Below are 57,671 nucleotides of genomic sequence, written 5' to 3' on the forward strand. Positions count from 1 at the left end.
GCAGGAAATCCGCGCCCGAGCCGTTGTCGAGATGAATCGCCTTGAGGATCGACGGCAGGAAGGTGTAGATCGCGAAGTACGGAATCACGAGGCACACGAAGAACGCGCAATTGAAGATCGTGCGGCGGATCAGATCGCGCCTGAAAAGACGCGCAAAGCCACCTTGAGCAGCGTGGGCGTGATCGTCATGCGCGCCGTCGATCGTCACGTTCGGGCCGAAGTATTTCAGCACGATGGCCTGCGCTTGCGCGACGCGTCCCTTGCCGTGCAGCCAGCGCGGCGATTCCGGCGTGCCGATCCGCATGACCAGCACCGCGAGCGCGGGCACGCCCGCCGACGCCAGCAGCCAGCGCCACGCATCGGGCGACGCGTCCGCGTAACACAGGCCGAGCACGTTCGCGACCACGTAGCCAATCGTCCAGATCACGCTGAACGAACCGAGCAGCGTGCCGCGATGCTTGCGCGGCGAGAACTCCGCGAGAATCGCGTGACCGACGGCGAAATCGCCGCCCATGCCGAAGCCGATCAGCACGCGCAGCGCGCACAGCATCGCTGGCGACGACACGTAGAACTGCGCGAAAGCCGCAAGCGTGATGATCAGAAAGCTCAGCAGGAAAATGCGCTGGCGGCCCATGCGATCCGACAGCCAGCCGAACACCAGGCTGCCGACGAAAATCCCCATCAGCGCGGAACTGCCGATCATCCCTTGCCAGAACGCATCGAGCGGCATCTGCTTGTTGAGCGACGCGAGCGCATAACCGATCGTGCCGAGTGCAAAGCCTTCCGTGAAGTGCGCGCCGAACGTCAGTCCGGCGATCTTGATGTGAAACCGGTTGAGGGGAACGTCGTCGAGCGAGACGGTGTTGCTATTCGTGAATTGCGAGGTTTGAGATTGGGCCGGCGCTGAAACGCGCGAGGACGGGGATGCGGGGCCGGACGGCCGCGCAAGCAGGTCTTGATCGCTCAAGATGTCTCCTTGTTATCGCGTCCCGTGGTGCGCGCCAGGACGCGTGCTTCTTGCTTTTCCGCCGCGCGTGGCAGACGAAGCCTCGACGGCCTAGCGGCCCAGACCGCCCATCATCATGTACTTCAGTTCGACGTATTCATCCATGCCGTACTTCGAGCCTTCACGGCCGAGGCCGGACTGCTTGACGCCGCCGAACGGCGCGACTTCCGTCGAGATGATCCCTTCGTTGATGCCGACCATGCCGCTTTCCAGCGCTTCCGCGACGCGCCATGCACGCCCCAGATCGCGCGTGTAGAAGTACGCGGACAGACCGAACGGCGTGTCGTTGGCGGCCTTGATCGCTTCGTTTTCCGTCTTGAAGCGGAAGCACGCCGCCACCGGGCCGAAGGTTTCTTCTTCGGCGATCAGCATCGGTTGCGTCGCGTCGACGAGCACGGTCGGCTCGTAGAACGTGCCGCCCAGCGCGTGACGCTTGCCGCCCGTCAGCGCCTTCGCGCCATGTTGAAACGCATCGGCGACATGCGCCTCGACTTTCATCAACGCCGCTTCGTTGATCAGCGGACCTTGCTCGACGTCGCCCTTCAGCGCATCGCCGACGCGCATCTTCTTCACGGCTTCCGTCAGCGCCTGGGTAAATGCGTCGTAGATGCCGTCCTGAACATAGAAGCGGTTGACGCACACGCAGGTCTGCCCCGTGTTGCGGAACTTCGACGCCATCGCCCCCTGCACGGCTGCCTCGATATCGGCATCGTCGAACACGATGAACGGCGCGTTGCCGCCCAGTTCCAGCGACAGCTTCTTCAGCGTATCCGCCGACTGCTTCGCGAGCAGCTTGCCGACGCGCGTCGAGCCCGTGAACGACAGCTTGCGCACGACGGGCGACTCCGTCAGCACGCCGCCGATCGCGACGGCATCGCCCGACACGATGTTGAACACGCCCGCCGGAATGCCCGCGCGCTCGGCGAGCACGGCCAGCGCGAACGCGGACAGCGGCGTTTCCTCGGAAGGCTTCAGGACCATCGTGCAGCCCACCGCGATCGCGGGACCGGCTTTGCGCGTGATCATCGCGAGTGGGAAATTCCACGGCGTGATCGCCGCGACCACGCCAACCGGCTCACGCGTGACGATGATCTTCGAATCGGGCTTCGGGCTCGGAATCACATCGCCGTAGCTGCGCTTCGCTTCTTCCGCGAACCATTCGAAGAAGCTCGCCGCGTAGCCGACTTCGCCCTTCGCTTCGGCGAGCGGCTTGCCTTGCTCGCGCGTCAGCAACTCGGCGAGCGCGTCGCGATGTTCGAGCATCAGCTCGCCCCAACGCTTCACGCGTGCGCCGCGCTCTTTCGCGGTCAGCGCGCGCCAGGCGGGGAACGCACGCTCGGCGGCTCCGATGGCTTGCGCCGTTTCCTGTGCGCCGCCCTTTGCGACGTTGGCGATTACCTCGCCCGTCGCCGGATTGCGAACGGGATACGTGTTCGCGCTTTCATACCACTCGCCGTTGATGTAGTGGCCGGTGCGAAGAAATTCACTCATGCTGCTTTATCCAGATTACCTGCCACGTCGGCGAACACGCCTTGTGCCGCGCGCGTTTCGCGCGCGATGCGCTTGCCCGCCGTGTAGTCGTTGATCAGATCGCACGGCGTGTAGTTGCGCTCCAGCTCGTGCAGTTCTTCCGCTTCGAGCTTCGTGCCCAGCGCGGCGAGCGCGCTGTCGAACTGCGCCGGCGTATCCGCGCCGACCAGCATGCTCGCGATGCCTTCACGCTGCAGTACCCACGCCTGGGCGATCTGCGCCGCAGAAACGCCACGCCGCGCCGCCACGCGCGCCACCGATGCCGCGATCTCGCGCGACGCCGTGTCGCCATACATCTGCGCGGTGAAGAAGTCGGTCTGATTACGCGTCGATTGCGCGTCGCTCGTCAGAAGACCGCGCGCGAGCGGGCTGAACACCGACACGCCCACGCCCTGATCCTGGCAATACGGAATCATTTCGCGCTCTTCCTCGCGATACGCCAGGTTCAGTTGCAGTTGCATGTTGATCGGCTTGTGCCAGCCGTTGCGCTCGCACACCTGCATGATCTTGGCAAATTGCCACGTGTACATCGTCGATACGCCGATGTAGCGCGCCTTGCCCGCGCGCACGATGTCGTTCAACGCGCCCATCGTTTCTTCGACGGGCGTGTTCACGTCGAAGTAGTGCAGCATGTAGATATCGACGTAATCCATGCCCAGACGCGACAGCGAGCCGTCGATGCCGTCCATGATGTGCTTGCGCGAATGGCCGCCCGCGTTCTGGTACGTGCCCATGTCGTAGCCGACCTTGGTCGTCACGACGATCTCTTCGCGGCGCGCGAGGCGCTTGAGGATGCGGCCGACCACTTCTTCGCCGACGCCCGTCGAGTAGAAATCGGCGAGGTCGATGAAGTTCACGCCGGCTTCGAGCGCGTGACGCACGATCGGCTCGCTTTGCGCTTCATCGAAAATCCACGGCTTCCATTGCGGCGTGCCCATGTTCATCGTGCCGAGGCACAGACGCGAAACCTTCAGGCCCGACTGGCCGAGGCGGATGTATTCCATGGCTCGTATCCCTCAACGTTGCTTCGGCGTATAGAACGGGTTCGATACTTCGCGCGCGGCGGCGAACACTTCTTCCTTGTGCGGCAGACCCTTCATCGCCGCGAGAATCGCGTTCTTGCACGCGCGGTAGTTGTTCTCGAACACGGCGTCGAGATCGTCGGTCTTCGGGTTGACCCAGTTCGCCGACACGACGACCCAGTCGTTCTCCGCTTCGGGCGGCAACGTGCCGTTCTCCAGCGACTCGGCCACCGCCTTCGCGATGCCCGCCTGCGATGCGCCCCACGTCGCGTTGCCGTGGAAGTCGCCGTCGATTTGCGCCTTGTTGACGTACAGCGTCAGCGGCTTGGTCGGCACACCCGGACGCGCGATCACGACGAACGGCGCGTGACCGGCGGAAGGCGTCGACAGCGCGGTGGCGAAGGCCTGGCCCGCAGGACCGCTGCGCGGGCCGACCAGCACGTTGATGTGCGCGAGGTTCACGCCCGGGCCCTCAAATCCTTCGCCGATATACAGCTGCTTCTCAGTGGTGCTCATCTGTCCAGTTCCATCAGGTTGAGTGGGATGCGCTGATTGTGCTGGCCGACAAGCAGGACGATGAAGCGATGTTTTTTGATCCGGGGTATGAGGCGCACTCAACTCCGGGTTTCCACTGAGTGATCGCCGGTAACTGAAAAAAACGCTGAGGTGAGCGTTTTCGGGAGGCGGGAAGAGTCGCTGCGAATGAAGCGTCACCCGACGATGCGGCGCGCTCGAGAAACGCCTCAGCGACGCGTGCGCGAAGTGCGCCGCCGGTTCGTCCGGAATGCCCAAAACCCTTGCTGTATAAGGCTTTCACGGGCAGTCGCCGCAATCATGAAGTCGCGCTAGCCGCAACGCCTTCAAGCGAATAACAGACGTGCAATAGCGGGTCCGGCACGCCGCTTCGAAGGGCCGCGCCAGCTAAAGGTGAGAGTTTTCGGGATTCCCGCGACGGTGCGCCAGGCGGCTGCACTTTCGCTCACTGAACAGTTCACCGGTCAACGACCGGACCCGCTACGGGATGAGACAAACAGGAAGGAAGCGCAAGCGCACTAATCAGCTGAAGGCGACGGGCGCTTGCGCCGGTTTCATTGTTCGATAAGAAACTTGTCGCGATTCTTACCCGTGAGCCAGCCCGGCGCACGGCCACGGCCGCTCCAGGTCTCGCCCGTCTTGGGGTTGCGGTATTTCGGCGGCAGTGCGGCTTTGCGCGCCGCCGCGCGCACCTTGCTCGAGAAGCCTAGCTCCTCGGCGGTGATGCCGTAATCGGCGATCTTCTGTTTGATGTCAGCGATCGCCTGAGTCACTTCCTGTTCACGTGCTTGTTCCATCTCCTTCTGAAGCTTTTCGAGTTGGGCGGTCAGCTGTCTGTATGTGGCCATCTGGCGAAGTCTCCTTGCAAAGCTGTACGGCAACTGAGACCGTACCAGACCTAAAAAGTGCCGGGTAGCAGTGTAGTGCCATCAGAGACTCAGGAACACTGCGTACTGTCAACAAACGTGTATTCCCACTCGAGGCGGGATCGCTGAACGCACGGGTGCCGAAGGCGCCTGGCCATCCGAACGATACGATCGACAGGCCGAGGCCGACAGCTTGCTTCGACCATTGAACGTGTCCGAAGGAAGGTATACGAAGCTGACCGCGCACGCATCGAAACAACCGATCCCACTGTTACGCCATGCGAGCGTCACGAAGCGAGCCGCTTCGCCGCGATCGGTGACGGGGCTCAGCGCTTGTAACGAACCTCGAGAGCATGCAACGCGTCGCTAAGCCGCTGGACGCGCCTGATCTGTGACGGCACCAGCGCGGCCACCGACACCGATTCGATGCGGCCGCGCCAGTATGACAGTGGAATACCGTCGGCAGCGGAGATGCGCGAGATGACGTGTTCCAGATGCTCGATATCCTTTTCTATCTGCTCGTGATTCATTGCGTTCCCCGTCGTCCCTCGCAAAGGCGTCATCGGTTAGCACGAAATGTGCCGCGGGAAATCGACTGCCGCTCTCTCAATGTCGTTGCATTGCCTGCACACGCTTCCCGGAATCGGATGGACATCGCGCGTCTCTCGCCACGCAATCTCATTCGCTATCAGGAATCTATACGAGGAGATCGATGTGTTCCGTTGGGCGGCGCACGGAAGCGCCTTGCGCGATGCGCCAGCGCAACGCTTGTGGGCCGCGCGAAGCCGTGATGACGAGTCGTTGTTCAGAGCGGCCGAGAAATCGGCCGATGCATGGTTCGATCTGCGCGAATGCTGCAACGAAGACGCAGCGGCTCGGTCGATGCACGTGCATCGACCGCGACATGCAGCGCGCGATAAATCGGCGTGGCGTGCTTCAGGAAGTTATCGGGCCGCGAGCGCAGCCCGGCATGGCGAACGCCAGAAACGCAGAGCCGTTCACTTTCCGCGGCAGGCGTAGAGCAGACTGCGCACGCCGTTCTGGGTGGTCGTGCGTATCGCGTCGAACGCGCCGCCGCACATCGCTTGCGCCTGCTGCTCGCAGTTGTCGGAGCCGGCAGGGCATTGAACTAGCGTGGTGGGCCGGCCATCAGGCGCGAAGAGCGGCGGCGCGCTGCTGCACGCGGCGAGCGCGCCCGCCATCGCGACGACGACAGGAAGCGCCGCGCCGCGAACCCGATGCATGACGCGCGCCGTGGATGTTTGACTGCGTTTCATGGAAAACCCCGTTGGCCACTTGTTTTTCGACGAACGCGATTGTGCCATGGCCGCCTTGCGTTGCGTTTATCGTGTTATCGAGTCTTTGGCTTCTGCTCCGTTGCCGGTTCCGCTACCGGTTCCGTTGCCGGCTCCGTTACTGGCTGCGTGTCGGGTTCCGCAAGCGTCTTGTAGGGCATCCGTCCATGCGGGCTCGCGGCGATACGCATGAACACCTGCTCGACGTCCGGAATCGCTTCGAGCTGCTGCTGCAACGCGCGCCTGTCGAACGATGCGGGTGCGCAGCCTTCCGCATACACGAAGCGGCGCTGCACCGTGATCCACACGCTCGTGCCGTCGAATGGATGCGGGCTCGTGAAGCGCGCGCGAATCGCGCTGGCGATGTCGGCGTCGTACAGATAGGAGTTGGGCTTCGTGCATTGATGCGCAAGCCAGCAGGTCGTGCCTCGCTCCACGCGATAGTGCGCGTCGTCCTCCATCTGCGCGTGCGTCATCATTGGGCCGAGCGGCACTGGGCAATCGGCGATCGCATGCGAAAGCGCGAAGAACGGGTCGTTGTACCAGTTGCGCCGTTCGCCTGCCGGCGCCGCCGATGACGCCTCCTGCGCACGCGGCACATTGCAGGCGCCGCTCGCGATAACCAGCATGATCCAAACGATCCAGCGTGCCATGGCCGAGTCTCCTTTGGGTTGGCGTTGCTGCCAGCATCACGATCGTACTGCGCGGCGGCATCGCCCGGCGACGCTCACACCTCGATGCCATACGCAGCGATTTTCTTGTACAGCGTCGCGCGGCCCATGCCGATGCGCGCGGCCGCTTCCGTGACGCGTCCCTGGCAAGCGCGCAGCGCTTCGTCGATAAAACGTCTTTCGAACGCGGCCATCGCATCCGCCCACTGTTGCGGCTGCGCTTCGTCTGATGCACTGGCCGCCGCTGTCTGCACGGGCACGGGCACGCGCGCATCGAACGCAAGCTGTCCGCGCACGGGTCCGATGAACGGCGCAAGCGCGCGTGCATCGATGCGCTCGCTGTCCGACAGCATCACCGCGCGCTCCAGCGTGTTGCGCAGCTCGCGCACATTGCCTGGCCAGCCGTACGAGCACAACAGCCGCAACGCGTCGTCCTGCAGTTCAAAGTGACCGCCGCGCACCTGCGTCGACAGGTCTTCGAGGATCGTATAGGCGAGCGCCTCGATATCCGTTTGCCGCTCGCGCAGCGGCGGCGCATGAATGGTGAGCACGTTGAGGCGATAGAACAGGTCCGGGCGGAAGCGCCCCTCGGCGACAAGCGCGGGCAGATCGGCCGACGTCGCCGCGATGATCCGCACGTCGGCGCGCACGATCCGGTTCGACCCGAGCGGCTCGAACTCGCGGTCCTGCAGTACGCGCAGCAGCTTGCCTTGCAACGGCAACGGCATATCGCCGATCTCGTCGAGAAACAGCGTGCCGCCATCGGCCAGTTCGAACTTGCCGACGCGTCCCTTACGGTCCGCGCCCGTGTATGCACCCGCCGCCGCGCCGAAGAACTCGACTTCGAGCAGCGCATCGGGAATCGCCGCGACGTTGACGGTGACGAGCGGCTTGGTCGAGCGGGCGGACGCGCCGTGAATCGCATGCGCGAGCAGTTCCTTGCCCGTGCCCGTTTCGCCGAGCAGCAGCACGGGCGAATCGACTTGCGACGCGCGCCGCGCCTGACGCTTTACTTCGAGGCTGGCCGCACTCGTGCCGACGAAGCTCGCGAACGTGTACTTCGCGCGGCGCGCTTGCGCGAGCGACTGGCGCGTCGCGATCAGTTCCTGTTGCACGCGCGAGTAGTGAGAGAAGAGCGGCGTGAGCGCTTTCATTTCGTCGAAGAGCGCAAAGCCGACGGCGCCGACCGTCTTGCCCGCGTCGTCCTTCAACGGCAGGCGCGTGACGACGAGCGGCTCGCGGTCGGTTTCGAGAACGTCGAGCAGGATCGGCTTGCCTGTCATCACGACTTCGCGCATCAGGCTATTCGGGATCACGGCTTCGCAGTCGCGGCCGATGGCCTGTTGCGGATCGGCAAAACCAAAGCGCGCCGCGTAGCGTTTATTGATCCACACGACGCGCGCGTCGGCATCGACGATGAAGGTGCCTTCGCTGAAGTTCTCGAACGTGCGGAAGAGCGAGTCCATTGCGCGGCGCAGGACTTCGCTGTAGGTCGCGGGCAGGCCCGACCAGTCGTTCATCATTTTGTCGCTGTCTCCTGTCGATCATGGTTAGCGCTTCAGCGCTTACCAGGATCCCATGCCACGGCGGTCGATCATGGTTAGCGCTTTAGCGCTTACCAGGATCCCATGCCATGGCGGTCGATCATGGTTAGCGCTTTAGCGCTTACCAGGATCCCATGCCATGGCGGTCGATCTTGGTTGGCGCTTCAGCGCTTACCCGGATCCCATGCCAAGCTGAAAATTTTTCTATTGTCTCGATTTGTGGACCGATTATCTCACGTACGAGACCTGCAACGACCCCGCCGATTAAGGTATGCTTCGCCAATTCGAATTCGACAGACTGCAATTCGTCTCAATTTGGAGACGAATTTGTACCATCGTTCGAATCGTCGCGCGGCTCTCTTCGCCGCCCGGGCCGCAGAAGCCCGGCTGACGGGCATGGCACGGAACCTGCATTGTCGGGCGCCGGCCGCCGCGCCTCGCCGCGCGCGTCCACGTAGAACAACCAAGCATTGGAGACTCAATTGGCTTTTGTCATCGTCCTCGCCGCCCTGGCGTTCCTGATGTTCGCCGCCTATCGCGGCTACAGCGTCATTCTCGTCGCGCCGATCGCCGCGCTCGGCGCGGTGCTGCTGGTCGATCCCGCCGCTGTCGCGCCCGTGTTCTCGGGCATCTTCATGGAGAAGATGGTCGTCTTCGTGAAGCTGTACTTCCCGGTGTTCCTGCTCGGCGCGGTATTCGGCAAGGTCATCGAACTGTCGGGTTTCGCCGCGTCGATCGTGCACTCGGCGATCCGCTATATCGGCCGCTCGCGGGCGAATGCCGTGATCGTCGCCGTGTGCGCGCTGCTGACATACGGCGGCGTCTCGCTGTTCGTCGTCGTGTTCGCGGTGTATCCGTTCGCTGCGGAACTGTATCGCCAGAGCAATATTCCGAAGCGTCTGATGCCGGGTGCGATCGCGCTGGGCGCGTTCTCGTTCACGATGGATTCGCTGCCGGGCACGCCGCAGATCCAGAACATCATCCCGACAACCTTCTTCAAGACGACGGCATGGGCCGCGCCCGGCCTCGGTATCGCCGGTTCGCTGTTCATCATCGTCGTGGGCCTGTCGTTCCTCGAATGGCGCCGCCGCTCGGCGATGGCGAAGGGCGAAGGCTACGGCACGTCGCTGCTGAACGAGCCGGAGAAGATGGAAACCGACAAGCTGCCCAATCCGCTGCTGGCGATTGCGCCGCTGGTTCTGGTCGGCGTTGCGAACTTCGTGCTCACGCGCATGATTCCCGCATGGTACGGCGCGACCTACACCGTCTCGCCCGACGTGCTGCCAGGCAACCATGGTGCGCCCGTGACGGCGACGATCAAGTCGTTGGTCGCGATCTGGTCGGTGGAAGGCGCCTTGCTGCTCGGCATTCTGCTCGTCGTCGTCACGGCGTTCGGCAGCGTGAAGGAGCGTTTCGCCACGGGCACGAAGGCGGCTGTCGGCGGTGCGTTGCTCGCCTCGCTCAACACCGCGTCGGAATATGGTTTTGGCGGCGTGATCGCGGCATTGCCGGGCTTCATCGTGGTCAGCGATGCGCTGAAGAGCATTCCGAATCCGCTCGTCAATGCGGCCGTGTCGGTGAGCTCGCTGGCGGGTATCACGGGTTCCGCATCGGGCGGCATGAGCATCGCGCTGGCGGCGATGTCGGATCTGTTCATCAAGGGCGCGGAGGCTGCGCACATTCCGATGGACGTGCTGCATCGCGTAGTCGCGATGGCGAGCGGCGGTATGGATACGTTGCCGCACAACGGCGCGGTGATCACGCTGCTGGCCGTGACGGGCCTGACGCACCGCGAGTCGTATCGCGACATCTTCGCCGTGACGATCATCAAGACGCTGGCTGTGTTCTTCGTGATCGGGCTTTACTACGCGACAGGGCTGGTTTAAGTCAGCCGCTGTACCAACGCAAAGGGGGGCGCACTGCGCCCCCCTTTTTCATTGCACTCCGCTCACGCGCAATCGTTCAATCCAGCCGGCGTGCGCGGTGTCACGCACGTTCAGCTCGACACGTACGCGACATAAGGCCCAGCGCCTGCCGACGACGCAGGCTGCCCCGAAATGCCGTAGTACATATGCCGGCCGTAGAAGAACGGCATGCCGATGTCGATCGAATTGAACAGCGCAACGCCCAGATTATTGAAGGCGTAGTTGCCGGAATTGATCAGCGTCACGCCGTTGCTGACGTTGAACTTGACGGTTGCCGTAACGGAATTGGCCGCCGTGAAGACAGCCGACATTCCCGTCGGCGCCGCCGGTGTGTAGAAGCCGTTCGCTGCCTTGCTCAGCACCGTGCTCTGGAAGTACAGTCCGCTCGATCCAGAATCGAAGAAAGCAGCCTTGCTGTACGAGCGTCCTTCGAACACGGCATCCATATCGCCCGCGATAGTAGTCGGCAAGATGGTCGCGTTGGTGCCGCTCAGCGCATTGTTCGACTGCGTGTCGATGCCGAAGACGAGCGTACCCGTTCCCGTTGCAGCGCCCGTATCGGGCACTTGCGCCATCTCGACGATCACGCCGTTGTTGTCGGTCGTGAACTTCGTCACCGGGTTGGTCACCTGATTGGGGATCGTCACCTGAGCCGGCGTGCAGCTCGAACCCGTGCACACGTAGTACGCACCCGCGACGAGACTGTTCTGACACGTGGCGCCGCAATCGTTCGGCGAGGTGCCGATACCGAGAATGCCGTTCGCGCCGAGCGCTGCGGGCGTCGTCATGTTGGTGCCGACAAGGCAACCGTTGACGCCCGTCGGAATGGTCGCGGCCAGCGACGGATCGGCGATCACCTGGATCGGCACGTTCTGCGCGACTTCGCTCGACAGGCTCACGTCCGCCGTGCGCACCGTGCCCCATGTATTGCCCGAGCCGAACGACTCGCATTCCGCAACGGCTTGAGCGCCTTGCGTCTGCTGCGGCAAATTGTTCAACGTCGGAATGACGGAAGCGAACAGGCGCAGGCCGAACGATTCGGTGTCGACGAGCACGTTGTCGATAACCGAGCAGTTCAGCGCGGCGCTCGTGCCCGGCGCGCAGACCTTCACGCTCACCATGGGGAAGTTGCGCACGCTGCTGAACGACGAAACGACAATCGGCACCGTATTCGCGGAGCCGGACGACACAGGCGTCGCCGTCGGATCGGCGAACGCGGTGCTCACTGCCGCGGGCGTGTTGCTCACGGGCGTCGACGTGCCGGATGTGCTGCTGGTCGACGTGTTCGACGAACCGCCGCCTCCACCGCATCCAGCCAGCGCCACACACATGCCGCTGACGGCAAGAATCCATTTCAATGCACGCATTTTGAGTCCCTTCGCCTTATTGGATATCGTCGCTGCTCACGCCGGCGGGAAGACCCGTCGGCAACCACGCACGTCCGACGTAGGCGCCCATATGGCCGCCCGTCTGGACCACGACATCCGGGCGCTGCACCGTCGCGGGACCGAATGCGCTGCCCTGCTGCGCATGCTGTTGATTGACGGTGTCGAGGTAGCCCGCAAAGTAGCTGCCCAGCAGCGAGCTGAGATCCGGCATATGAGGGCCGTGCCAGGACACGGCGAAGACCGTGCCCGATTTCCCGACGTACTCGCGCACCAGCGTGCCGTCGGCGAGCGTCGCTTCGCTGACCGTGTAGGGCACGGCCGTTGCGCTCAGGCGCATGACAGCCTGAGTCGAGCTTGCAGTCGTTGTTGCGGTGTAGGTGGGAGACGAGCCGAGCGCCGCGTGAGCGGCAAGGCAATGGGCGAATGCGGCTGCTGCCAACAGGCATTGCAAACGTAACTTCATTCAAGTCCTCGGTTTATTTTTTCTTCGATTGAAGCCAATCCCCGTTCGCTCACGACAAGGCGAGCGATTTGTTATTTTGCTTCCATCGTATCTTTAACGACACTGCCACCACTTCGATCTTCCATTCACGCACTTTTCATTAATCCCGCATCAGCTAAAACATGGCGCAGAAGATCAAACCCTGTTAACGGTATGAGGGATTTAAACTGAAGGGAGACGCGGGAGAAAAGCGGAGTGCGCGTGCAATATGTGCGATACGCGTATTAGAAACGGGCGAAGCAATTGCAAACAGACAGCAGAATGAAATGATTAGAAAGATTAAATTAATCTTTTAGTCGCCGGGCTGTCGCCATGCAATGCGGCTTTAAAAGCGTTATTAGCAGGCAGCGAAACAACGTGAGCAACGCGCACAAACGACAACGGCGCGCTTGCCCGAAAGCAAGCGCGCCGTTTTATTCGTTCTTGTTAGAGAGCCTGAACCGACGGACCATCGTGTGTAGTCGAATCGACGACGATGTCTCCCCGATCATGTTCGACCTTCGCATTGCGATCCAGGTCGGCGCGGACCTCGCGCACGCCTGAAGCCGATACAGATTCCGTCATGGTGTCCAGGGAAGGCGTGAGATAAATAACGACAGATCGCACATAAACTCCGTTTGGCACCAAGCCGTTATTTTAACGCATGCGAATGGGGCCGCCGGCGTTTGCGCGATCGGCAGACGAACGAAACGGGACGACGCCGGGCGGCGCCGTCCTGAAGCATCGACGGTAAGTGCCTTCTCTAGTGCCGCATCGACTCCGGCAGCGACAGCAGCAACGCAGTCACATCCATATCCTCGTCGAGTTCCGGCCAGATCAGTTGCTGCTTGTCGATCGAAATGGCGAAGTGTTCACGCTCCGCTTCCGTCGCCGCAGCGAGCGTGGGAAACCAGTTGAGTGGAAACTCGACGGCGCGGCCGTCGGACAGATCGAGAAACAGGTGTGCACTATCGAAATGCACATCGACGGCATCGGCACGCATGATTGCCTCCCGCAGGAATCCACTCAAACGATAGTCGTGCCAGCCCTTCGCTTCAAGCGCATTGCACGGGGCACGAACAGAAAAAATCGCTGGGGAGAAAGCGCTTACAACTCAGGCCGCGCGAGATCGCCTTCGACGATGTGCTCGCCGTACACCTGCGCCGCCGCGAGCGCTTCTTGGCTGGTTGGATAGGGACCGAGATCGGGCGCGCCGTCGAACGGAAAGAGCAGGCGCCCGTCCGTTTTGCGCACCACGCGCAGCACGCCGAAAAAACGCTTGTAGCCTGCGAGCTTCGAGCCCGCGCTGACTTCGAAATCGCCCTCGCTCTTGCCGGGCACACTGGGAATGAAGCTGCTCATGATGACTTCTTGAATGCTTGAATTGTCGTCCGAAAAGCGCCATTTTCGCACGCTCACTGTGAGCGCTTCATGTCAGGAACCACATGTGCATACCAGCGCGTATTCAACGGTGCGTGGACGCGTCGCCGGGCCGTTCGTTGATGTACGTGGCGACGTCGCGCTGTTCCAGTGCGTCCCCCAGTTTCATGCGCAGGAAGCTGCTGGTCGTGTAGCGCGTCACGCTGGAGTAGAACTGATTGACGAGCCTCGTGATGGTTGTCGAATAGATGTCGATCAGCTCGGGATTGATAGAGAAATTGTCGTAATTGACGATTGCCTGCGGCTTGAACCGCACACCCGACAGACGCGATGCGACCTGCTGCCAGATCGCGTCGATCTGTTCCTTGGTCGTCACCTGCAAGCCTTCGAAGTTGACGAAGAACATGTTCTTCTCTGCGTCGTAATTGAAGCGCTCTTCGAGCGGCAGGCAAAGCAGCAGCGTGCGCAGTCCCATCGGCGCGTCGCGAAAGATGCGCTCGTCCATCAGGCGCGGCGGGCGCTCGATAATCGGCTTGAAGCCCATCTGCGCGACGATATCGTTCTCCACGTCGACGCCGGGCGCCACTTCAGTCAGTTCGAGTCCGCGCGGCGTGAGCGTGAACACGCAGCGCTCGGTGATGTACAGCACGTGCTGTCCGCGCTTCGCAGCATATTCGCCGCTGAACGTGCGATGCTCGACTTCATCGACGAACTTCTGGTTCTTGCCTTCGGCTCTGATCTTCAAACGCCCGTCTTCGATCGCGACGTCCAGATTGCCCGCGTTGAACGTGCCGACGAACACCACCCGCTTCGCGCTCTGGCTGATGTTGATGAAGCCGCCAGCGCCCGCCAGTTTCGGCCCGAATTTGCTGACATTGAGATTGCCCTGCCGGTCCGCCTGCGCGAGGCCGAGAAACGCGAGGTCGAGTCCGCCGCCATCGTAGAAGTCGAACTGATACGGCTGATCGATGATGGCCTGCGTATTCGTCGCCGCGCCGAAGTTCAACCCGCCCGCCGGAATGCCGCCGATCACGCCGGGCTCCGTCGTCATCGTGAACAGATCGATCACGCCTTCTTCGTTCGCGACGCTCGCAATGCCTTCCGGCATGCCGATGCCCAGATTCACCACGCTATTGGCCATCAATTCCATTGCCGCGCGGCGCGCGATCACCTTGCGCTCCGTCAAGTCCATTGGCGGCACGGAACTCGCGGGCACGCGCAGTTCGCTGGCGAAGGCCGCCGAATACGGCTCGGCGAACGTCTGCCAATGATGCTCGGGCCGCGCGACCACTACGCAATCGACCATGATGCCCGGTATCTTCACCTCACGCGGGTTGAGCGTGTTCGTATCGGCGAGCCGCTCGACCTGCACGATCACGACGCCGCCCGAATTGCGCGCCGCCATCGCGATAGCCAGCGCTTCGAGCGTGAGCGCCTCGCGTTCCATCGTGACATTGCCGTTCGCGTCGGCCGTGGTGCCGCGAATGATCGCGACGTCGATGGGAAAGGTCTTGTAGAGCAGATACTCGCTGCCGTCGATTTCCATCAGCCTGACGATATCTTCCGCCGTGCGGCTGTTCAGCTTGCCGCCGCCGTGGCGCGGATCGACGAACGTGCCGAGCCCGATTGTGGACAGATGCCCCGGCTTGCCTGCGGCGATATCGCGGAACAGGTGCGAAATCACACCTTGCGGCAGGTTGTACGCCTCGATGCGGCCTTCGATGGCGAGTTGCTGCAGCTTCGGCACCAGCCCCCAATGCCCGCCGATCACCCGCCGCACCAGCCCTTCATGGGCGAGATGATTCAGCCCTTTCGACTTGCCGTCGCCCTGGCCGGCGGCGTACACGAGCGTCAGGTCGAGATGCACGCTCGACGCGTCGGGCGTCCCCAACGCGCCCGGCCCGCCCGAGGTCGCCGCGTTTGCATCGAAAAAACGCTCTTCGAGCGCGATCGCGACTTCCTCGGCGAAACCGACGCCGACGAAACCGCCCGTCGCGAGCGTGTCGCCTGCGCGAATCAGTTCGACCGCGGCGCGCGCGCTGACGACCTTGTTGCGCCCGACCTTGCGCTCGGTCACGGGAAACGGGTACTGGAATACGGCGCGCATGGGGTCTCCCTGTTGTTGACCAGATTCAGCGCTTCAGCGTCCCATGCAAGATGGTTGCCACCGGTTCGTACAACGCCGTAGCGGGTTGCGCCACGCAAGGGTGCAACCGGCCGGCACGCGGGGTTTTTTGCGGTGCCTGACCATGCAATTTAGCAAGCCGCAGAGCGATCGTCAGCATTTATTGGCAACGGCGTGCAAGCTCCGGATTCGCCGAACGGGCGTTCATTTACAAGCGACTTCGTGCCGCATCTTTCGATGTCGCGGGAAAGCTTAGGCAAGCAGAGTTTCTCCATTGAACGCCGCTTCTTTGCTACAAAGATGCATCGCGCATTTAGACAATGCGATTCGGCATACGCGTCGTCGCGTGACCAACGACGAGATAGTTCGAGCTCTCGAAAACAGGCACAATCGTATGGGCTAAACAAAAACACCGGCGCGCCGTAAACGTAGAAAGCAGCGCCGTCCGCAAGCGCAGCAACAATTACCGCCGAAGCGGCTGGCCACCATGAAAGGCAACACACTTCCCCACTCAACCAGCGCGCGACGCGTGGCGCGCGTGAGTCCGCTCGCGTTCGCGGCACGCACTGCGTCTATTACGGCGCCGCTTGTGCGCCCGCTGCGCGCTTTGCGCGTGCATTAAGGCGAGTCCGTATATGCCGACGAGCCTCACATTGAAATGGCGCCGTGCGTTGCGCCGGCATGGCGAAGACAGCCCGCGCCAGGACCAGCATTTCCTTTCGCTGCTGCTCGACGCCTGGTCGAGCCGCCGCCCGGCCGGCTCATTCGGCTTCGCGGTCAGCGTTGCCACGGGAATCGGCGCGGGTGCGGCCGGCATCGCGCTGCAAATGGCCCTGCGCGGGCCAGCGAGCGCGCCGTTCAGCGTGCAGATCGCTGTCGGCGCGACGGCGGGCGCGATCGCGATGATCGTGACGCGCCAGCGCTTCGCCGCGCAAAAAGCGCGACAGGCGGCCACGACGGCACTCGCCAGTTCGTTTCTCGATGCCAGCCGCGACTGCGTCAAGCTGCTCGATCTGCAAGGGCAGATGCTGCGCATCAACGACTACGGCGCGACGCTGATGGAAGCGGCGTCGCCCGTGCAGCTGGCGGGCGCGGACTGGCTCGGCTTCTGGAAAGGCACCGACAACGACGCCGCGAAGGCCGCTTTCAGAAGCGCACTGAACGGCACGCCTGCCTCGTTTCGCGGCAGTTGCACGACGATCACAGGCCAGCCGAAGTGGTGGGATTCGCAACTCATTCCCGTGAAAGACCATGCCGGCAAGGTCGTCGCCGTGGTCTGCGCATCGCTCGACATCACGAGCCAGACGCAACTGCTCCAGCAACTGCGCGCGAAAAGCGAGCTGATGTCGGAGATGGAAGCGCACGTCAAACTGGTGTTCTTCTCGTACAGCGCGAATTTCGAGTATTTCCATTACATCACTGCGGGTTCGTCGAACGTGTTCGGCGTCGAACCGGAAGAGTTCATGCGCAACCCGCACGGCTGGCGCGAAATGGTCCTGCCGGAAGACCGCGCCGCGCTGCAGGCGGAAATGGCGCGCATCATTGCCGAATCGACGGAAGGCCGCGCGGAGTACCGGATCAGAAAAGCCGACGGCTCGGTGCGCTGGCTGCGCAGCACCGGCTACCCGGTGCTCGACGAAAAAGGCAATGTGCTGCGTATCGTCGGCATTACCGAGGACGTGACTGTCGAGCAGGAGCGCATCGCCGAACTGGACCGGCTCGCCTACACCGATTCGCTCACGGGGCTCGCGAACCGCGCCGCGCTGCTGCGTGAAATCGAAAGCCGCTGTGCGGCGGGCCGGCCGTTCGGCCTGATGTTCGTCGATCTCGACCGCTTCAAGGTGCTCAACGACACCCTCGGCCATCTCGCCGCCGATCATCTGTTGCGCAACGTCGGCGGCATCATTCGCCGCTCGCTGCCGGACGACGCGTATGTCGCGCGTCTGGGCGGCGACGAGTTTGCGGTGCTGATCGGCAGCGTGGTCGACAAGGCGGGTCTCGAGACGCAGGCGAAGGCGCTGCTCGGCGGTCTGGCGGAAAACCGGCTGCAGGACAGCGCGGGCGCGTTCATCACGGCGTCGATCGGCATCTCGATCTACCCGGAGCACGGCAGCGGCCACGACGCGCTGCTGTCGAGCGCCGATGTCGCGATGTACGCCGCGAAGAAAACCGGCCGCAACGGCTATCAGTTCGCTGGCAAGGAGGCGGCCCGCACCCTCGGCGACTTCGAACTCGAGCGCGACGTGCCCGAGGCACTGAAGACCGACCAGTTTTTCCTGCACTTCCAGACCATTCACGAGCCGCATTCGCTCGCGGTGCATGGCGCGGAAGCGCTGATCCGCTGGCAGCACCCCGTGCGGGGGCTGATTCCGCCGTGCGACTTCATTCCGTTGCTGGAAGAAACCGGCTTTGTCGAGGATGTCGGCGTCTGGGTGCTCGACAACGCGTTGCGCCAGCTCGCCGCGTGGCGCCAGGCGGGCTCGATGAATCTGGGTGTATCGGTGAACGTGTCGGCGCGGCAACTGGGCGGCGAGCAGATCGTGCGCGAGGTGGACCGCGCCCTCAAGCAGTTCGGCATTCCGCCCGCCAAGCTCGAAATCGAGCTGACGGAAACCGCGCTGATGAAGAACCCGAAGCAGGCGCAAAAGTCGATCGTCGAGCTGAAGCGGCTCGGCGTGCGCATCGCCATCGACGATTTCGGCACCGGCTACTCGAGCCTCATGTATCTCGCCGATTTCGAGCCGCACACGCTGAAGATCGACCGCCATTTCACGTCGAAGATCGAACACGATCCGACCACGCAAACCATCGTCGAAGGCGTCATCGGCCTTGCGCACAAGCTGGGCATCGAGGTGATCGCGGAAGGCGTCGAGGAGGCCGCGCAGCTGGAGATTCTGCGCCAGGTGAACTGCGACTATGTGCAGGGCTACCTGTTCAGCCGGCCGCGGGCGCCCGAAGGACTGATCACACTGGCGTGAAACGGCACGCGCGTCAGAACCTGTGCCGCAGGCCCGCGCCGATCAGCACCTGATTGTGGCTGGATGATGGATCGGCCGTATTGATGACGGCCGGCGCGCCCGACGACGAGCGCTGATAGATCGCTTCCAGATACGTGTCCGTGCGCTTCGAAAACTGATAGTCGGCCTGCACGCCGCCGTTGTGCCAGTGCGCGGCCGATCCCTTCGTGTACGTGTACGAGCCGGCAAGCGCAACGCTCGGCGTCAACTGATAGGTGCCGTTGACTTCGTAGTTGGAAAAGCCGACGGAAGGCGTCACACCGCCCGTGTCGATCACGGTCACGCCCGTGAACGTGGAGCGCGACCACGCCGCCGCCATCGTGAAGTCGCCGATCGCATAGCTGATGCCGACGCCGTAGGTGTTCTGCGTCTGCACAGCGGCATCGAACACACCCGTGGCGTTGGGCAGCACGACGGACTCATACGCGCCCGCCGACGAATTGCCGCGCCCGTTCGCATGCAGATACGCCGCGCCCGCATTCAGCGCGCCCGCCTGGTAGTTCATGCCGAAGCTATATGCGCGGTTGTTCGCAAACTGCCCGGCTGCGTTCGAAAACGCGTACATGCCGCCGAACGTCAAACCGCCGAACGACGGGCTCGCATACTTGACCGAGTTCGCCGCGAGGTACGTGTTGTTCGCGTTGTCGTTGTCGAACGGATGGGCGAACGCGGTGCCGCCTGTGCCGCCCGTCAGCGTGAACGGCGCGAAATAGTCATGCACGAGATCGTACTGATGGCCGAGCGTGAGCGTGCCCGCCCTCTCATTGCCAAGCCCGACGTAATACGGGTGGTCATTGAACATCTCGCCCGATGTCACCGACAAACCCCGTTCGAGCCGGAAGATCGCGCGATAACCGCCGCCCAGGTCCTCGATGCCCTGCAAGCCCCAATAGCTGCCGTCGACGAGACCCGAGGTCGCCTTCCACTGAGAATGCCCGCCAGCGTTGCTGATATAGGCGAGGCCCGTGTCGAGCTCGCCGTACATCGTGACGCTGCTTTGCGCGTGCGCCCCCGTAGCGAGCGAGAAGAGCGCGGCGCTCACGGCCGCTGCGGCTTTCTTGTTGATCTTGTTCGCGGACATGCTTGGCTTCCCTGAGTTGAGTCGGTTCGTCTTTGGAAGGCGACTTTTTATAGGAACAACAGCCACACGCACAAGTGGAGCGAGTCGAATTCTCAGGAACCGCTCCGTAAGCTAGATTACGAAATGCAAGTAAATCCCATTATCGGATTCGCCAGAAACGGAAGTAAAGCGAAAACAATGTGCCGCGCCGACGTCCGCGCGGGGGATCGAACCACGGCATGCCAGGACGGGCGCGCCTAGAAAGCGTACCCCCAATACCCAGCGCCCGGCGTTGTTTTCACGCGACGCCGGACCTCCGCAATCGACGCGACAGCGTCGGTTATGAAACCCAGCCGCGCCGAACTCTGTGTTATCGGCGCAAGCGCGCTTTACCTGAGTCAAATACCAGGAAAACCCTAAAGCATCAGGGGTCAATGCCGTTAAGCCTTACAGAACCATTCGGATGCGGAGGCATCCGGCAGTCCAAGGAACGTCATGCGCAACAATCAGCCTGTCACCCCGAACGAGTACGACTACCCGTCCTCGCAGATGCTCGTTTCCGCAACCGACCTCAAGGGCAAGATCCAGTACTGCAATCCCGCCTTTATCGCCGTGTCCGGCTATAGCCGCGACGAGTTGATCGGCCAGCCGCACAACCTGATCCGCCATCCCGACATGCCGGCCGAAGCCTTCGCCGACATGTGGACGACGATCCGCGCCGGCCGCCCATGGTCGGCGTTCGTCAAGAACCGCCGCAAGAACGGCGACCACTACTGGGTGCGCGCGAGCGTCACGCCCGTGGTCGAAAACGGCACGCCCGTCGGCTACCTGAGCGTGCGCGTGAAACCGGATCGCAACGAGGTACGCGCGGCAGAAGCGCTCTACGCGAAGATGCGCGCGGGCACCGCGCGCGGCCTGCGACTGCACCGGGGCGTGGTCGTGCGCACGGGGCTGGTCGGCAAGTTGCATGCGTTGATGCGTCTGCCCGTCGCGATGCGCGCCACGATCGGCTACATGGTTGCGCCTGTCGCGCTGCTCGCGGCCGGTCTCGCGGCGTGGGGCGGCACGCCGCCGCTGCCGTTCTGGATCGCGTTCGGCGTGACGGCCGTAGTGAGCGCCGCTGCCGCGCAGCTGTTGTCGCGCCATCTCGGTCAGCCGGTCGATGCCATGGCGTCGTTCGCTACACGCATGGCGGCAGGCGACCTGACCGCAGATCTCGCCATCGCGCGTCACGACGATCTCGGCGACGTGCTGCAGGCGCTCAACCAGCTAAAGGCGAATCTGGCCGCGATCGTGTCCGACGTGCGTGCGCAGATCGGCGGGATGCTCGACGCCGCGCACGAGATTTCGACAGGCAACCTGGATCTCGCCCGCCGCACGGAAATGCAGGCGGCATCGCTGGAAGAGACGGCGGCGACGATGGAGCAATTGACGACCACGGTGCAAGCCAACGCCGACGCCACCGTGCGCGCGCTCGATCTCGCGAGGGATGCGCAATCGGCGGCCGCGACGGGCGGCAAGATCGCGCTGCAGGTCGAGCAGACGATGGCGGGCATCACCGAGGCGTCGAAGCGCATCGCCGACATCACGGGCGTGATCGACGGCATTGCGTTCCAGACCAACATCCTCGCGCTCAATGCCGCCGTCGAAGCGGCGCGCGCGGGCGAGGCGGGCCGCTCGTTCGCCGTCGTCGCGAGCGAAGTGCGCATGCTGGCGCAGCGCTGCGCGGCGTCCGCGAAGGAAATCAAGCAGGTGGTCGATACGACGGTGAACGAGGTGGCGCAAGGCACCGAACTCGTCGCGCGGACCACGGCGCAGATGGGCGTGATCGATGAGGCCGTGGCGCGCGTGTCGTCGCTGATCGTCGAAGTGGCGAACGCGAGCAGCGAACAGGCCGACGGCATCGGCCAGGTCAATCAGGCCGTGTCGCATCTGGACAGCGCCACCCAGCAGAACGCCGCGATGGTCGAGCAGGCTGCGGCGACGGCGCAACGCCTCGCGGAACAGGCCGACGTGCTCGACGAAGCGGTGCGCCTGTTCACCGTCGCGGGCGCGCCGGACACACGCCGCCCGGCAAGCGCAGCCGCGCGCCCGGCGGCCCGGACGTTGCGCAACCCGGCGGCGCCGGTTCACGTCGCTCACGCTGCCGTCGACGAAGACGCTTTGGTCTGATGGATCATCGTTACTACCATCTCGACAGCGCGCTATTGGCCGATAAAGATACGTCCGTCAGCGCCCTGGATTGTGTACGGGCTGGCTGACCCGAGTAACAACGGCGTTTACGCAGCCCGCCCTTTTTGGACGGGCTATTTTTTTGGTGCGTTCAACCGCACGCGAGCAACTCCAGCTGTTGCGGCGCTTTCGACATCGGCCGCTCCAGCGTCAGTAGCGCCTCCTTCCGATGCAGCCCGCCCGCGTAGCCGGTCAGGTCGCCCGCACTCGAAATCACGCGGTGACACGGCACGATGATCGATACGGGATTGCGCCCGTTGGCCGCGCCGACCGCGCGCGACGCCGAAAGCGGCAGGCCGAGCCGCCGCGCGATGCTGCCGTAGCTCGCCGTCTCGCCATACGGAATCTGCACGAGTTGATCCCATACGTCGCGCTGGAACGCGCTGCCGAACATTCTCAAAGGCACCGTGAACGCATGCCGCTCGCCCGCGAAATATTCGTCGAGCTGCTCGCGCGCCTGATGCAGCACGCGTGACGCGTGCGCCGCTGCAAGCACGCTGTCGGCCGCCGGGAAATACTTCTGTCCGACGAAGTACACGCCTGTGAGCGCGTCGTCTTCGGCGCGCAGCAACATTTCTCCCAGCGGGCTCGGCATCGACATGCATTGCTTCATGACATCCTCCTGCATGGTCGAAGGCCGGGTAGCAAAGACGGGTGCGGCCTTCTGGATGCGTGCACTTTATCGCACCGGCAAGTGGCACTGCCTCCCGGATCTTGCTGAACGAAGCCCATCACACGCACGCGTCATTGCCATGACAATGGGCAAATGCACACCGCGAACCCGCATCGAGCGCGTGTCCGGCAAGTCCCCGAACACGCGCGACGCCTGTATCAGCTGCCACGCAAAAAATCGCGGCACCCCGCCAGGAGCCGCACCGGCCTTATATTTGCGCGCCCCTGCGCGTTCCTTCGATGCATCGCGCACGCCTCGCCCGCATAATCCAGGAAGTGTGAGCGCCACGCGACAGACGGCGCGCGGTACTGCCCTTACAATGCCTGTTCAGCAACGTTGTTCAATCACGCAAGAGGGAATTTTCGATGCGCACCACCGGGTCTTCCGGGGCAATGGCCCTGCTCACCGAGCACGACGACGCAACGGGTCGCGAACTACGCTCGCTGCGCCTCGAATCGACAGAAGACGGTAAAGGCATACTTCTGATCGAAGTCGATGAACGCAAGCCAGGCATTCACCGAGAAGTGCGTTATGAAATCACGCCTGCGGAACTGATCGCAGCCATCCGTGCGCATGGCGCCGAGCTACCGGGCGAGCAGCCTAACCACCGTCAATAATTCACAGCAGTCATCAATCGCAATACGAAGAGTGCGTGGCGCAGCCTGGATCAGGCGCCGCGCCTCTTGTTTTTTGCGCTGTCACCATCATCTTTGATCCCTCGTCGAACGTCGCATGACGTTCGCGGGCATATCGAAGCCTTTGCGCCGAAGACCGAGGCGTCAGGCGCTTTCCCCGCATGTCGGCAATATCCGGACGCAAAACGCACCTCTCTTGCACGCGTTGAAAATGCGTCCATAATCTTTTAGTTACTTCCAGTCGTCTTCGCGGCCGAAACGGTCACGAAAGTAAGCCGATGCTACATGATCTCGTCGAGCAGTACGGGCCTGCCATCGTATTCGTCAATGTGCTCGCCGCATCCATCGGGCTGCCCGTGCCCGCCATGCCCTCCCTCGTGCTGTTCGGCGCGATGGCCGCGATGCATCCCGGTTCGGTCGGCGCGCAAGTGCTGCCCGTGCTCGTGCTCGCGGTGTTCGCCACGCTGATCGGCGACAGCGCGTGGTTCGCCGCGGGCCGCATTTACGGCGGCAACACGCTGAAAACGCTCTGCAAACTGTCGCTGTCGCGCGATACCTGCGTGAAGAAGACCGAGCGTTTCTTCGGCCGCTGGGGTGTGCGCGTGCTGGCCGTCGCGAAGTTCGTACCGGGCCTGTCGATCGTCTCCATCCCGATGGCGGGCGCGATGGGCACGCCGTACCGCATGTTCCTCGCGTACGACAGCATTGGCGCGACGCTGTGGTCGGGCCTCGGCCTCGGGCTCGGCGTGGTGTTCGCGCAGCAGATCGACATGTTGTTCGCCGGCGCGAGCCGTCTGGGCAAGATGACGGCCGTGGTCGTCGCGGTGCTGCTGGCTGTCTACTGCGCGTACCGCTGGTATCGGCGCCGTCAGTTGATCAAGAAGCTCGCCACGGCGCGCATGGACGTCGACGAACTGTACGACCTGATGCTCGACAAGCGCACGCCCGTGCTGTTCGACATCCGCTCCGAGGAAAAGCGCGCACTCGATCCGTTCGTGATTCCCGGCTCGGTATTCGCGGACGAGCGCCAGCTCGAGGAAATCGTCGCAAAGTATCCGCACGACCAGAAGCTGGTGATCTATTGCTCGTGCCCGAACGAGGTGTCGGCGGCGTGGATGGCGAAGCAGTTGACGGAAGCCGGCTTCCAGGACGTGATTCCGTTGCGCGGCGGCCTCGATGCGTGGCGCGACGCGGGCCGCCAGCTCGAACCGCTCGCCGAAGAACCCGAGCCCACGCTGGATATCGGCATCACGCCGAAAACAGTCTGAACCGCCATTGGCTGCATGCCGCATCCGGCGCGCGGCAACGCAAGGAGCAAAATCGATGGGTGTAACGCGAGAGGGTGAAGACACTCAACGCGCCGCCGTCAACGAGGCGCCATTCTCGACGCTTTCGACGCGGCGTCATCAGATGTTTCCCATACTCCAGCCCGAGGAAATCAAGCGGCTGTGCAAGTTTGGCGAACGGCAGGATTTCGAAGCGGGCGAGTTCCTGCTCCGCACGGGCAGTACCGGCCCGGGCATGTTCGTGGTGCTGAAAGGCTCGGTGAAGGTGTTTCAGCGCGACGGGCTCGGGCGCGAACTGCTCATCAACGAACACCATCAAGGTTCGTTCCTCGCCGAAGTCGGCCAGTTGTCGGGCAAGCCGGCGCTCGTCGATGGCATGGCGCTGGAACACGTCGAAGCGCTGCTGATCTCCCCGGAGCGGCTGCGCGCGCTGATCGTCGCGGAGGCCGAATTCGGCGAGCGCATCATGCGCGCGTTGATTCTGCGTCGTGTCGGGCTGATCGAGCGCGGCGCGGGCGGCCCGATCATCGTCGGCCAGAGTAACGACCGGCGGCTGGTGTCGCTGCAAGGCTTTCTGTCGCGCAACGGCCATCCGCATACCGTGCTCGACGAACGCGATGAAGACGGGCTGCGCGTCATCGAACAGTTCGCGGCGGGTCCCGAGGACATGCCGCTCGTGATCTGCCCGGACGGCTCGGTGCTGCGCCATCCGAGCGACCCGGAACTGGCAACCTGTCTCGGCCTGATTCCCGATCTCGACTCGGAGCATGTCTACGACGTGGCGATTGTCGGCGCGGGTCCGGCGGGACTCGCGACGGCCGTGTACGCGGCCTCGGAAGGTTTGTCGGTGATCGTGCTCGACAGCCGCGCGCCGGGCGGCCAGGCGGGCGCCAGTTCGCGCATCGAAAACTATCTCGGCTTTCCGACGGGCATTTCGGGCCAGGCGCTCGCGGGCCGCGCGTTCGTGCAGGCGCAGAAGTTCGGCGCGCACGTCGCGATTCCCGTGAAGGTCAAGCATCTGCATTGCGAGGAACGTCCGTACCGCCTCGAACTGCAATGCCAGGGCAGCATCCGCGCGCAGACAATCGTGATCGCAAGCGGCGCGGTGTATCGTCGCCCCGAGATTGACGGGCTCGATCGCTTCGACGGCCGCGGCATTTACTACTGGGCGTCGCCTGTCGAGGCAAAGCTGTGCAAGCGCGAGGAAATCGTGCTGGTCGGTGGAGGGAATTCGGCGGGCCAGGGCATCGTTTATCTGGCTTCGCATGCCAAGCACATTCACGTGCTGATCCGCCGCAGCGGCTTCGAGGCGACGATGTCGCGCTATCTGATCGACCGCATCGCTTCGCTGCCGAACGTCACCGTGTATCCGGGTACGGAGATCGGCTGGCTCGAAGGCGGTGAAGGCGGTCTCGAACAGATCGGCCTGAAAAACCCATGCGCGGACGGACGCGATTGCTTCGATTCGCGGCATCTTTTCCTGTTCACGGGCGCCGATCCGAATACGGACTGGCTGCGCAGCTGCGGCGTCGAACTGGACAAGAAGGGCTTCGTGATTACGGGCGCGAACTCGGCGTGCGATCTGAACACCTCCGTCGAAGGCGTGTATGCGATCGGCGACGCACGCGCAGGGTCGACCAAGCGCGTGGCGGCTGCCGTCGGCGAAGGCGCGCAGGTCGTCGCGCAAATCCACCAGATGCTCGCGCAACTCGCAGGCGAAACGACCGTCGCGCTCGGCGCCTGATCCCTTCCGTCTTGCACCGGCCTGCGCGCTTCGCCGCGCGGGCCGGCCGCGTCTGATTTGCATAGAATTCGCGTCGATCGTCAGCCTGCTTACCGGTTGTTACATAAGCGACGCTCTGCTTTCACCTGTGATGCTTTCTGCTTCGTAATATCCAGTCAGGCTTTAGTTAGCAACCGGCTTGGGACGGAAGGAGAACAGCATGATCCAACGTGCGATGGTGTGGGTGGCAATCGGACTTGCCGCGGCAGGCGTATCGACGGCTGCGTCGGCGCATGTCGGCGTCGGCGTCTATCTGGGCGGGCCTGTTTATGCGGCGCCGCCTGTCGTGTATTCGCCGCCGGTCGTGTACGCGCCGCCCCCTGTGGTCTACGCACCCCCGCCGCCCGTCTACTATGGCGGGCCCCGCTACTGGGGCGGCGGTCCGCGCTGGCACGATCACGGCCGTCATCGCGGCTGGGAAGGACGTCACCACCACGGGCGCTGGTAACCGGCGACGCACCGCGACGGCAAATGCCATCTGTCGGTGCGTTTTAACCGATCACGCTACAGTAGCGGCAAGTCCGGCATGGCGACCCACCATGCCGCCCTGATGAGGCGCGACCCGGGTTTCGCTCGACGGTTCGCCTTCCGGATTGCCACAACGCCGCTACGACGCCGACCGCGTGATTACACTGCCCCTGCCCGCCGCCCGCACCCTGCATCTGGCCGCACAAGGCCTGCTTTCCCCACCGCGCCGCAAGGCGACCAAAGCCGATGTGCTCGACGCCATCCGGCAAATGGCGCAATTGCAGATCGACACGATCCATGTCGTCGCGCGCAGTCCTTATCTCGTGCTCTTCAGCCGTCTTGGACCGTATCAGCCGCAATGGCTCGACGAGCATCTCGCCGAAGGCAAGCTGTTCGAATACTGGGCGCACGAAGCGTGTTTTCTTCCGATCGAAGATTACGGCCTGATGCGCCACCGGATGCTCGATCCAGGCGACATGGGCTGGAAATACGCCGCCGACTGGCACAGGCAATACCGCGCCGAGATCGACGATCTGCTCGCGCACATCCGCGCGACAGGTCCCGTGCGCTCGGCGGATTTCGCGCGCGAAGGAGGCAAGAGCAATGGCTGGTGGGACTGGAAACCGCAGAAGCGGCACCTTGAAGTGCTGTTCGCGATCGGCGAGTTGATGGTCGCGGAGCGGCGCAATTTTCAGCGTGTCTACGACGTGACCGAGCGCGTGTTGCCGCATTGGAACGACAAGCGCCATCTGCAGCCCGTCGATGCCGTCGCGAAGGAACTGCTGCGGCGCAGTTGCCGCGCACTGGGTGTCGTGCGCTCGGACTGGGTCGCGGATTACTACCGGATGCCGCGCCGCCCGTACGCCGACGCGCTGCATCGACTGGCCGACGAGGGCGAGCTGACGCCTGTGCGCGTCGAAGGATGGAAGCAGCCGACCTTCGTGCATCGAGACGTCGCGCCGATGGTCGACGACGCGTCGAACGGCACGATCGCGTCGACGGTCACCACGCTGCTGTCGCCATTCGATCCCGTCGTCTGGGATCGCAAACGCGCGGCCGCACTGTTCGACTTCGACTACGTGATCGAGTGCTACGTGCCCGCGCCAAAGCGCAAATACGGTTACTACGTGCTGCCCATTCTGAATCGCGGCAAGCTGATCGGGCGGGTCGACGCGAAAGCGCACCGCGCGAGCGGCGTGTTCGAACTGAAAGCGCTGCATCTGGAGCCGGGCGTGCGCGTGAGCGGCCGGCTGACGTCGGATTTGCGCCGCGCGCTGCAGCGTTGCGCCGACTGGCACGGCACGCCGCAATTGCAGATCACCTCGGCACCCGACGATCTCGGCGCCGCGCTCGCCGCCGCCGGCTGAGCCCGCCGTCTACAGGCTCAGTGCAACGCGGCCCACGCGAGCGACAACGAAAACATCCCGAGCACGATCGACGCCGCGCGCTGCATCTTCACCGGGTCGAGCCAGCTGAGCTTGCCGCTGCCGAGCGCCGCGCCGAACGAAATCCACGCCAGCGCAATGGGGGCGAGCAGACACGCGAACAGCGACATCGCAAAGCCATAGGTTGCGAGGTGCTCGAACGCGACGGACGGAAAGATCGTGCCCGCGAACAGCAATGCCTTCGGATTGAGCAGTGTGGCGACGAACAGCGCGCGCGGCCCGTTCGCCGGTTGTGCCGAGTCGGGCAGCGCCACGGCTGCGCGCCACATATCGACGGCCAGATACGCGATGTACAGTCCGCTCGCGATGCGCAGCACGGAAGGCAGCCAGGGCAAGGCATGCGCCGCGTGCGCGAGAAAACGGCCCCACGCGGAAATCGATACCAGATAGCCGGCCAGTTCCGCGCCGATCAGCGGCAACGAGCGGCGCGCGCCCTGGCGCAAGCCAGCGGCGGCCAACAGCGTGTTGGTCGGGCCAGGCGTGATCAGCACGACGATGATGCCGAGCGCGAGCAGCGTGGTATCGGTAGGAGAAAGCATCGGGTGAAAACGGGCGGGTCGGAACGAGCGCCCTTTTTATCACAGTCGCGTGTCAGCGCCGAATTCTGTCAAGAAAACAAGGCGCAGCATGAGGCGCGCGCGAAAGCGCTACCGCATGCTGCGCGACACGCGTTGCGTGCGCAACCGCAAGCAACCTAGCGATCGAGTTTGACCCGCAGTTCGCGCGCAGTTTCGAGCAGGCCTTCGTAGCCGGAACGCGCATGCTCCGGCAGGTCCGGGTCGCCGACCAGCGCACCGAGCGTCTCGATCAGACTGTAGAGAATGCCGCGGGCCGCGCTGACCGCGATATTGCCCGACGACACCATCTCGTTCACATGCGACACGGCTGCGTCGAGATGTTCGAGGTCCGGCTGACCGCCAGGCTGTTGCTTGTCCGGGTCGTCGGGGGTCATGATGAATCGTCGCTCCTGTAGTGGCTCGTCAACAAAGGTTCTGTCGTTATATATATACCGATCGTGTGCAGCCGTCCATTCGCACAGACGGCAGGCACCGGCAGCATGTCTCGTTCGACTGACGACGATCAAGCCGGGTTCACACGGCGCTCAGGGCGTCCATCGGTACATCAGGATTTTCGCGCGCGCATCGTCTTCGAGCAGCACGACGTATTCGCCGTTCTCGCGCCGCACCGCGCTGATGCCGAGATACACGTCGACCCATCCCGTCGTGTTGCCGACCGCGGCGCCCGGCGTCATATAGCCGACCATTTGCCCTGAGCGCGCGTCGTACACGTCGACCTTCGGCGTGTACAACTCCGCGACGAAGATATAGTTGCCCGCCACGGCGACGCCGACAGGCGTGATCTGCGGATTGCTGCCCGCATCCCACGGCAGCGCGATCGTATAAACGGGTGTCGGCGAGCCTGAGCTCCAGTTGTCATATCGCACCAGAATGCGGCCCGCCTCCTTCCAGTGCGTCGCGTCCCACGGCAGGTTGCTCGTGTAGCCGGACACATACATGGTGTCCGTTTCAGCGATATAGACGATGCGCGCGATGCGATTAAACGGCGCAGGCATCGGGAATGTCTTCGAGCTTGCGTATGTGTAGATCGGGTTGCCCGCGCTGTCGAAGCCCTGCAACGGCGTTTCGCGTATGCCGCTCGCAGGCGTCGCGAGCCATACGTTGCCCGGCGTATCGACCCACCAGAAGCCGTTGCCGACCGTGCTGCCCGTCGACGGATTGCCGGTGATCTCGCTTGCGTCGACATGGCCGTCGCCGTTCGTATCGCGCCACATCCATTCGCCGTACGCCGGCTGCCCGGCGGGCCAGTTGCCCGGCAGCGGGTTCTGCGCGAACAGGCCCGATGGAATCGCCACTTCGTCATGGACGGCATCGAAGCGATAGACGTTCAGGTAATGCGCGCCCGGATCGAGCGTATACAGATACGGCTTGCCGTTGATCCGCCGCACCATCGGCTCGCCGCGTACGCCGCGTGGTTGATGAAACGTCGGGTCGTCGGGGAAATCGAAACGGTTGAGCGTGAAACCTGCGTACTTCCATTCGCGGCCAGGCGGCTGCGCGTAGTCCATCGTGAAGCGTTTCGAGCCTGTGTAGACGATGTTCGGCGTCGCGGGATCGAACGCCGCGCTGTCGACGAAGGTCAGCCCTTGCAGCCGCCAGTTGAAGCCGCGCGTCGCGTACCGGTAGCTTTCCAGCACCGCGCCCTGTCCGACTGTCGCCGATGCGAGCGGACGCGGCCCCTCGCCGTTCTGCGCGACGTACAGGTTGCCCGCCTGGTCGAAGCCGATGCCCGTGACGCCGTTGAAGCGCCAGTTGCCGGGCGTGCCCTTCGGTTCGTGGAAGATGCCGTATAGCGTGCCGAGCGCACCCGTCAGTCGGGTCGCGCCGCTTGCCGCTTTGTCGTAGACGAGGAGCTGCTGCTTCGGGCCGTTATCGGCAATGAGAATCTGTCCCGAGGGCGAAATGGCGAGGTCCGTCGGCACGGTGCCGGCGGGCAACGCGAGCGTGCCCGCCAATGGCGCGCCCGTCGGCGAATAGTGGAGCACGCTCACGCTGCCCGTGCCGAAGCCGCTCATCACCCAGAGGGTCGAGTCGGTATCGAGCGCGATGCGTCCCGGTGCAGCGACACTCCACGAGCGCAGACGCCGCATCGTGTTGGCGTCGAACGCGACGATCTGGTTGCCGTAAGTGTCCGACGCATACAGCTCGCCATCCGTCGCCGCGAGGCCGCGAATGCCCGCGTCCGTGCCCGCCGCGACGGCATTCACGCGCAGAAAGCTGTTCTTCGTCGCGTTTGCGCTATTGCCGATGCCGCTGTCGAAAGGCGCACCAGCCGCGATGTTCGCCAGCAAGCGGCGCGTGATGCCGAACCACGTCTGCCCGCTCGGCGGATAATCCGCGCCGACCAGCCCGTTGTTCTGATTGCCGATCGACATCGCCGCGTACACATAAGTGTGATTCGACGCAATCGCGTCGCCGCCTGCCGCGCCCCAGCCATGCGTTGCGCCGGCAATTGCAATTTTGTCGCCATTTTTATAAGCGGCGATTTCGCTTCCGCTTTCATCCCATGGCGAATTGGTGAATACGGTGCCATCCGGGGCGACGTTAATTGCCTGAATGTCCTGCTGCATCCATTTACCGTCGCCGAAGCCGAAACTATTGCCTATCCATGATGTGGCGTAGGTCAATTGTGATTGCGCAGCAGCGCCGATGGGAATCAGGCTGCCGAGCGCGAAGAGCGCAGCAGCAAGGCGGGTAGAGACTTTCACGGTCGTGTCCTTGCGAGAAGCAAAACGTTTGCAAATGCAGATAAAGCGTTTCATCGATAGGCTTATCGACGGGCATTTGCCATTCCGTACGAGTTAATATCTAATTCGCATGGAATAAATTTATTGCGCTTGTTATCTTCTCAAATCAGAACGCGACCGTTTCTCCTTAAATAATTCGTTTAGCGATTTTTTCCGCTTTTATTCGAATCGAATTGGGATTAGCCTGAAGCATCAGGCAGCGCGCGCACGCCGCACGAACAGCCGCTGTGTGATGCCGAATGCGACGAGATTGCCCGCCACCACCAGTACGAGTCCGACGACGGCAAGCGCCGACCATCGATAGCCTTCGAACACCGTCGACACCGCCAGCGCCACGAACGGAAACAGCACCGTGCAATACGCGGCGCGTTCCGGTCCGATGCGCCCGACCAGCATCAGATACGCGGTAAAACCGATCACCGAGCCGGGCACGGCGAGATAGACGAGCGCGCCGAGATAGCGCGCGTCCGTCTCCAGCGCGAACGGCAGGCCGGCGGCGAGACTGCCGAGCGTCAGCACGCTTGCGCCGATCAGCATCGCCCAGGCGTTAGTGACGATGGGATGCAGCCCCATCGACTGCATGCGGCTAGACAGCAGATTGCCCGCCGAAAAGCACATCGTCCCCGCGAACGCGACGGCAAGACCGAGCCACGCGGCGTGATCGCCGAGATGCCCGGCCATCTGCTGCAACGACAGACACAGGATGCCCGCCAGCCCGAGCACCGCGCCGACAATGGCCGTCGGCTGCAACGGGCGGCCCATGAAAAGCCGTCCGTTGAGCGAGTTCAGAAGCGGTGCGGTCGAGAACACGACGGCCACGAGCCCGCTGGGCACGACGCTCTCCGCGTAATAGAAGCACAGGAAGTTCACGCAAAACAGCGCGAGACCCTGCGCGGCGAGAAAACGCCACGCCGCGCGCGGCGGCCAGATCGGGCGACGCATGATTTTCAGCAGCGCGAACAGCACGACGGCGGCGAGCCAAAAGCGGCACGCAATCGAAATGGACGTCGGCACGACACCGAGCTGCCACTTGATCGCGATCCAGGTCGTGCCCCAGATGAGCACGGTCACAACATAAAGAAACAGATTCATTGCAATGGGGTCACACAATACGAGTCGGCCCCGACTATGCGCCAGCGCACGTCCGTTCGATTGTCCAGAATTGCGCACTTTTGGCGTGCCGCACGAAGTGAAATGCGTGGTGCCGCGTGGTGGCCGTATACTCGACGCTAGCGCTTAGTCTCTGCATCCCCTTTTCGTTTCGCCGCATCCACGTGATTACAACGCCCATCGCCACGACCGACCCAGCCGATCCGCCGTTCGGCCTGCATTCGGTCTGCAAGACGCTGAGCGACTCCAATGCGACGCTCGAACGCTTCGCGTGGCTGGGCGATCAGCTTGCCGTGGCGATCTGGACGCGCGAAACGAAGGAAGCCGAGACGATCTACGCGCAGCCTGGCCATCACACGCTGTCGTGCTATCTGGACGGCGGCTATCGCACCGAGCGCCAGAAGCTGCCGGGGCGCTATGGCGCGCCGAGCCGCCTGTGCGCGCTGCCCGGCGACCACGAATCGCGCTGGTGGGTACGCGGGCACATGCATTTCATGCATCTGTATTTCCTGCCCGAGCACTTCACGCATCGCGCGATCCGCGAACTCGACCGCGAGCCGCGCGAACTGACGCTTGCCGACCGCACGTACTTCGAGGACGAGCAGATTGCGGCGCTCTGCCAGTCGCTCGCAAACGATACATGGGACGACGCCGACGGCCGTCTGCGCGCCAACGAGACATCGCATGAAATCCTGAGCCTGCTGCTGCGCTCGCAAGGCGTGAACCGCGCGGATGCGGTGCTCAAGGGCGGGCTTGCCGTGGCGACGCGCCGCCGCTTGCGCGAGTACATCGACCAGAATCTGACACAGCCGTTGACGCTCGGCGAACTGGCCGCCGTCGCGAATCTCTCCGAATTCCATCTTGCGCGGATGTTCCGTGCATCGTTCGGCCTGCCGCCGCATGCGTGGATTGCGCAGCAGCGGCTCGACCGCGCGCGCACGCTGCTGCGCACGACATCGTTGCCGCTCGTCGATATAGCGACGCAATGCGGCTATGCCAATGCGAGCCACTTCAGCCACCGGTTCCGTCAGGGCGTCGGTGTGTCGCCCGCCGCCTGGCGCCAGGCGCTGCGCGCCGGCTGAGGTTTCGCGCCTGCGTTGCGTCCGGTTCGGGCGTACGCTGTTCTCCCAATCTCCATCTGCTGTCGCGACGCGAACCGTCGCGCGAACGCGTTCGCCATCGCGTCGCCACGCCGCGGAGTCCGTTTGTCTATTTGAGACAAATAGTCTACACTCGACAGCAATCAACCTGCGCCGCGAACGTCTGACCAGCCGCGCCCTGGCCACCGCTTTCACACGAGGACAGAACTCATGCAAATCAGGGAATTTGGAGTCGAACGCTGGATGGATCTCTACGAGAACCAATGCGAATTGAACCTTGCGGAAACGTGTGTCGAATCGCTGACGGTTGGCGAACTGTTGAAGATCGCGGGCAAGGAAGAGGCGCTGCTCGGCGAGATTCTGCCGATGAAGCTGACGTATGGCGCGATCGACGGCACTGAGCGTTTGCGCGGCAATGTGGCGTCGTTGTATGAGAAGCAGGGCGTGCCGAATGTGCTGATTACGCACGGGGCGATCAGCGCGAATGCGCTGGTGTACGAAACGCTCGTCGAACCTGGCGATCATGTGATTTCGGTGCTGCCCACGTACCAGCAGCATTATTCGATTCCCGAGAGTTACGGCGCGAAGGTCGACATTTTGCGTTTGCGTGAGGAGAACGGCTTTCTGCCTGATCTGGATGAATTGAGGCGGATGGTCACGCCGACCACGCGCGTCATTGCGATCAACAATCCGAATAACCCGACGGGCTCGCTGATGGACCGCGAGTTTCTGGTGGAGATTGCGGGGATTGCGCGCTCCTGTGGCGCTTATGTACTGAACGATGAGGTGTATCGCGGTACGGATCAGGAAGGGACCGGCTTTACTGCGTCGATTGCGGATGTGTACGAGAAGGGTATCAGCACGGGCAGCATGTCGAAGACGTGGTCGCTGGCGGGTTTGCGGGTGGGCTGGATCGTCGCGCCTGTTGAACTGCTTCAGCGCGTCAGGACGCATCGGGACTACAACACGATTAGTGTTGGGATGTTGAATGATCTGCTGGCTTCTATCGCGCTGGAAAATCGCAAGGCGATTCTGGAACGTAATCACGGGATTTTGCGGACTAATCTCGCGGTGCTGGATGCATGGATTGCTAAGGAGCCTTTGCTTTCTTATGTGAAGCCAAAGTCTGGGACTACTGCTCTTGTGAAGGTTAATGTCGATATGACTTCAAGGGAGTTTTGTGTTTCTTTGCTTGAGAAGACTGGGGTGATGTTTACGCCTGGCAGCGCGCTGGATGTCGAGGGTTATGTTCGGATCGGGTATACGAATAATCGTGAGGTGCTGGTGGCGGGGCTTGCGAAGGTGTCGGAGTTTTTGCGAGTTCGCACGGGGTGATCGTGAGTTTGTAGTGTGGGTGTTGTAGTTTTTTCGCTGGCATCCGCGGCACGGCGTATGCCGCGCAAGCATTAACCTTGGAGCGGGACGACGCTTACTAATTAGATGGTCCGACCGACCGAGATGGCCCGATCAGCTCACGCTGATCGGGCCATCTCCTTCTTCCGGAGGCCATCATGACGAACGTAACGCTGGTCGGTATCGATCTGGGCAAGCACTGGTTTCTTCCTTCGCGCGCAAGACGCGTATGCCAACGAGATGTGACGCAAGAAGATCAATCGCATGCATCTCTATGAGTTGCGTGCCGGGTGTGAGGCTTGCCTGGTCGCTATGGAGGCCTGCGCGGCCGGTAATGGCTGGCACGCAAATGCCAGCCGAGTCTCGGTCACTGTTTGCCCGCGACAGCGGGCTCCTTTTTGCCTGCACGGAACGCCATCAACGCTTCCTCGTCCGCATTTCAAACTGCCGAATCTCCCGCTTTTTAAGAAATGTACAGACTGGATACATGGTTGACACACGTATAGAGACATCAGCTGTCGCGATACAGCACAAGCCTCATTGGAAGGGTGCCACGAATTGGCCAGCTCAAGGAACAGGGCGTCGTCTTATCAACACGGCGCGCCCTAAGATCACCACCGCCAGTGCACGTTTGATCGGTGCCTGCCTTGCTTCTGCTTTCTCAAGGTTCTCGATTCCTTTCTATCTCATTTCCTGATGCGTTGATCCCACTCATTTCTCAGTCGCCCTCTTCATCTTAAATTAGGGATCGATTACACTCGAATATGTTTGGTAGTTCTAACGTAGCACTCGGAGAGCGCTAGCGCGGACTTTGAGAGAATCACCAAGAGAACCGGTTTCGGTAATTCGAAGCTGGATAACTGATACCATGCAAATGCGTGGTTTGTGTAGTCAAGCCAAGCGTGGCGTGGTATACCCGCCCCTCGGCAGTCGTGCTGTTCAGTTTTTTCGAATGAGTAATAATCAGAACAACGAATTAAATATTTTTAAAGACCCTGGTATCGCGGCCCTCGTCACCATTGCCCGCTTTCATAGCATCGCCGCCGATGCCGCCCAGATGAGGCACGAGGCCGCAACCGAGACCGGACAACTCACCGACAAGCAACTGATTCTTGCGGCCCGCCGCCTCGGTCTCAAAACACGTAATGTTCCGCTGCGCCCCGAAAAACTGACCACGACGCCGCTACCGGCACTCATTCTGGACCGCAACGGTCAGCATTTTATTCTTGCAAAGACAGACGGCAAGACCGCGCTGGTCCTTGATTCGGGCGTGGCATCACCGGCGATCAAGCCGTTGGAAGAAGTTGTCGGAAGAAGTAACGGACACATGCTGCTGTTTGCATCGCGCGCATCGCTGGCGGGTGAACTGGCACGCTTCGACTTCTCCTGGTTCATCCCCGCCATCGTCCGTTACCGCAAGCTGCTGCTCGAAGTATTGGGCGTGTCGCTCGCGCTGCAGTTGTTCGGCCTCGTTTCGCCATTGATGTTTCAGGTGGTGATGGACAAGGTGCTGGTCAACCATACTTACAGCACGCTGAACGTCGTGTGCTTGACACTGCTCGTTGCGTCCGTCTTCGAAGTGTTGCTCACGGGCCTGCGCAACTATGTGTTTTCTCACACGACCAACCGCATCGACGTCGAACTTGGCGCGCGTCTGTTTCGCCATCTGGTGGCGCTGCCACTCGGTTACTTCGGCGCACGGCGGGTAGGCGACACGGTGGCGCGGGTGCGGGAGCTGGAGAACATCCGCAATTTCCTGACCGGTCAGGCGCTCACGGCGATCATCGACCTGGCTTTTTCGTTCGTCTTTATTGGCGTGATGTGCGTGTATAGCGTTCCGCTGACGCTCATTGTGATCGCCTCGCTGCCGGTCTGTGGGGCGATTTCCGCCCTGCTCGTACCTGCCTTCCGGTCCAGGCTGAACGAGAAGTTTGCCCGTGGCGCGGATAACCAGTCGTTTCTCGTGGAATCGGTGTCGGGCGTCGAAACGCTCAAGGCAATGGCCGTCGAGCCGCAATTCATACGCCGCTGGGAATCGCAACTCGCCGCTTACGTCACCGCCGGCTTTCGCGTCAATCAGCTCGGCAACGTCGGGCAGCAACTGATACAGCTGGTCGGCAAGCTCGTGACGCTGGCGACGCTCTTCATCGGCGCGCGCCTCGTCATCGACGGCCGGCTGAGCGTCGGCGAACTGGTCGCCTTCAACATGATGTCGCAACGCGTGAGTGCGCCCGTGCTACGGCTCGCGCAGCTATGGCAGGACTTCCAGCAGGTCGGCATCTCCATGCTACGCCTCGGCGACATCCTGAACACACGCTCCGAACTGCCGCAGACGCGTCAGGCGTTGCCGCCGATCCGTGGCGACATCCAGTTCCAGAACATCCGCTTCCGTTACCGTCCGGATGGTCGCCCAGTGATCGACGACGTGTCCATCGATGTCCGGGCAGGTCAGGTCGTCGGCATCGTCGGCCGTTCGGGATCGGGCAAGAGCACACTCACGAAGCTGCTGCAACGCCTCTACATTCCCGAGCAGGGAACAGTCCGCATCGACGGCGCTGATCTCGCGCTCGCCGATCCCGTCTGGCTGCGCAGGCAGATCGGTGTCGTGCTGCAGGAGAACCTGCTGTTCAACCGCTCCGTGCGCGAGAACATCGCGCTGGCCGATCCCGGCGTGCCGCTCGAAACAGTGATCCGCGCAGCGCAGATCGCCGGCGCGCATCAGTTCATCTGCGAACTGCCCGAAGGATACGACACCGTGGTGGGTGAGCACGGCAGCAATCTGTCGGGCGGACAGCGCCAGCGCATCGCAATTGCCCGTGCGCTGCTAACCAATCCGCGCATCCTCATCTTCGATGAAGCGACGAGCGCGCTCGACTTCGAAACCGAACGCGTGATTCGCGACAACATGAAGGCGATCTGTGCAGGGCGCACTGTCATCATCATCGCGCACCGGCTAAGCGCCGTGCGGCACGCCGACCAGATCATCGCGATGGACGGTGGACGCATCGTCGAACAGGGTAATCACGAGACGCTGTTGCGACACGCGGGCTACTACGCGCACCTCGTATCCATCCAGGATGGTCAATGATGCGATCACTCAGGCTTCAGGCGCTCGCCGATCTGGTCCGGCGCTACGTCGGCGTATGGCGTGCCGTGTGGGGTATCCGCGCGCAACTGGAACGCGCGCCGCGCGCGGCCGACCAGCTCGCCTTTCTGCCCGCCGAACTGGAACTCGTCGAGACGCCGGTCCATCCGGCGCCGCGCTGGACGATGCGGGTGTTGATCCTGCTGTCGGTGATCGTTCTGCTGATTGGCGTGGTTGGGCGGTTGGATATTGTGGTGACGGCAAGCGGCCAGTTCGTCCCGAATGCGCGGGTCAAGGTTATCCAGCCGGCGATCACGGGCGTCGTTCGTGAAATCCGGGTACGTGACGGCGAACGCGTCGCGCCCGGTCAGTTGCTGATGAAACTGGACGCGACGCTTGCTGCCGCCGACGCCGACAAGGCGCGCTCCTCCCTGCTCGACGCCGAGCTGGCCGCAGCGCGCGCGAATGCCTTGCTGGCATCACAACGCGATAACCGGTTGCCGGTGGTCGGGCATGTCGAAGGCGTGTCGGAAGCGAGAATGCAGGACGCACAGCGACAAGCTGAAAGCGCGTGGCTCGAATACCGCGCGCAGTACGACGGCGCGCATGCGGAACTGCTCAAGCGCCAGGCAGCACTCGACAGCACGCGCGCAGAGATCGCAAAGCTCGTGCGGACGTCGCCGCTCGCGCGTCAGCAGGCCGACGCGTATCAGGCGCTGGTAGCGGACCGCTACGTGGCGCGCAACGAATATCTGCAGAAGGAACAGGACGCCCTCGAGAAGGAACACGACCTCAATGCTCAACGCAGCCACGCGAATGAACTGGCAGCAGGTATCGCGGAACAGCGCGCGCAGATTGAGACGACCGTGTCGAAATTCCGTCGCGATCAACTGGACGAACTTGAAAAGGACACGCAGCAGATCGCACAGAGCCGTAACGACGAGACCAAGGCGCAGACGCGTCAGTCGTTGCTGAGCCTGACTGCGCCCGTCGCCGGTACGGTGCAGCAGCTGAATGTCCACACCCTGGGAGGCGTCGTGACAACAGCGCAATCGCTGATGGAGATCGTGCCCGATGACGCGCTTGAAGTTGAGGCAAGACTGCAGAACAAGGACATCGGGTTTGTGGAAGTCGGCCAGCACGCGGCGGTGAAGATCGAAGCATTTCCCTTTACTCGCTACGGATATCTGCGCGGTACTGTTATGTCCGTTTCCAACGACGCGGTGCAGGACAAGAAGCTGGGGCCAACGTTTCCAGTGCGGATCCGGCTAGAGACTAGCCGTATTCACATCGACAACCGCTGGATAACGCTCAGCCCAGGCATGGCCGTGACGGCCGACATCCGCACCGGAAAGCGCAGTGTAATCGGCTATTTTTTCGATCCGCTATTGCGCACGTCACAGGAGAGCATGCGTGAACGCTAGCCAACAGATCCGGATCGCGCTGCTGGCTGGCCTCGCCGCACTGAGCGGATCCGCAGATGCTTTCGATGCGCTACGCGCCGAGCAGGACATCTCCGCCACGCCAGCAGGTTCAATGGTGACGGTCTGTCAGTTTGCAGAATCGCCGGGCCGGCCATTGAGGCTGGCGGAAGCCGTCGAACGGGCCTTGTGTAACAACCCGAAGACGCGTGCAGCATGGGCGGCAGTCAAGGCTCAGGCAGCAGGCGTGGGCGTCGCGCGAGCGGCTTACCTGCCGACCGTATCGGCAACATGGCAAGGCGTGCGCGAAAGCTCTGTGACAGACATCGAGAATCACCCGATGCTGGGTTCGAATACGGTGTCGAACGTTCAATCGGCGAGCGTGAGCCTGAACTGGATGCTGTTCGACTTCGGTGCCCGCGAGGCTGGGTTGAAGAATGCGAACGCCCTGCTTGACGCGGCACAGGCCATGCAAGACGCGTCATTGCAAAATTCGTTTGCGCTAATTTCTAAGGATTACTACTCGTATCAAGCCGCCGTAGGTGCATGGAATGCGGCCAGTGACGTCGAGCAGATGACGCGAGAGAGCATGACGGCTGCGCAGGCGCGAGTGGACCGGGGCATTGCACCAGTCAGCGATGCATTGCAGGCACAGACACAGCATGAGCAGGCGGTATTCGGCCTGACAAAGGCTGAAAGCGAGGCACAGACCGCGCGTGGCACGCTCGCATCCGATATGAACCTCGATCCATCCGTGCCACTGGACGTGCCGCCCGTCGCGGAGAACGCGGTGCCGGGCAAGACATTTAGCGCGTCGGTTGAACAGATGATTCGCGATGTGCAGGACACGCATCCATCCGTGCGGTCGGCCCGGGCGCAGTACGAGGCGTCGCTTGCCAAGGTGACACAGACCCGCGCGCAGGGCTTGCCCAGTGTCAGCCTGATTGCGAAATACAGTCGGAACAACGCACCGCAGAGTCTGGGACTGGGTGAACCGACGTATCCGTCGAAAGGCCACGATGCGTTCGTCGGCGTCCAGGTGAGCATTCCATTATTCGAAGGATTTGCACGGCGCTACCAGATCGATCAGGCGCAAGCGCAGGCCGAACGGCAGCAGGACGCACTCGACGACGCGCGACGGCAGGTCGCGCTTGATGTGTGGAGCAGCTATCAGAAGCTCACTGAGACGACGAAGAACATGAAGAACAGTGCGAATCTGTTGACGCTCGCAGAGCGTTCCTGGGACGCATCTCGGCACCGATATGACGCGGGTGTGGGGAACATCCTCGAACTGCTGAACACCCAGGCGGCGCTGGCCAACGCGCAACAAAGACGCATTCAAGCGATCACGGACTGGAACAACGCACGGGTCGATCTGGCCTCGAAGCTGGGAGAGTTGGGGAGGGAAAACCTTGAATGATGCGAGGTTCCTATGAACGAACGAGGCTAGTGAGACTTTGAAGAGGTTAAAGATGCTTTCCCTATCTGGCAAAGCTTCCTTAAGCCCGAACCGGAACTTCCGGTTCGGTTTATCCATGCTCAACTTAATAACGGAGCATTTATGAGCAATACAATCTACAGCGTCATGTCTGATGCGTCGTTTACTGCGGACAACGCGGAATTTGACGTCTCCAATGGAGCGTATCTGAACCTGAGCGGCTCGTCGGACACCGTGATCATGCAAAGTGATTCCATCGGTTTGACGTTCATGGGAAATGACAGCACGATCCTCGGCTCGAACTTCAGAGGAGCAAACGTCTTTGTGCGTGGATCGGGGAAAAATACTATCGATTTAGGCGACAATACCTCCCTTATCGATTGGAGCGAGGGGGGAGACATCATCACTATTGGCTCGAATAGCTCGATTGAAGCTGGCGCCTATGCAACAATTTACGCAAATAAGGGCGGCGATAACATTTCTACCGGGGACAACGATTTCGTCTACGGTACCAATAACACAATTAATTTGCTATATGGTCAAACCACGCTCAATGGAAGCGGTAACCAAATCCATATGGACCGCGACGGTTTGGCGCTAGTTTTAAATGGATCAAACAATTCAATTTCCATGCAACAAGGCGTTGTGACGACAACGACCGCATCGCTGAGTGATGACGCGGCTGGAATCGTGGCCTCAGGAAGTGTTGATTTGGCATCCGTAACGCTCGTCGGTGGTATCGCTACCGTGAAACTCGGTGACGGAAACGTTGCTCAAATCAATCACGTGACCTCTGGCACTACGCTGGAGTATACCGATCTCTATGGCAACAAGACGACGAGTAGCCTCACGGATTCAAACCTGTCGCATATCTATGGGAGCCTGTACCTTGTGACCGGTGACGTACTCGCAAAGCTGAGCAACTCGACCCTCGATGTGGTCAGCGGCGCATCTCTAGACCTTCAAGGCAATTCAGACACAGTGGTTTTGGAGGCAGGGGCCAAAGCAAATATATCGGGGAATGGAGTGACCGTAGTGGGTTCCACAGTGAGTGGAGCGTCTGTTTGGATGAGCGGTTCAGGAAATGTTATTCAACTGGGAGATAACAGTTATGTCATGGACTGGGGCAGTGATGGAGAGACCATTACCGTTGGCGCAAACAGTCAGGTGAACGCTAACTCCAACGTAACCATCAATGCAACGCACGGGGGAGACACCGTCGTGGCGTACTGGAACAGTACGATCAACGCCAACAACGACGATATCTCCGTGGTTACCGGTTCGGTCAACGGCAATAACAACACAATTCAATCGAACTATGGAAACGCGTCACTTAACCTGATCGGTTCGAATAACTCTGTTAACCTCACCTACTCGAATAACATCGTCAACCTCGACGGACACAACAATACGGTCTTTTTCAACGCCGACGATACCTCGCAATTGATCACGACTGAAAACGGTGACTACGTCGAGGAGCGTGCTGACGGGTCGATCTGGTCCAGCTCTGCATCTGTTAACATCAAGGGCGGGGTTGTGACTCTCGGGTTCGGCGACGGCAATAAGGTCGTGATCTCCGGTTCGAAATCGGGCTTGTTAACAGACACCCAGGTTAATCAGCTGGTGTCTGCGATGGCATCCTACACGACCGGATCGGATGGTGTCTCGTCATCTTCCACCGCTCAGGCGCCCGTTGATTTGTCGCAACTTTTCGCATCGTCGCATCACTGAGAAGATTGCCCTTTGTCTTTCAGCGATAATGCCAGGTAATCGTTGAAGCAGTCGGGGAGCGAATCGTCTCCCCGCCTATATGCCCCCGCTTCTCGTAATAATACTATCCAGGCTTGACCCTTCGGTATCCTCAGATCTTAAGGTACGACAACGTAGTGCCGTAGTCCTGACCGAATCTGTTGAAGTACGTATTGGTCGGGTCCAGCCAACTTGTCAGAACGTGGCGGATGTCACCGGCGCGCAGAGGAAAGCCGACGCTGGTCCCTGGCGCCTTAAGGAAGTCCGCGCTGAACTCCATCAGGACAATACGCTTGGACACCCGCGGATAACAATTCGCGATATGCATTGGCCCTGAGTTCACTCCGATAAACCTCGCAGCCGAAGCGATCTCGGCGGCGCTTTCCCACAGGTCTAGTTTTCCGCGCAAATCAATCACATTGCGGCCCTCTATCGGTTTGTCGTCCGCCGCGCCGACCTGCACGATCAACCAATCCCTGTAATTTTTACGTATTGCTGCGATTACGTCGTCGCTTAGCACCCTCACTTCATCTTCGCCAAGGTGGTGCTGAATAGCTAGCTCGCCCCTCTGCTCACGCCTAGAGCCAGTGGTGTGAACAACCAGTTTGTGAGGCACGATATCCTGCTCCTCGTGCAGATAAAGTCTAGGGTGTCTGTTAGCACCACCAGCGAGTCCGAGTCCATGCAGGACGAATTCGGTTTGTGAGCCAAATAGAATACTATTGTATCGCCCCGCATAGCTCTCGATTTTGGATGGTTCACGCGCATCGGGATATACGAACAATTCAGTGTCGTCCATTCTGGCGGCCCGAAACTGAATGAACGGATTATGCTTGAACACCCAAATCCGCTCGTCCGAATAAAATAAACATTCGCCCTTCTGGGAAAAATAGGCTTCTGGTATCGCGGTTACGGAAACTTGGTCTCCGATTGCTAAAAACGGGAGAATCAACTGTGTCGCCATATTTGGAATACGTGTGAAGGTTTGTGAGTCGCTTCACACCTTATACGCCACGCGACGGGGTATTCGTAAAAAACCGTGACACCTCATGAACGCTGTCAGAGGTCATCGCATGAAAGGCTGATCGTTTAGGTGTCGGTCGAGCCTGACAGGCGCGCGAATAGGTCAAGGGCGCAGGAATACGAACGCGAACAAGCATGTCCCCGTTTGAAGCGTGGGATCGCTCGGGGGCCCTCAGGCAAGAATTAGAACTTCGGTGTTAGCCGCATTCTTTCGCCTGGCGACGCTTAAAGGGATAAGTCGTAACGCGGATGCCAGCGCAAAGGCAAAATCGGCGTTTTGCTTCTGCTTTCGCTGGCATCCGCGATGCGTTATCTAGCTTCAGGCGTCGCTCCTGGGCGGGGCGACGCCTGAAGCACGCTAACGTAACGCGGATGCCAGCGAAAACTAACAATTCGCGGACGCCAGCGCAAACCCAAAGAAACCAACCAGCGTCGCAGACAAAAGAACGACTACCTCAAAGCCCGCACCAAAACCCTCGCAACATGCGTAGCCCCAACCCCTGCCCCATCAAAAATCTGATGCCGACAACTAGTCCCATCTGCGACCATCAGAGTACGAGCATCGATCCCACGCGCCGCAGGCAACAACGACAACTCAGCCATTGCCATCGAAGCCTCATAATGCTCCGCCTCATACCCAAAACTCCCAGCCATCCCGCAACACGACGATTCAACGGTCGATACCTTCAATTCGGGAATCCACTTCAACACCGTCTGCACGGGCGAAAACGCATCGAATGCCTTCTGATGACAATGCCCATGCACCAACGCCTGGCTCGCGTCGTCGAGCGGTTTCAGATCGAGCTTCAATCGACCTGCCTTATGCTCGGAAACGAGAAACTCTTCAAACAACATCGCAAGTTTCGACAGACGCGCGGCCTCTTCACCGAATCCATACTGCAGAAACTCATCCCGCAACGACAATAGACAAGAAGGCTCCAGCCCAACAACCGCCACGCCGCGTTCGACAAAAGGCCTGAACGCATCGAGCATCCGGCGCGCCTCGCGCTTCGCTTCATCCACGAGTCCTGCTGCGAGGAAAGTTCTGCCACAGCAAAGCGGACGCTCGCCCTCAACAGTATTGAAGTACACGGTATAACCCGCCGCTTCGAGTACCTGTTGCGCAGCGCGTGCATTCTCCGGCTCGATGCTGTTGTTAAACGTATCGACGAATAGCAGCACTTCTTTTTGTGCACTCTGCGCCCCCAACGAAGCAGCCTTCACATATCTACTACTCAAAAAAGGCTTCACAAACCGTGGCAGCGACCTTTGCGGCGCAAACCCCAACGCGCGCTTGACCCATGGCATATCGGCCGCAATAGAAAACACCCCAGGCAAACGCGCCGCCAACGCCGCGTAACGCGGCATGAACGCGATCATCCTTTCCCGCAGGCCCAAGCCATTCTTCTGCGTCCACGCGGCGCGCGCTTCGATCTTGAACTTCGCCATATCGATGCCCGTCGGGCAGTCCCGCTTGCAGCCCTTGCACGAGACGCACAGATCAAGCGTGTCCTTCACGTCCTGGCTGGCAAGCCCTTCCTCACCCAACTGCCCCGACAGCGCAAGCCGCAACGTATTCGCCCGTCCGCGTGTGACATGCTGCTCGTCCTTCGTCACGCGATAACTCGGACACATCGTGCCCGCATCGAACTTGCGGCAATGCCCGTTGTTGTTGCACATCTCGACGGCCTTCGCGAGACCGCCCGCCAGATCGTTGCCCGTGCCACGCGCAGTTTCCACGCCCGTCATCGGATCGCGCTCCACATTCCACGTCGACCAGTCGAGCGCAGGCGTCAACGACTGCACCTTGTAGCCGGGCGCGAAGCGAAAGTTGCTCGCATCGTCCATCTTCGGCGGACGCACGATCTTGTCCGGGTTCATCCGGTTGTTCGGATCGAACAGCGCCTTGATCTCGCTGAATGCCCGATTGATGCGCGGACCGTATTGCCACGCCACCCACTCGCCGCGGCACAATCCATCGCCATGTTCGCCGGAATACGCGCCCTTGTACTCGCGCACCAGCGCCGCCGCCTCTTCGGCAATGGCACGCATCTTCGTCGCGCCGTCGCGGCGCATGTCGAGAATCGGCCGCACGTGCAGCGTGCCGACGCTTGCATGCGCGTACCACGTCCCCTCCGTGCCGTTGCGGTGAAACACCTCGGTCAGCCGGCTCGTGTATTCGGCAAGATGCTCCAAAGGCACCGCGCAGTCTTCGATGAACGACACGGGCTTGCCGTCGCCCTTCATGCTCATCATGATGTTCAGACCCGCCTTGCGCACTTCCCACAGCGCCTTCTGCTCGCCTGCGTCGGGCATCTGCACGACCGAGTCAGGCAAGCCAAGATCGGCCATCAGCTCCACCAGCTGCTTCAGCGACGCGAGTTGTGCATCGCGGTTCTCGCCCGCGAATTCGACGAGCAGAACCGCTTCGGGCCTGCCGACCAGCGCCTTCTCGATCACCGGCCGGAACGCGGGATTGCTCATCGCGAGATCGATCATCGTGCGATCGACCAGTTCGACGGCAACGGGCTTGAGCTTGACGATGTGTTGCGTCAGGTCCATCGCCTGCCAGAACGTCGGAAAGTTCACGACGCCCAACGTCTTATGCGCAGGCAGCGGAGCGAGTTTCAGCGTCAACTGGCGGCTGAACGCAAGCGTGCCTTCGGAGCCGACCAGCAGATGCGCGAGATTGGCAAAGCCGTCGTCGGTATAGGCGCGCGGATTCTGACAATCGAACAGATCGATGTTGTAGCCCGCCACGCGACGCAGCACTTTCGGCACCTGCGCGACGATCTCATCGCGCTCGCGCAACGCGATCGCCTTCACGTCTTCGACAATCTGCTGCAGGCGCGCGCCCTGCGGCGCATCGCGCAGCGAAGCAAAATGCGCCTGCGTGCCGTCCGCGAGAATCGCGTCGATCGCTTCGACGTTGTGAACCATGTTGCCGTATTCGATCGACCGCGAACCGCACGAATTATTGCCCGCCATGCCGCCAATCGTGCATTGCGCCGCCGTCGACACATCGACAGGGAACCACAAACCATGCGGCTTCAGCCACGCATTCAGATGATCGAGCACGATCCCCGGCTCGACCGTCACCGTGCGCTTTTCCTTGTCGAACGCGATGACCTGATTGAGCCATTTGCTGGTGTCGATCACGAGCGCTTCGCCGACCGTCTGCCCGCACTGGCTGGAACCCGCGCCGCGCGCGAGCAGCGGCACGCGTTCGCTGCGCGCGACGTCCAGCGCGACGAGCAGATCGTCCTGATCGCGCGGCACGACCACGCCGATGGGCATGATCTGATAGATCGACGCATCCGTCGAATAGCGTCCACGGCTTGCGGCATCGAACATCACGTCGCCGCGCAACTCCTTGCGCAAGCGGTTCGCAAACGGCGTACTCAGGCGCGCCGACGACGGCACGAGATGAATCGGCTTGACCAGCAAAGAATCGGCATTCGACATGTGCTTCGGCCTATAAAAAGCGAGGCGTGTAGTACGACACTATTCGAGCGTGACGCTGACAGGCGCAAGCCCGTCGATATGCCCGCGCGCAGTGCCCGCATGCTGCGGAAAGAACATGCCCGTATACGAACCCGTCGTGACGATCATGTCCGGCGTCACGGCAATGCGATGATGCTGCGTGCAGTGATTGACGAGCCACGTCAGCAGGCGGCGTGGATCGCCGCACGGGTTCGATGGCGTCGCCTTCACCACGTCCTGGGCTTCGAACGTGAAGCCGAGCGCGGGCGCCACGAACGGAAAATCGCGCCGGTACTTCGTGAACTCGCCGACGATCAACGCACCGTGATTCTGTAGATCCGCGAGCTGCGCGAGCTTGTCGACGTTGGGCCACTGCGCAAAGCGGCTCGCTACGATTTCGATGGTCGCGGCCATCGAATCGATTGCATCGAGCACTTCGACTTCGTGATACGCGTTGGCCGACGGCTCGAAATGCCGCCCGAAGCGAAACGCGATTTCCAGTTCGAGTCCGAGCGGCGTGTAGTGCGCGCGAGGCAAACGCGCACCGTCGGCATGCAGATCGGTAGACGGCAACGGCGCGCCCTGAATCGCGCCTTCAGCGGATTTGGCACCGATCTTCCAGCCGCCGATCCGCGCGCCGCGCAACGCCAGCAACTCGTGCTGGATCGCATAGGCGGCGCTCATGTCGGCGGGAATCAGTTCGGGCGAGAGCGACGCGAGCGTGGTGTGATCGGCGCGCGCGTCGGCAAGTTGTCGGGTCAGCATGGTCATTCAAACGTTAGGAAGGCTCACGCGTTAAAGCGCGTGGCGGGTTGTGCACCCGGCTCTGCGCCGGTTTCGAAACGGCTTTCGGGTTGCATGCGGAACGCGAGCACGACGCCGATCGCCATCAGCAGCATGCTGCCCGCGAACGGCAACTCCCAGCTGCCGAACGTGTCGATCAGATAGCCCGACAGCACGGGCGAAATGATCGCGGCGAGCGCCGAGCCCGTGTTCATCATGCCGCTTGCGGTGCCCGAGTATTCAGGCGCGATGTCCATCGGAATCGCCCACATCGGGCCGATCGTCATTTCGGCGAAGAAGAAGCCCGCCGACAGACACACCATCGATACATAAAGATTGTGTGTGAGCATCAGCGGCACCAGCGACGCGAGCGTGAGCAGCATGCAGATCGACACCATCCAGCTGCGCGCGCGCCTGAGGTTGCCCGTGCGCTCGAAGATCTTGTCGGTGACGATGCCGCCCAGCGTATCGCCGATCACGCCCGCGAAGAACACCGCCGAAGCGAATATCGCCGACTTCTTCAGGTCGAGTTGATAGCTATGCAGAAAGTACTGCGGAATCCAGCTCAGGAACAGCCACAACGTCCAGCCATAGCAGAAGTACACGATGGTCACGGGCGTCATGCGCTTGAACAGCGCTTTCCACGGCACGTTCGCCATCTTCGCTTTGGGCGGCGGCAAGATGTCGAGTTCCTCCTGCGTGATGCGGCGATGCTCTTTCGGATACTCGGTGAACGTCATCGCCCAGACGACGACCCACAACAGACTGAATGCGCCGCAGATATAGAACGACTCGCGCCAGCCCCATGTCGTCATCACCAGCACGATCACGCCGGGCGCAACGGCATTGCCGATGCGCGCCGCCGCGTGCGTGATGCCTTGCGCGAAGCCGCGTTTTTCTTTCGCGACCCAGCGCGACATCGCCGCCGTCGCGGCCGGAAAGGTCGCGCCTTCGCCGAAGCCGAGCAGCACGCGCGCAAACAGCAGCGACACGAGGCCGCCCGCGAAGCCCGTCAGCAAGGTTGCCAGCGCCCAGATCGCGCCGCACGCAATCAGCGTGCGCTTCGCGCCGAAACGGTCGCTGACCCATCCGCCGATAATCTGAAACACCAGATACGGATACGCAAAGGCCGAGAAAACAAGGCCGATTTCCGTGTGCGAAAGATGAAACTCCTTGCCGAAGCCCGCCGCCGCCGTGCTGACGTTGACGCGGTCAAGGTAGGTGATGAAGTACATGATGCATAGCATCAGTAGAACGATACTGGTCGCACTGGTTACACGAAACCGCTTCATCGTCTGTCTCCGTTGCTGGCGGACGGGGCATTCGCACGGCGTGTTCGGCCTTCATGCCGCGCGAGCCGCCGTCCGCAGGGTCTGCCGTTGGCGTTGGTCGCGTTTGTGGTTCGCTTGCGTCTTTGTCTTTCTGTTCGCTGCTGTGCGTCGCGCTGGCCGGGCGCGTGGGTGCTTCGGGGCTTGCGTCTGAGATGAAGGAGGCTACGTGTCGCCGCTTGCGCTTCCTTCGTCGTCTGGTTATCGGCAGCTTATGCGGCTGCTTAAGTGGACAATCAAGCGGCTGCTTTCAGCTTGGGTGCGTTCGGCTGCGACATCAGGAACTCCATCGCAGCGGGCAGGCCGCTCGCCGCAACGGGCACGCCCGCGATCTGCAGGCCCATTTCGACGCCGGCAAGCGTCGCCATCAGCGTGAGGTCGTTGCAATCGCCAAGATGGCCGATGCGGAACATGCGCCCTTTCATCTTGCCGAGGCCGGTGCCAAGCGACATGTCGAAGCGTTCGTAAATGACCTTGCGCACCGCATCGGCATCGACGCCATCCGGCATCATCACGCCCGTCAGCACCGGGCTATACACGGACGGGTCGGCGCATTGAATCTCGAGGCCCCATGCACGCACCGCGCGCCGGCATGCTTCGGCGAGACGGTCGTGCCGCGCGAACACGTTGTCGAGCCCTTCGCCGAGAATCATGTCGAGCGCCTCGTACAGCCCATACAGCAGGTTCGTGTTCGGCGTGTACGGCCAGTAGCCGCTCTTGTTCATCTCGATGATTTCGCTCCAATCCCAGAACGCGCGCGGCAGCTTCGCCTGCTTGCCAGCTTCGATCGCCTTCGGCGACACGGCGTTGAAGCTGATGCCCGGCGGCAGCATCAAGCCCTTCTGCGAACCCGACACCGTGACGTCGACGCCCCATTCGTCATGGCGATAATCGGCACAGGCAAGGCCCGAGATCGTATCGACGAGCAACAGCGCCGGATGGCCCGCTGCGTCGATCGCACGGCGCACGGCGGCGATGTCGGACGTCACGCCCGTGGACGTTTCGTTGTGCACGACGCACACGGCCTTGATCGCGTGTTGCGTGTCCTCGCGCAGGCGCGCTTCGATCATTTGCGGCTGCACGCCGCGCCGCCAGCCTTCGATGCCCGGCAAGCCCAGAAACTCCGGCTTCAGGCCGAGGTTCTCGGCCATCTTCTTCCACAGCGTGGCGAAGTGCCCCGTCTCGAACATCAGCACGTGGTCGCCGGGACTCAGCGTGTTCGACAGCGCCGCTTCCCATGCGCCCGTGCCCGACGCGGGGTAGATCACCACGGGCTGCTGCGTCTTGAAGATCTTCTTGATGCCGTCCAGGACTTTCAGGCCCAGCGCGCCGAATTCTGGCCCGCGATGGTCGATGGTCGGATAGCTCATCGCCCGCAAGATGCGGTCGGGCACCGGGCTCGGACCCGGAATCTGCAAAAAGTGGCGGCCTGCGGGATGAAAGTCGAGTTTCAGCATCGGTCGATCTCCTCGATTGAATTTTGCATGCAAAAAACTATAACAAACGATTCGTGACAATCCCAAGGCGGTGTTTACCCTCGCAGTCAGCTACCGGGTTGGATGATTTAAAATCGGTGCAAATCGTGCTTGAGGATTTTTGTATGCAAAATTCGGACATTGATGCAGGCCTGACACCGCCTCCCCTGATGCCGAAGGTCGAACGCCAGCGTTTGCACGACACGGTGGTCGAACACATCCGGCGCTTCATCGTCGAAGGCGTGCTGGAGCCGGGCAAGAAACTGAACGAACGCGAACTGTGCGAAACGCTCGGCATTTCGCGCACACCGTTGCGCGAGGCGCTGAAGGTGCTCGCGGCGGAAGGCCTGATCGATATCGAGCCGAATCGCGGCGCGTCGGTGTCGAAGATGTCGGAAGCGGAACTGCGCGAGACGTTCGAGTTGATGAGCGGGCTAGAAGCGTTTTCCGGCGAACTCGCGGCGGAGCGGATGACGGCCGCCGAACTGACCGAGATCAAGGCGCTGCATTACGCGATGCTCGCGTGCCGCGCGCAGAACGATCTGGCCGGTTACTACAGCCGCAATCAGGCGATTCACGACAAGATCAACGAGGCCGCGCGCAACTCGGCGCTGCGTCAGACGTACATCGCCGTGAACCGCCGCTTGCAGGCGCTGCGCTTTCGCTCGAACTTTCAGATTCCGAAGTGGGACAGCGCGATCCACGACCACGACGACATGCTCAAGGCGCTGGAGGCGCGCGACGGCAAGCGTCTGAGCGCGATCTTGCGGCAGCACTTGCTCGACAAGCGCGATGCCGTGCTGCAGGTGCAGTCGCGCGAAGATGCGGCGGCTGCCAAACTGAAGGCTTGAAAGCAAAACGCACGGCTCGATGCCGTGCGTTTTTCCGATCACTCACGAAAGCGTCAAGCCGCGCGCCCTGTGTGATCCCTCTGACGCAACGACTGCGGCAGACCATACAGAATGATCAATGCGCAGATCAGGCTCAACGCGCCGATCACGTACAGCGCGGGCGTCGTGCTGCCCGTCACGTCGCGCACCCGGCCCACCATCACCGGGCTGACGATACCGCCCAACTGACCCAGCGTATTGATCAGCGCGATACCGCCCGCAGCGCCCGCGCCCGTCACGAGTTTCGGCGGCAGCGCCCAGAACGCGGGAATCGAAGCGATCACGCCTGCGCCGAGCACGGCGAGCGCCACGACGAGCATCACCGTCTGTTTGTCGAAGAAGCCCGCAGCGAAGAAACCGACCGCCGCCATCACGAGCAGCCCGCTCACGAACTTGCGGCGCTCGCCCGATGCATCCGACAAACGGCCCACGATCACCATACAGATCGCGCCGCAGATATAAGGCACGGCCGTCAGCAGACCGATGATCGTCGGGCTTTGCGTACCGGCGACGCGGATCAGATGCGGCGCCCAGAAATTCAGGCCATAAGAAGCGATCTGAATCAGGAAGTAGATCAGGCCGAGCGTCAGAAAGCCGGGCGTGCGGATCGCGCCGAGCAGCGAGTGACCATGCGTGGTCGGCTGCGTCTGTTGCGCGATCTGGCTCGACAGATAGCTCTTCTCGGCAGGCGACAGCCAGCCCGCGTCTTCGATGCGATCCTTCAGCACCTTGAGCACGAGGATGCCGAGCACGATGCAAGGCAGGCCGCCGAGCATGAACAGCCAATGCCAGCCGCGAATGCCGAACACGCCGTCCATCTGACCGAGCACGAGGCCCGAGAGCGGCGCGCCGACGAGACCCGAGAATGCCGAGGCGAGAAACAGCAGCGACGTCACGCGTCCGCGATAGCTCGCCGGAAACCACAGCGTCAGATAGTAGAGCACGCCGGGCGCAAAGCCCGCTTCCATGGCGCCGATCACGAACCGCAGGCCGTAGAACTGCCATTCGTTCTGAACGAACACCATTGCGGCCGTCGCGAGGCCCCACGAAATCATGATCCGCGCGATCCATCTGCGCGCGCCGACCTTGTACAGCAGCATGTTGCTCGGCACTTCGAACAGCACGTAGCCGATCACGAACAGACTCGCGCCGAGACCGTACGCCGTATCCGAAAAGCCGAGATCGCTTTGCAGCTGGAACTTCGCAAAGCTGATGTTGATGCGGTCGAAGAAGGCGAACAGATAGCAGATCATGATGAGCGGCATGAGCCGCCACGTGACCTTTCTGATGATGTCGGCCGTGGCCGTTAGTTTGTCGTCACGGCCGCCTGCCGCGACTGCGCCTGGTGTGCTCATGGTTGTCTCCTTACAGGCCGGATTCGTCGTCCCGCCGTCGGTGTTGTTCAGTTGGGTGATGTTCAGATAGCGCGCACGTAATCGGGCACGGGGTGCACGTCGCAATTGCGGCCCGCCTTCATCAGTTGGCCGGGCACGTCATGACCGAGCAAGGCGGGCAGCGTGCGCGACAGCGCGATCAGCTTCTGCAGATCGACGCCTGTCGGAATGCCGATCTCGTCGCACAGGTTGACGAGGTCTTCCGTGCAGATGTTGCCCGATGCGCCCGGCGCGAACGGACAGCCGCCGAGGCCGCCGAGCGCCGCGTCGAAACGGCGCGCGCCCGCTTCATAGGCGGCCAGCACGTTCGCGAGGCCGAGCCCGCGCGTGTTGTGGAAGTGCAGCGTGAGCGCGTCGGCGGGCACGCGTTGCAGCACGCGCTTGACGAGCCGCGCGACCTGGCGTGGATTCGCCATGCCCGTCGTATCGGCGAGCGTGATGCCGTCGATGCCCATTTCACGGTACGTTTCGACGATCGAGACGACACGGTCTTCGTCGATCTTGCCTTCGAACGGGCAGCCAAACGCCGTCGCCACCGTCGCATTCAACGACACGGGGAAATGTTTCGCCAGCCGCACGATGTCGCCGAATGCATCCAGCGACGCCTCACAGCTCATCCGCATGTTCGCGCGGTTGTGTGTCTGGCTCGCGGACATCACGAGATTCAGCTCATCCGCGCGCGCATTCAGCGCGCGCTCGGCGCCCTTCACGTTCGGCACCAGCGCGACGAAAATCACGCCCGCGCGGCGCTCGATCTGCGTGAACACCGCTTCGCCGTCGCGCAACGCGGGAATCGCTTTCGGCGAGACGAAGGAACCGGCCTCGATGCGCGTGAAGCCCGCTGTCGACAGTTGATCGATCAGCGCGATCTTGTCGGCGGTTTCGACCCAGGTCGGCTCGATCTGCAAGCCGTCGCGCGGCGCGACCTCCTGCACGATCAGCTTGTCGAACTGAATGTCGTCGTTATCGTAGTTCATTGCACGGCTCCTTCGCGGCGCAGCCGCTCGATATCGCTTTGCTCATAGCCAAGATCGGCGAGCACGCTCGACGTATGCTCGCCGAGCGTCGGACCTTGCCAGCGCACTTCGCCCGGCGTCTCCGACAGCTTCGGCACGATGCCCGGCATCTTCACCGACGCGCCGCCCGGCAAATCGGCCTTCACCAACATCTCGCGCGCCTGATAATGCGGATCGGCAACGATGTCGGACACCGAATAGATGCGGCCCGACGGCACTTCGGCGCGTTCGAGCGCGGCCAGCACGTCGTCGATGGATTGATGCGAGGTCCACGCGGTGATCGCGGCATCGAGCATCGAGCTTTGCGCGACGCGGCCGTCGTTGCGGGCCAGCGCGGGATCGTCGGCGAGATCGGCACGGCCGATCAGCTGCATCAGGCGCTTGAAGATCGGATCGCTATTGCCCGCGATCACGACAAAGCCGCCATCCTCGGTGCGATAGGTGTTCGACGGCGCGATGCCAGGCAGCGCGCCGCCGCTGCGCTCGCGCACATGGCCGAGCAGATCGTACTCGGGCACGAGGCTTTCCATCAGGTTGAAGACGCTCTCGACCAGCGACACGTCCACCACCTGTCCATCGCCCTGCCCTGTCTTCACGCGCAACAACGACATGAGCGCGCCGATCACGCCGTGCAGCGAAGCAAGCGAATCGCCCAGACTCACGCCGACGCGAGCGGGCGCGCCGTCGACATCGCCCGTCGTATAGCGAATGCCGCCCATCGCTTCGCCGATCGCGCCGAAACCGGGACGATCGCGATACGGGCCCGTCTGGCCATAGCCGGAGATGCGGACCATGGTGAGCTTGGGGTTGATTGCGTGCAGCACGTCCCAGCCGAGGCCGAGCTTTTCGAGCGCGCCGGGGCGCAGGTTTTCGATGACGACGTCGGCGTCGGCGGCCAGACGTTTGACGACGTCGGCGCCTTCCGGCGACTTCAGATTCACGCAGATCGACTTCTTGTTGCGCGATTGCAGATACCACCAGAGCGAGGTGCCTTCATGCAGCTTGCGCCACTTGCGCAGCGGGTCGCCCGTTTCGGGTGCTTCGATCTTGATGACTTCGGCGCCGAACTCGGCGAGCAGGCGCGCGGCGAACGGCGCCGCGATCAGCGTGCCGATCTCGACGACGCGAATACCCTGCAACGGACCACTCATGATGCTGTCTCCAATCTTGTTTCAGGTTGGAGACAAGGTTAGAAGGGGCGCCGCCAGGGCGTCCAACCGCATTTCGCCAAGGACCGTTCGCGGTTCGCGAACGCTCGGCGCTAAGCCTTGCCGGACAAGGCTTCCACCGACGAAAGATGATCGAACAGCAGCCTCGCGACGGGCGACAGACGCGCCGAATCGCGCGTCACGATGATGAGGCTGCGCGCGGCCCATTCGTCTTCGAGCGCGACGGATACGAGACCTAATGGCCGGCCCATGATGCGATACACGTTCACGGGAAGCACGCCGACGCCCATGCCCGCCTGCACCATCCGGCATACGGCGTCGAAGCCCGGCACGTGAATGCGCAGCTTCAGCGCCTTGCCCGCCTGGCGCGCGGCCATATGCGTGCGCGCGTTGATCGAGCTGGCCGAATGCAGGCCGACGTGATCGCTGTCGAGCGTTTCCTCGAACGCGACGCTCGCGCGGCCCGCCAGCGGATGATCGTCGCGCATCACGACGCACAGCACGTCGTGCCGGTAGTGCGTCACTTCGAGGCCACGCGCGTCGGCTTCGCCGGAACAGATGCCGAGGTCGGCGAGACTGTCGGCCACGGCCTCGACCACGCCGCCGCTTGGCCGCTCTTCGAGATCGATCTTCACGCGGTCGTTGACGGCGAGAAACGCGCGCAGATCCTCGGGCAAGAATTCGACGATCGCGGAAAGGTTCGCCATCATCCGCACGTAGCCGCGCACACCGCTGGCGTGGCCCGCGAGTTCGATGCCGATGTTCTCGATGCCGCGCATCACGCGGCGCGCGTGATGCAGCAGCGTTTCGCCCGCCGGCGTGAGCGTCATGCCGCGCGCGTTGCGCTGAAACAGCGTCGCGCCGACGGCCTGCTCCAGTTCGAGCAGCCGCTTGCTCGCCGCCGACACGGCGATGGCCTCGCGTTCCGCGGCGCGCGTCAGCGTGCCTTCCTCATAAACGGCGATGAACAGTTGCAGCGTAGTGAGGTCGAGGCGGCGAAGCAGGTTCTTAAGGACCATGGCAGCAGTCTTATCGTACTGACAGAATATTCGCAATTGTGCGTCAAATGCCGTCCCGGTGCTCCGTAGTGAGCGGCGGCGGCGGTTTGCGCGCCCCCCGTTTAGGGTAGTTATCCTGATTAAGTCGCCTGACACACTGTCGTTCGAAAGGCAGGCGTAAGGACGCTGTCGCACGACGGCCGGCCTGCCTGTTCCAAAACAGGAGACAGGTATGTGTTCGAGCAGGCGAAGCATGATAGGCGCGATGCTATTCCTGGCCGCAGGCGGGGCGGCGGCGGAAACGGGCGTGACGCTGTATGGCGTGGTCGACGTATTCGGCCAATATCTGAACAACGGTGGCAAGGGGTCGTGGTCGGAGCGCAGCGGCGGCAACAGCGGCTCGTACTTCGGCCTGAAGGGAACGGAGGATCTGGGCGGCGGCCTGAAGGCCGTCTTCAACGTCGAAAACGGCTACAACGTCAACAACGGCGCGTTCTTCGGCGACTCGACCGCGATGTTCTATCGCCAGGCGTGGGTGAGTCTCGCACACGACAAGTACGGCTCGATCAGCCTTGGACGCCAGTATCAGCCCACTTTCTGGGCGCTGTATCCGAGTGACCCGTTCCGCGCGAACGAAGTGCTGTCGCCACTGGCCGCCGCCGCAACCACGGTGGACCGCAACACACTCGCCGTGCAAAGCGCGGGCGGCCGTTCGAGCAACGCAGTCATCTACAAGAGCCCGAACATGGGTGGCGCGCAGGTCTGGGGCATGTACGCGCTCGCGGCCAGCGTCACCCAGCCGCTGCCGCTTTCGACGGGCAACATGCTCGATCTGGCCGCGACCTATTCCGGCTACGGCCTCTACGTGGGTTTGGCGTATCAGAACCAGCATCCGGGTGCGAAGACGGTGCCGGGTTTGCCTGCCATGCTTGCGTCGCTGTCCACCGAGCATTTCACCAGCGCGCTCAGCTATCGCGTCGGCATCGTCAATCTGCAGTTCAACTACGGCTATCACCGGCCCAAGGATGCGGCCGCTGGTTCGCTCGCCGCGCGGCTCAACGCGGCCCACTCGTTCAGCATCTCCGAACTCGGCGCGACGATCCAGGCCACGCCTGCCGATGCGATCGAAATCGCGGGCTTCCAGCGCGTCGTGCGCGGCGCGCAT

General features: G+C 62.1%; 46 protein-coding genes (2 of these 46 cut by a window edge). 16 read left to right on the forward strand and 30 right to left on the reverse strand.

All coding sequences use genetic code 11. The features are described from left to right. The 9 genes from C2L66_RS28655 to C2L66_RS28705 all read right to left on the reverse strand — a co-directional run. On the reverse strand, positions 1–967 hold the 5' portion of the coding sequence (locus C2L66_RS28655) for an MFS transporter (RefSeq protein ID WP_060604849.1). 446 nt of this gene lie to the left of the window's left edge; only the first 967 of its 1,413 coding nucleotides appear in the window; it begins with the start codon at positions 965–967; its stop codon lies beyond the left edge, outside the window. Between the two features lie 90 nt (positions 968–1,057). Then, complete coding sequence (locus C2L66_RS28660) at positions 1,058–2,497, reverse strand: NAD-dependent succinate-semialdehyde dehydrogenase (protein WP_060604846.1); 1,440 nt, start codon at positions 2,495–2,497, stop codon at positions 1,058–1,060. After that, on the reverse strand, positions 2,494–3,540 hold the full coding sequence (locus C2L66_RS28665) for an aldo/keto reductase (RefSeq protein WP_060604843.1): 1,047 nt from the start codon (positions 3,538–3,540) through the stop codon (positions 2,494–2,496). Before C2L66_RS28665 ends, C2L66_RS28660 begins: the two co-directional genes overlap by 4 nt. A gap of 12 nt (positions 3,541–3,552) precedes the next feature. Further along, positions 3,553–4,074 (reverse strand): formaldehyde-activating enzyme, encoded by a 522-nt coding sequence (fae, locus tag C2L66_RS28670; RefSeq protein ID WP_054933359.1) that lies wholly within the window; start codon positions 4,072–4,074, stop codon positions 3,553–3,555. 572 nt (positions 4,075–4,646) lie between these two features. Further along, entirely contained in the window at positions 4,647–4,940 is a 294-nt protein-coding gene (locus tag C2L66_RS28675; RefSeq protein ID WP_054933358.1) for an H-NS histone family protein, read from the reverse strand. Between the two features lie 344 nt (positions 4,941–5,284). Further along, positions 5,285–5,488, reverse strand: coding sequence for a hypothetical protein (locus C2L66_RS28685; protein ID WP_035999124.1), 204 nt, complete (start codon positions 5,486–5,488; stop codon positions 5,285–5,287). Between the two features lie 468 nt (positions 5,489–5,956). Continuing rightward, the gene (locus C2L66_RS28695) at positions 5,957–6,235 is read right to left on the reverse strand and encodes a hypothetical protein (RefSeq protein WP_054933356.1); all 279 of its coding nucleotides are present in this window, start codon (positions 6,233–6,235) and stop codon (positions 5,957–5,959) included. 74 nt (positions 6,236–6,309) lie between these two features. Continuing rightward, complete coding sequence (locus C2L66_RS28700) at positions 6,310–6,906, reverse strand: BON domain-containing protein (RefSeq protein ID WP_060604840.1); 597 nt, start codon at positions 6,904–6,906, stop codon at positions 6,310–6,312. Between the two features lie 74 nt (positions 6,907–6,980). Continuing rightward, the gene (locus C2L66_RS28705; RefSeq protein ID WP_060604837.1) at positions 6,981–8,447 is read right to left on the reverse strand and encodes a sigma-54 interaction domain-containing protein; all 1,467 of its coding nucleotides are present in this window, start codon (positions 8,445–8,447) and stop codon (positions 6,981–6,983) included. A 503-nt stretch (positions 8,448–8,950) separates the two neighbouring features. Between C2L66_RS28705 and C2L66_RS28710 the strand changes: the two genes are divergently transcribed. Next, complete coding sequence (locus tag C2L66_RS28710; protein WP_054933353.1) at positions 8,951–10,354, forward strand: GntP family permease; 1,404 nt, start codon at positions 8,951–8,953, stop codon at positions 10,352–10,354. A gap of 110 nt (positions 10,355–10,464) precedes the next feature. Here C2L66_RS28710 and C2L66_RS28715 read toward each other — a convergent pair whose 3' ends face one another. The 6 genes from C2L66_RS28715 to C2L66_RS28740 all read right to left on the reverse strand — a co-directional run bounded on the left by C2L66_RS28715 (position 10,465) and on the right by C2L66_RS28740 (position 15,749). Continuing rightward, the gene (locus C2L66_RS28715) at positions 10,465–11,760 is read right to left on the reverse strand and encodes a DUF3443 domain-containing protein (protein WP_060604835.1); all 1,296 of its coding nucleotides are present in this window, start codon (positions 11,758–11,760) and stop codon (positions 10,465–10,467) included. Between the two features lie 16 nt (positions 11,761–11,776). After that, positions 11,777–12,244 (reverse strand): DUF2844 domain-containing protein, encoded by a 468-nt coding sequence (locus C2L66_RS28720; RefSeq protein WP_060604832.1) that lies wholly within the window; start codon positions 12,242–12,244, stop codon positions 11,777–11,779. A 465-nt stretch (positions 12,245–12,709) separates the two neighbouring features. Then, entirely contained in the window at positions 12,710–12,847 is a 138-nt protein-coding gene (locus C2L66_RS40855) for a hypothetical protein (RefSeq protein WP_156516718.1), read from the reverse strand. Between the two features lie 178 nt (positions 12,848–13,025). Next, positions 13,026–13,265 carry a DUF2442 domain-containing protein gene (locus tag C2L66_RS28730; RefSeq protein WP_007587719.1) on the reverse strand — a complete coding sequence of 80 codons (240 nt, stop codon included), beginning with the start codon at positions 13,263–13,265 and terminating at the stop codon, positions 13,026–13,028. Positions 13,266–13,369: 104 nt separating this feature from the next. Then, on the reverse strand, positions 13,370–13,624 hold the full coding sequence (locus tag C2L66_RS28735; protein WP_054933381.1) for a DUF6723 family protein: 255 nt from the start codon (positions 13,622–13,624) through the stop codon (positions 13,370–13,372). Positions 13,625–13,727: 103 nt separating this feature from the next. Beyond that, positions 13,728–15,749: an acyl CoA:acetate/3-ketoacid CoA transferase gene (locus C2L66_RS28740; protein WP_054933349.1), complete on the reverse strand. Its 2,022-nt coding sequence runs from the start codon at positions 15,747–15,749 to the stop codon at positions 13,728–13,730. Between the two features lie 653 nt (positions 15,750–16,402). Between C2L66_RS28740 and C2L66_RS28745 the strand changes: the two genes are divergently transcribed. Continuing rightward, positions 16,403–18,745: a putative bifunctional diguanylate cyclase/phosphodiesterase gene (locus C2L66_RS28745; protein ID WP_060604826.1), complete on the forward strand. Its 2,343-nt coding sequence runs from the start codon at positions 16,403–16,405 to the stop codon at positions 18,743–18,745. 13 nt (positions 18,746–18,758) lie between these two features. Here the strand turns inward: C2L66_RS28745 and C2L66_RS28750 are convergent, their stop codons facing one another. Beyond that, entirely contained in the window at positions 18,759–19,865 is a 1,107-nt protein-coding gene (locus C2L66_RS28750) for a porin (protein ID WP_060604823.1), read from the reverse strand. Between the two features lie 474 nt (positions 19,866–20,339). Between C2L66_RS28750 and C2L66_RS28755 the strand changes: the two genes are divergently transcribed. Continuing rightward, the gene (locus C2L66_RS28755) at positions 20,340–22,016 is read left to right on the forward strand and encodes a methyl-accepting chemotaxis protein (protein WP_054933346.1); all 1,677 of its coding nucleotides are present in this window, start codon (positions 20,340–20,342) and stop codon (positions 22,014–22,016) included. A 151-nt stretch (positions 22,017–22,167) separates the two neighbouring features. On the opposite strand, the gene C2L66_RS28760 is transcribed toward C2L66_RS28755, so the two are convergent. Next, the gene (locus tag C2L66_RS28760; protein WP_060607053.1) at positions 22,168–22,689 is read right to left on the reverse strand and encodes a methylated-DNA--[protein]-cysteine S-methyltransferase; all 522 of its coding nucleotides are present in this window, start codon (positions 22,687–22,689) and stop codon (positions 22,168–22,170) included. Positions 22,690–23,114: 425 nt separating this feature from the next. On the opposite strand from C2L66_RS28760, the gene C2L66_RS28765 reads away from it, so the two are divergent. From C2L66_RS28765 to C2L66_RS28785, 5 genes are all read left to right on the forward strand, one after another. Further along, positions 23,115–23,366 carry a hypothetical protein gene (locus C2L66_RS28765; protein WP_060604820.1) on the forward strand — a complete coding sequence of 84 codons (252 nt, stop codon included), beginning with the start codon at positions 23,115–23,117 and terminating at the stop codon, positions 23,364–23,366. Positions 23,367–23,662: 296 nt separating this feature from the next. Then, positions 23,663–24,652 carry a DedA family protein/thiosulfate sulfurtransferase GlpE gene (locus tag C2L66_RS28770; protein ID WP_054933345.1) on the forward strand — a complete coding sequence of 330 codons (990 nt, stop codon included), beginning with the start codon at positions 23,663–23,665 and terminating at the stop codon, positions 24,650–24,652. A 55-nt stretch (positions 24,653–24,707) separates the two neighbouring features. Then, positions 24,708–26,414 carry an FAD-dependent oxidoreductase gene (locus C2L66_RS28775; RefSeq protein WP_060604817.1) on the forward strand — a complete coding sequence of 569 codons (1,707 nt, stop codon included), beginning with the start codon at positions 24,708–24,710 and terminating at the stop codon, positions 26,412–26,414. A gap of 199 nt (positions 26,415–26,613) precedes the next feature. Further along, positions 26,614–26,901, forward strand: coding sequence for a hypothetical protein (locus tag C2L66_RS28780; RefSeq protein ID WP_054933344.1), 288 nt, complete (start codon positions 26,614–26,616; stop codon positions 26,899–26,901). Between the two features lie 175 nt (positions 26,902–27,076). Then, positions 27,077–28,288, forward strand: coding sequence for a winged helix-turn-helix domain-containing protein (locus tag C2L66_RS28785; RefSeq protein ID WP_060607050.1), 1,212 nt, complete (start codon positions 27,077–27,079; stop codon positions 28,286–28,288). Positions 28,289–28,305: 17 nt separating this feature from the next. On the opposite strand, the gene C2L66_RS28790 is transcribed toward C2L66_RS28785, so the two are convergent. From C2L66_RS28790 to C2L66_RS28805, 4 genes are all read right to left on the reverse strand, one after another. Beyond that, positions 28,306–28,905, reverse strand: a complete 600-nt coding sequence (locus C2L66_RS28790) for a LysE family translocator (RefSeq protein ID WP_054933343.1) — start codon at positions 28,903–28,905, stop codon at positions 28,306–28,308. A 155-nt stretch (positions 28,906–29,060) separates the two neighbouring features. Then, positions 29,061–29,318 carry a hypothetical protein gene (locus C2L66_RS28795; protein WP_035999074.1) on the reverse strand — a complete coding sequence of 86 codons (258 nt, stop codon included), beginning with the start codon at positions 29,316–29,318 and terminating at the stop codon, positions 29,061–29,063. 150 nt (positions 29,319–29,468) lie between these two features. Then, positions 29,469–31,652, reverse strand: a complete 2,184-nt coding sequence (locus C2L66_RS28800) for an NHL repeat-containing protein (RefSeq protein WP_060607046.1) — start codon at positions 31,650–31,652, stop codon at positions 29,469–29,471. Positions 31,653–31,883: 231 nt separating this feature from the next. Continuing rightward, positions 31,884–32,783: a DMT family transporter gene (locus C2L66_RS28805; protein WP_054933342.1), complete on the reverse strand. Its 900-nt coding sequence runs from the start codon at positions 32,781–32,783 to the stop codon at positions 31,884–31,886. Positions 32,784–32,959: 176 nt separating this feature from the next. Here C2L66_RS28805 and C2L66_RS28810 point away from each other — a divergent pair, with 176 nt between their 5' ends. The 6 genes from C2L66_RS28810 (at position 32,960) to C2L66_RS28835 (ending at position 42,929) form a co-directional block, all read left to right on the forward strand. Continuing rightward, positions 32,960–33,883: a helix-turn-helix domain-containing protein gene (locus C2L66_RS28810; protein ID WP_233445046.1), complete on the forward strand. Its 924-nt coding sequence runs from the start codon at positions 32,960–32,962 to the stop codon at positions 33,881–33,883. 228 nt (positions 33,884–34,111) lie between these two features. Then, positions 34,112–35,236, forward strand: coding sequence for an aminotransferase (locus tag C2L66_RS28815; RefSeq protein ID WP_060604812.1), 1,125 nt, complete (start codon positions 34,112–34,114; stop codon positions 35,234–35,236). 970 nt (positions 35,237–36,206) lie between these two features. After that, positions 36,207–38,342 (forward strand): type I secretion system permease/ATPase, encoded by a 2,136-nt coding sequence (locus C2L66_RS28820; RefSeq protein WP_060604809.1) that lies wholly within the window; start codon positions 36,207–36,209, stop codon positions 38,340–38,342. Then, positions 38,342–39,763 (forward strand): HlyD family type I secretion periplasmic adaptor subunit, encoded by a 1,422-nt coding sequence (locus tag C2L66_RS28825; RefSeq protein WP_060607044.1) that lies wholly within the window; start codon positions 38,342–38,344, stop codon positions 39,761–39,763. The genes C2L66_RS28820 and C2L66_RS28825 overlap by 1 nt, the downstream gene beginning before the upstream one ends. Continuing rightward, complete coding sequence (locus tag C2L66_RS28830; RefSeq protein WP_060604807.1) at positions 39,753–41,180, forward strand: TolC family protein; 1,428 nt, start codon at positions 39,753–39,755, stop codon at positions 41,178–41,180. The genes C2L66_RS28825 and C2L66_RS28830 overlap by 11 nt, the downstream gene beginning before the upstream one ends. A 141-nt stretch (positions 41,181–41,321) precedes the next feature. Then, positions 41,322–42,929, forward strand: a complete 1,608-nt coding sequence (locus C2L66_RS28835; RefSeq protein ID WP_060604804.1) for a beta strand repeat-containing protein — start codon at positions 41,322–41,324, stop codon at positions 42,927–42,929. 130 nt (positions 42,930–43,059) lie between these two features. On the opposite strand, the gene C2L66_RS28840 is transcribed toward C2L66_RS28835, so the two are convergent. From C2L66_RS28840 to C2L66_RS28860, 5 genes are all read right to left on the reverse strand, one after another. Further along, positions 43,060–43,911, reverse strand: coding sequence for a hypothetical protein (locus C2L66_RS28840; RefSeq protein WP_060604801.1), 852 nt, complete (start codon positions 43,909–43,911; stop codon positions 43,060–43,062). A 509-nt stretch (positions 43,912–44,420) separates the two neighbouring features. Further along, entirely contained in the window at positions 44,421–47,435 is a 3,015-nt protein-coding gene (locus C2L66_RS28845) for an FAD-binding and (Fe-S)-binding domain-containing protein (RefSeq protein ID WP_060604798.1), read from the reverse strand. Positions 47,436–47,474: 39 nt separating this feature from the next. Beyond that, positions 47,475–48,224 (reverse strand): 2-keto-4-pentenoate hydratase, encoded by a 750-nt coding sequence (locus tag C2L66_RS28850; RefSeq protein WP_054933334.1) that lies wholly within the window; start codon positions 48,222–48,224, stop codon positions 47,475–47,477. Between the two features lie 17 nt (positions 48,225–48,241). Then, a complete protein-coding gene (locus tag C2L66_RS28855) occupies positions 48,242–49,528 on the reverse strand; it encodes an MFS transporter (RefSeq protein ID WP_060604795.1) in 1,287 nt (428 codons plus the stop codon). A gap of 272 nt (positions 49,529–49,800) precedes the next feature. Beyond that, positions 49,801–51,021, reverse strand: coding sequence for a pyridoxal-phosphate-dependent aminotransferase family protein (locus C2L66_RS28860; RefSeq protein WP_060604792.1), 1,221 nt, complete (start codon positions 51,019–51,021; stop codon positions 49,801–49,803). Between the two features lie 143 nt (positions 51,022–51,164). Between C2L66_RS28860 and C2L66_RS28865 the strand changes: the two genes are divergently transcribed. Next, positions 51,165–51,890: a GntR family transcriptional regulator gene (locus C2L66_RS28865; RefSeq protein WP_054933331.1), complete on the forward strand. Its 726-nt coding sequence runs from the start codon at positions 51,165–51,167 to the stop codon at positions 51,888–51,890. Positions 51,891–51,943: 53 nt separating this feature from the next. Here C2L66_RS28865 and C2L66_RS28870 read toward each other — a convergent pair whose 3' ends face one another. From C2L66_RS28870 to C2L66_RS28885, 4 genes are all read right to left on the reverse strand, one after another. Next, entirely contained in the window at positions 51,944–53,284 is a 1,341-nt protein-coding gene (locus C2L66_RS28870; RefSeq protein ID WP_054933330.1) for an MFS transporter, read from the reverse strand. 62 nt (positions 53,285–53,346) lie between these two features. Next, positions 53,347–54,300 (reverse strand): hydroxymethylglutaryl-CoA lyase, encoded by a 954-nt coding sequence (locus C2L66_RS28875; RefSeq protein ID WP_054933329.1) that lies wholly within the window; start codon positions 54,298–54,300, stop codon positions 53,347–53,349. Next, on the reverse strand, positions 54,297–55,490 hold the full coding sequence (locus tag C2L66_RS28880; RefSeq protein ID WP_060604789.1) for a CaiB/BaiF CoA transferase family protein: 1,194 nt from the start codon (positions 55,488–55,490) through the stop codon (positions 54,297–54,299). Before C2L66_RS28880 ends, C2L66_RS28875 begins: the two co-directional genes overlap by 4 nt. A 110-nt stretch (positions 55,491–55,600) precedes the next feature. Then, positions 55,601–56,527, reverse strand: coding sequence for a LysR family transcriptional regulator (locus C2L66_RS28885; protein ID WP_060604786.1), 927 nt, complete (start codon positions 56,525–56,527; stop codon positions 55,601–55,603). A gap of 211 nt (positions 56,528–56,738) precedes the next feature. On the opposite strand from C2L66_RS28885, the gene C2L66_RS28890 reads away from it, so the two are divergent. Beyond that, positions 56,739–57,671, forward strand: the 5' portion of a protein-coding gene (locus tag C2L66_RS28890; protein ID WP_060604784.1) for a porin. The gene runs 183 nt beyond the window's last position; 933 of the gene's 1,116 nt are visible here — the first part of the coding sequence; the start codon lies at positions 56,739–56,741; its stop codon lies beyond the right edge, outside the window.

The organism is Paraburkholderia caribensis (assembly GCF_002902945.1).
GTDB classification, from domain to species: domain Bacteria; phylum Pseudomonadota; class Gammaproteobacteria; order Burkholderiales; family Burkholderiaceae; genus Paraburkholderia; species Paraburkholderia caribensis.

What these genes read in the sequence shown, in the direction of transcription:
- C2L66_RS28660 (WP_060604846.1), bottom strand. Translation starts at nt 2,497, where the DNA reads ATGAGTGAATTTCTTCGCACCGGCCACTACATCAACGGCGAGTGGTAT.
- C2L66_RS28665 (WP_060604843.1), bottom strand. Translation starts at nt 3,540, where the DNA reads ATGGAATACATCCGCCTCGGCCAGTCGGGCCTGAAGGTTTCGCGTCTG.
- fae (WP_054933359.1), bottom strand. Translation starts at nt 4,074, where the DNA reads ATGAGCACCACTGAGAAGCAGCTGTATATCGGCGAAGGATTTGAGGGC.
- C2L66_RS28675 (WP_054933358.1), bottom strand. Translation starts at nt 4,940, where the DNA reads ATGGCCACATACAGACAGCTGACCGCCCAACTCGAAAAGCTTCAGAAG.
- C2L66_RS28685 (WP_035999124.1), bottom strand. Translation starts at nt 5,488, where the DNA reads ATGAATCACGAGCAGATAGAAAAGGATATCGAGCATCTGGAACACGTC.
- C2L66_RS28695 (WP_054933356.1), bottom strand. Translation starts at nt 6,235, where the DNA reads ATGAAACGCAGTCAAACATCCACGGCGCGCGTCATGCATCGGGTTCGC.
- C2L66_RS28700 (WP_060604840.1), bottom strand. Translation starts at nt 6,906, where the DNA reads ATGGCACGCTGGATCGTTTGGATCATGCTGGTTATCGCGAGCGGCGCC.
- C2L66_RS28705 (WP_060604837.1), bottom strand. Translation starts at nt 8,447, where the DNA reads ATGATGAACGACTGGTCGGGCCTGCCCGCGACCTACAGCGAAGTCCTG.
- C2L66_RS28715 (WP_060604835.1), bottom strand. Translation starts at nt 11,760, where the DNA reads ATGCGTGCATTGAAATGGATTCTTGCCGTCAGCGGCATGTGTGTGGCG.
- C2L66_RS28720 (WP_060604832.1), bottom strand. Translation starts at nt 12,244, where the DNA reads ATGAAGTTACGTTTGCAATGCCTGTTGGCAGCAGCCGCATTCGCCCAT.
- C2L66_RS40855 (WP_156516718.1), bottom strand. Translation starts at nt 12,847, where the DNA reads ATGACGGAATCTGTATCGGCTTCAGGCGTGCGCGAGGTCCGCGCCGAC.
- C2L66_RS28730 (WP_007587719.1), bottom strand. Translation starts at nt 13,265, where the DNA reads ATGCGTGCCGATGCCGTCGATGTGCATTTCGATAGTGCACACCTGTTT.
- C2L66_RS28735 (WP_054933381.1), bottom strand. Translation starts at nt 13,624, where the DNA reads ATGAGCAGCTTCATTCCCAGTGTGCCCGGCAAGAGCGAGGGCGATTTC.
- C2L66_RS28740 (WP_054933349.1), bottom strand. Translation starts at nt 15,749, where the DNA reads ATGCGCGCCGTATTCCAGTACCCGTTTCCCGTGACCGAGCGCAAGGTC.
- C2L66_RS28745 (WP_060604826.1), top strand. Translation starts at nt 16,403, where the DNA reads ATGCCGACGAGCCTCACATTGAAATGGCGCCGTGCGTTGCGCCGGCAT.
- C2L66_RS28750 (WP_060604823.1), bottom strand. Translation starts at nt 19,865, where the DNA reads ATGTCCGCGAACAAGATCAACAAGAAAGCCGCAGCGGCCGTGAGCGCC.
- C2L66_RS28755 (WP_054933346.1), top strand. Translation starts at nt 20,340, where the DNA reads ATGCGCAACAATCAGCCTGTCACCCCGAACGAGTACGACTACCCGTCC.
- C2L66_RS28760 (WP_060607053.1), bottom strand. Translation starts at nt 22,689, where the DNA reads ATGAAGCAATGCATGTCGATGCCGAGCCCGCTGGGAGAAATGTTGCTG.
- C2L66_RS28765 (WP_060604820.1), top strand. Translation starts at nt 23,115, where the DNA reads ATGCGCACCACCGGGTCTTCCGGGGCAATGGCCCTGCTCACCGAGCAC.
- C2L66_RS28770 (WP_054933345.1), top strand. Translation starts at nt 23,663, where the DNA reads ATGCTACATGATCTCGTCGAGCAGTACGGGCCTGCCATCGTATTCGTC.
- C2L66_RS28775 (WP_060604817.1), top strand. Translation starts at nt 24,708, where the DNA reads ATGGGTGTAACGCGAGAGGGTGAAGACACTCAACGCGCCGCCGTCAAC.
- C2L66_RS28780 (WP_054933344.1), top strand. Translation starts at nt 26,614, where the DNA reads ATGATCCAACGTGCGATGGTGTGGGTGGCAATCGGACTTGCCGCGGCA.
- C2L66_RS28790 (WP_054933343.1), bottom strand. Translation starts at nt 28,905, where the DNA reads ATGCTTTCTCCTACCGATACCACGCTGCTCGCGCTCGGCATCATCGTC.
- C2L66_RS28795 (WP_035999074.1), bottom strand. Translation starts at nt 29,318, where the DNA reads ATGACCCCCGACGACCCGGACAAGCAACAGCCTGGCGGTCAGCCGGAC.
- C2L66_RS28805 (WP_054933342.1), bottom strand. Translation starts at nt 32,783, where the DNA reads ATGAATCTGTTTCTTTATGTTGTGACCGTGCTCATCTGGGGCACGACC.
- C2L66_RS28815 (WP_060604812.1), top strand. Translation starts at nt 34,112, where the DNA reads ATGCAAATCAGGGAATTTGGAGTCGAACGCTGGATGGATCTCTACGAG.
- C2L66_RS28820 (WP_060604809.1), top strand. Translation starts at nt 36,207, where the DNA reads ATGAGTAATAATCAGAACAACGAATTAAATATTTTTAAAGACCCTGGT.
- C2L66_RS28825 (WP_060607044.1), top strand. Translation starts at nt 38,342, where the DNA reads ATGCGATCACTCAGGCTTCAGGCGCTCGCCGATCTGGTCCGGCGCTAC.
- C2L66_RS28835 (WP_060604804.1), top strand. Translation starts at nt 41,322, where the DNA reads ATGAGCAATACAATCTACAGCGTCATGTCTGATGCGTCGTTTACTGCG.
- C2L66_RS28840 (WP_060604801.1), bottom strand. Translation starts at nt 43,911, where the DNA reads ATGGCGACACAGTTGATTCTCCCGTTTTTAGCAATCGGAGACCAAGTT.
- C2L66_RS28845 (WP_060604798.1), bottom strand. Translation starts at nt 47,435, where the DNA reads ATGTCGAATGCCGATTCTTTGCTGGTCAAGCCGATTCATCTCGTGCCG.
- C2L66_RS28850 (WP_054933334.1), bottom strand. Translation starts at nt 48,224, where the DNA reads ATGACCATGCTGACCCGACAACTTGCCGACGCGCGCGCCGATCACACC.
- C2L66_RS28855 (WP_060604795.1), bottom strand. Translation starts at nt 49,528, where the DNA reads ATGAAGCGGTTTCGTGTAACCAGTGCGACCAGTATCGTTCTACTGATG.
- C2L66_RS28860 (WP_060604792.1), bottom strand. Translation starts at nt 51,021, where the DNA reads ATGCTGAAACTCGACTTTCATCCCGCAGGCCGCCACTTTTTGCAGATT.
- C2L66_RS28865 (WP_054933331.1), top strand. Translation starts at nt 51,165, where the DNA reads ATGCAAAATTCGGACATTGATGCAGGCCTGACACCGCCTCCCCTGATG.
- C2L66_RS28870 (WP_054933330.1), bottom strand. Translation starts at nt 53,284, where the DNA reads ATGAGCACACCAGGCGCAGTCGCGGCAGGCGGCCGTGACGACAAACTA.
- C2L66_RS28875 (WP_054933329.1), bottom strand. Translation starts at nt 54,300, where the DNA reads ATGAACTACGATAACGACGACATTCAGTTCGACAAGCTGATCGTGCAG.
- C2L66_RS28880 (WP_060604789.1), bottom strand. Translation starts at nt 55,490, where the DNA reads ATGAGTGGTCCGTTGCAGGGTATTCGCGTCGTCGAGATCGGCACGCTG.
- C2L66_RS28885 (WP_060604786.1), bottom strand. Translation starts at nt 56,527, where the DNA reads ATGGTCCTTAAGAACCTGCTTCGCCGCCTCGACCTCACTACGCTGCAA.